Annotated in this window: 41 protein-coding genes and 2 pseudogenes; 14 read left to right on the top strand and 29 right to left on the bottom strand. The window is 58.0% G+C overall.

Annotated elements, in window-relative coordinates; translation table 11 throughout:
• Positions 1-519, top strand: a pseudogene (locus tag N434_RS24390) (IS3 family transposase); the annotation flags it as partial.
• Positions 520-664: 145 nt separating this feature from the next.
• Here N434_RS24390 and N434_RS24385 read toward each other — a convergent pair.
• Positions 665-2,311, bottom strand: coding sequence for a dihydroxyacetone kinase subunit DhaK (locus tag N434_RS24385; protein ID WP_110760655.1), 1,647 nt, complete (start codon positions 2,309-2,311; stop codon positions 665-667).
• A 654-nt stretch (positions 2,312-2,965) separates the two neighbouring features.
• Between N434_RS24385 and N434_RS24380 the strand changes: the two genes are divergently transcribed.
• The 4 genes from N434_RS24380 (at position 2,966) to N434_RS24365 (ending at position 7,586) form a co-directional block, all read left to right on the top strand.
• Positions 2,966-3,976 carry a DUF7256 domain-containing protein gene (locus N434_RS24380; protein ID WP_110760653.1) on the top strand — a complete coding sequence of 337 codons (1,011 nt, stop codon included), beginning with the start codon at positions 2,966-2,968 and terminating at the stop codon, positions 3,974-3,976.
• A gap of 356 nt (positions 3,977-4,332) precedes the next feature.
• On the top strand, positions 4,333-4,881 hold the full coding sequence (locus N434_RS24375) for a TRAP transporter small permease subunit (RefSeq protein ID WP_065116710.1): 549 nt from the start codon (positions 4,333-4,335) through the stop codon (positions 4,879-4,881).
• Positions 4,882-4,896: 15 nt separating this feature from the next.
• A complete protein-coding gene (locus tag N434_RS24370; protein WP_181424064.1) occupies positions 4,897-6,405 on the top strand; it encodes a TRAP transporter large permease subunit in 1,509 nt (502 codons plus the stop codon).
• A gap of 68 nt (positions 6,406-6,473) precedes the next feature.
• Positions 6,474-7,586: a TRAP transporter substrate-binding protein gene (locus N434_RS24365; RefSeq protein ID WP_065116675.1), complete on the top strand. Its 1,113-nt coding sequence runs from the start codon at positions 6,474-6,476 to the stop codon at positions 7,584-7,586.
• A gap of 64 nt (positions 7,587-7,650) precedes the next feature.
• Here the strand turns inward: N434_RS24365 and mctR are convergent, their stop codons facing one another.
• The 3 genes from mctR to N434_RS25880 form a co-directional block, all read right to left on the bottom strand.
• Positions 7,651-8,283: a two-component system response regulator MctR gene (gene mctR, locus N434_RS24360; RefSeq protein WP_065116676.1), complete on the bottom strand. Its 633-nt coding sequence runs from the start codon at positions 8,281-8,283 to the stop codon at positions 7,651-7,653.
• Positions 8,280-9,677: a two-component system sensor histidine kinase MctS gene (gene mctS / locus N434_RS24355; RefSeq protein WP_065116677.1), complete on the bottom strand. Its 1,398-nt coding sequence runs from the start codon at positions 9,675-9,677 to the stop codon at positions 8,280-8,282. Before mctS ends, mctR begins: the two co-directional genes overlap by 4 nt.
• A 336-nt stretch (positions 9,678-10,013) precedes the next feature.
• Positions 10,014-10,340 carry a hypothetical protein gene (locus N434_RS25880; RefSeq protein ID WP_181424065.1) on the bottom strand — a complete coding sequence of 109 codons (327 nt, stop codon included), beginning with the start codon at positions 10,338-10,340 and terminating at the stop codon, positions 10,014-10,016.
• Between N434_RS25880 and N434_RS24345 the strand changes: the two genes are divergently transcribed.
• Positions 10,250-10,636, top strand: a complete 387-nt coding sequence (locus N434_RS24345) for a GFA family protein (protein WP_077768067.1) — start codon at positions 10,250-10,252, stop codon at positions 10,634-10,636. The genes N434_RS25880 and N434_RS24345 overlap by 91 nt on opposite strands.
• 97 nt (positions 10,637-10,733) lie before the next feature.
• On the opposite strand, the gene N434_RS24340 is transcribed toward N434_RS24345, so the two are convergent.
• The 4 genes from N434_RS24340 to N434_RS24325 form a co-directional block, all read right to left on the bottom strand.
• Positions 10,734-11,153, bottom strand: a complete 420-nt coding sequence (locus N434_RS24340) for a type II toxin-antitoxin system VapC family toxin (protein WP_110760651.1) — start codon at positions 11,151-11,153, stop codon at positions 10,734-10,736.
• Entirely contained in the window at positions 11,150-11,404 is a 255-nt protein-coding gene (locus N434_RS24335; protein WP_110760650.1) for a FitA-like ribbon-helix-helix domain-containing protein, read from the bottom strand. Before N434_RS24335 ends, N434_RS24340 begins: the two co-directional genes overlap by 4 nt.
• 350 nt (positions 11,405-11,754) lie before the next feature.
• Positions 11,755-12,405 (bottom strand): Vgb family protein, encoded by a 651-nt coding sequence (locus N434_RS24330; RefSeq protein ID WP_110760649.1) that lies wholly within the window; start codon positions 12,403-12,405, stop codon positions 11,755-11,757.
• A gap of 9 nt (positions 12,406-12,414) precedes the next feature.
• Positions 12,415-13,635 carry a winged helix-turn-helix domain-containing protein gene (locus N434_RS24325; protein ID WP_110760648.1) on the bottom strand — a complete coding sequence of 407 codons (1,221 nt, stop codon included), beginning with the start codon at positions 13,633-13,635 and terminating at the stop codon, positions 12,415-12,417.
• Between the two features lie 115 nt (positions 13,636-13,750).
• On the opposite strand from N434_RS24325, the gene N434_RS24320 reads away from it, so the two are divergent.
• The 3 genes from N434_RS24320 to N434_RS24310 are packed head-to-tail and all read left to right on the top strand — an operon-like array spanning position 13,751 to position 14,988.
• On the top strand, positions 13,751-14,029 hold the full coding sequence (locus tag N434_RS24320; RefSeq protein ID WP_236771847.1) for a hypothetical protein: 279 nt from the start codon (positions 13,751-13,753) through the stop codon (positions 14,027-14,029).
• A gap of 2 nt (positions 14,030-14,031) precedes the next feature.
• Positions 14,032-14,724 carry a DUF899 domain-containing protein gene (locus N434_RS24315; RefSeq protein WP_110760647.1) on the top strand — a complete coding sequence of 231 codons (693 nt, stop codon included), beginning with the start codon at positions 14,032-14,034 and terminating at the stop codon, positions 14,722-14,724.
• 54 nt (positions 14,725-14,778) lie between these two features.
• Positions 14,779-14,988, top strand: a complete 210-nt coding sequence (locus N434_RS24310; protein WP_110760646.1) for an MFS transporter — start codon at positions 14,779-14,781, stop codon at positions 14,986-14,988.
• A gap of 458 nt (positions 14,989-15,446) precedes the next feature.
• Here the strand turns inward: N434_RS24310 and N434_RS24300 are convergent, their stop codons facing one another.
• From N434_RS24300 to N434_RS24270, 7 genes are all read right to left on the bottom strand, one after another.
• A complete protein-coding gene (locus tag N434_RS24300; RefSeq protein ID WP_065116685.1) occupies positions 15,447-16,364 on the bottom strand; it encodes a nucleoside hydrolase in 918 nt (305 codons plus the stop codon).
• 8 nt (positions 16,365-16,372) lie between these two features.
• Positions 16,373-17,431 (bottom strand): ABC transporter ATP-binding protein, encoded by a 1,059-nt coding sequence (locus tag N434_RS24295; RefSeq protein WP_286172394.1) that lies wholly within the window; start codon positions 17,429-17,431, stop codon positions 16,373-16,375.
• Positions 17,432-17,480: 49 nt separating this feature from the next.
• Entirely contained in the window at positions 17,481-19,214 is a 1,734-nt protein-coding gene (locus tag N434_RS24290; RefSeq protein WP_110760643.1) for an ABC transporter permease subunit, read from the bottom strand.
• 120 nt (positions 19,215-19,334) lie between these two features.
• A complete protein-coding gene (locus N434_RS24285) occupies positions 19,335-20,405 on the bottom strand; it encodes an ABC transporter substrate-binding protein (protein WP_065116687.1) in 1,071 nt (356 codons plus the stop codon).
• Between the two features lie 63 nt (positions 20,406-20,468).
• Positions 20,469-21,674, bottom strand: a complete 1,206-nt coding sequence (gene argE / locus N434_RS24280) for an acetylornithine deacetylase (protein ID WP_110760642.1) — start codon at positions 21,672-21,674, stop codon at positions 20,469-20,471.
• Complete coding sequence (locus N434_RS24275; RefSeq protein WP_110760641.1) at positions 21,671-24,013, bottom strand: glycoside hydrolase family 3 C-terminal domain-containing protein; 2,343 nt, start codon at positions 24,011-24,013, stop codon at positions 21,671-21,673. Before N434_RS24275 ends, argE begins: the two co-directional genes overlap by 4 nt.
• 121 nt (positions 24,014-24,134) lie before the next feature.
• Positions 24,135-25,088, bottom strand: a complete 954-nt coding sequence (locus N434_RS24270) for a LysR family transcriptional regulator (RefSeq protein WP_110760640.1) — start codon at positions 25,086-25,088, stop codon at positions 24,135-24,137.
• A 283-nt stretch (positions 25,089-25,371) separates the two neighbouring features.
• Here N434_RS24270 and N434_RS24265 point away from each other — a divergent pair, with 283 nt between their 5' ends.
• The 3 genes from N434_RS24265 to N434_RS24255 all read left to right on the top strand — a co-directional run bounded on the left by N434_RS24265 (position 25,372) and on the right by N434_RS24255 (position 27,840).
• Positions 25,372-26,622 carry a flavin-containing monooxygenase gene (locus tag N434_RS24265; protein WP_065116691.1) on the top strand — a complete coding sequence of 417 codons (1,251 nt, stop codon included), beginning with the start codon at positions 25,372-25,374 and terminating at the stop codon, positions 26,620-26,622.
• Between the two features lie 57 nt (positions 26,623-26,679).
• Positions 26,680-27,093 (top strand): RidA family protein, encoded by a 414-nt coding sequence (locus tag N434_RS24260; RefSeq protein ID WP_065116692.1) that lies wholly within the window; start codon positions 26,680-26,682, stop codon positions 27,091-27,093.
• Between the two features lie 69 nt (positions 27,094-27,162).
• Positions 27,163-27,840: a DUF1028 domain-containing protein gene (locus N434_RS24255; protein WP_065116712.1), complete on the top strand. Its 678-nt coding sequence runs from the start codon at positions 27,163-27,165 to the stop codon at positions 27,838-27,840.
• 245 nt (positions 27,841-28,085) lie between these two features.
• On the opposite strand, the gene N434_RS24250 is transcribed toward N434_RS24255, so the two are convergent.
• Complete coding sequence (locus N434_RS24250) at positions 28,086-28,499, bottom strand: winged helix-turn-helix transcriptional regulator (protein WP_110760639.1); 414 nt, start codon at positions 28,497-28,499, stop codon at positions 28,086-28,088.
• Positions 28,500-28,588: 89 nt separating this feature from the next.
• Here N434_RS24250 and N434_RS24245 point away from each other — a divergent pair, with 89 nt between their 5' ends.
• On the top strand, positions 28,589-29,476 hold the full coding sequence (locus tag N434_RS24245; protein ID WP_110760638.1) for an NmrA/HSCARG family protein: 888 nt from the start codon (positions 28,589-28,591) through the stop codon (positions 29,474-29,476).
• Between the two features lie 331 nt (positions 29,477-29,807).
• Here N434_RS24245 and N434_RS24240 read toward each other — a convergent pair whose 3' ends face one another.
• The 11 genes from N434_RS24240 to N434_RS24190 form a co-directional block, all read right to left on the bottom strand.
• Positions 29,808-31,757, bottom strand: a complete 1,950-nt coding sequence (locus N434_RS24240) for a MacB family efflux pump subunit (protein WP_110760637.1) — start codon at positions 31,755-31,757, stop codon at positions 29,808-29,810.
• An 8-nt stretch (positions 31,758-31,765) separates the two neighbouring features.
• Positions 31,766-32,959: an efflux RND transporter periplasmic adaptor subunit gene (locus N434_RS24235; protein WP_110760636.1), complete on the bottom strand. Its 1,194-nt coding sequence runs from the start codon at positions 32,957-32,959 to the stop codon at positions 31,766-31,768.
• A 247-nt stretch (positions 32,960-33,206) separates the two neighbouring features.
• Entirely contained in the window at positions 33,207-34,556 is a 1,350-nt protein-coding gene (locus tag N434_RS24230; protein ID WP_110760635.1) for a sensor histidine kinase, read from the bottom strand.
• 1 nt (position 34,557) lies between these two features.
• Entirely contained in the window at positions 34,558-35,232 is a 675-nt protein-coding gene (locus tag N434_RS24225) for a response regulator transcription factor (RefSeq protein ID WP_110760634.1), read from the bottom strand.
• Positions 35,233-35,430: 198 nt separating this feature from the next.
• Positions 35,431-35,715 carry a YMGG-like glycine zipper-containing protein gene (locus tag N434_RS24220; protein WP_110760633.1) on the bottom strand — a complete coding sequence of 95 codons (285 nt, stop codon included), beginning with the start codon at positions 35,713-35,715 and terminating at the stop codon, positions 35,431-35,433.
• A gap of 249 nt (positions 35,716-35,964) precedes the next feature.
• Positions 35,965-37,014 carry an ABC transporter ATP-binding protein gene (locus tag N434_RS24215; protein WP_065116698.1) on the bottom strand — a complete coding sequence of 350 codons (1,050 nt, stop codon included), beginning with the start codon at positions 37,012-37,014 and terminating at the stop codon, positions 35,965-35,967.
• Positions 37,015-37,047: 33 nt separating this feature from the next.
• Positions 37,048-38,244 carry an ADP-ribosylglycohydrolase family protein gene (locus N434_RS24210; RefSeq protein ID WP_110760632.1) on the bottom strand — a complete coding sequence of 399 codons (1,197 nt, stop codon included), beginning with the start codon at positions 38,242-38,244 and terminating at the stop codon, positions 37,048-37,050.
• The gene (locus N434_RS24205) at positions 38,241-39,662 is read right to left on the bottom strand and encodes an extracellular solute-binding protein (RefSeq protein WP_110760631.1); all 1,422 of its coding nucleotides are present in this window, start codon (positions 39,660-39,662) and stop codon (positions 38,241-38,243) included. Before N434_RS24205 ends, N434_RS24210 begins: the two co-directional genes overlap by 4 nt.
• Before the next feature lie 31 nt (positions 39,663-39,693).
• On the bottom strand, positions 39,694-40,596 hold the full coding sequence (locus N434_RS24200; protein ID WP_065116701.1) for a carbohydrate ABC transporter permease: 903 nt from the start codon (positions 40,594-40,596) through the stop codon (positions 39,694-39,696).
• On the bottom strand, positions 40,596-41,543 hold the full coding sequence (locus N434_RS24195) for an ABC transporter permease (RefSeq protein WP_110760630.1): 948 nt from the start codon (positions 41,541-41,543) through the stop codon (positions 40,596-40,598). The genes N434_RS24200 and N434_RS24195 overlap by 1 nt, the downstream gene beginning before the upstream one ends.
• 15 nt (positions 41,544-41,558) lie before the next feature.
• A complete protein-coding gene (locus N434_RS24190; RefSeq protein WP_110760629.1) occupies positions 41,559-42,602 on the bottom strand; it encodes a LacI family DNA-binding transcriptional regulator in 1,044 nt (347 codons plus the stop codon).
• Positions 42,603-42,734: 132 nt separating this feature from the next.
• Here N434_RS24190 and N434_RS24185 point away from each other — a divergent pair, with 132 nt between their 5' ends.
• On the top strand, positions 42,735-43,637 hold the full coding sequence (locus tag N434_RS24185; protein ID WP_110760654.1) for a ribokinase: 903 nt from the start codon (positions 42,735-42,737) through the stop codon (positions 43,635-43,637).
• 212 nt (positions 43,638-43,849) lie between these two features.
• Here N434_RS24185 and N434_RS24180 read toward each other — a convergent pair whose 3' ends face one another.
• Entirely contained in the window at positions 43,850-44,380 is a 531-nt protein-coding gene (locus N434_RS24180; RefSeq protein ID WP_146227711.1) for a hypothetical protein, read from the bottom strand.
• 141 nt (positions 44,381-44,521) lie between these two features.
• Positions 44,522-44,764: pseudogene (locus tag N434_RS24175) on the bottom strand (contractile injection system protein, VgrG/Pvc8 family); the annotation flags it as partial.

Here is a 44,764-nt window from a genome sequence, read left to right as displayed (position 1 = left end):
GCGGCTCAAGACACGACTTGGGTGACGGATATCACCTACATCCGAACCTGCGAAGGTTTCGCTTATCTGGCCCACGCGACAAATGCTTCGCATTTGCGCTGATGTCATTGACCTCTATTCGCATCGCGTGATCGGTTGGGCAATGCAGAGCCGCCAAACCACCGACGTCGTGTTGCAGGCTCTGCTCATGGCGGTGTGGCGGCGCAAGCCGAAGAACAAGGGCTGATCCACTCGGATCAGGGTTCGCAGTTCACCAGCATGGGCTGGGCCTCGTTCCTCAAGCACCACAATCTGGTTCACTCGATGAGCCGACGCGGCAACTGCCATGACAACGCAGTGGCCGAGAGCTTCTTCAACGTTCTGAAGCAAGAGCGGATACGCCGCAGGGTTTACCGTTCACGCGATGAAGCTCGCCAGGACGTGTTCGATTACATCGAGATGTTCTACAACCCGAAACGCAAACACGTCAGAAACGGAATGCTGTCTCCGGTCGAGTTCGAGAAGCAGCAGAAAATTTAACCCGAGGGCTGTCTACCAAACTCGGGGCTATTCAGAGAGAGCATCCATGAAGGAAGCTCTCAGTGGCAATCAACACCCCAGCAAGCCGTGGAAAGTGCGCGAAATGGACGCCGGGTGATATCTTGGCCGTGACTGGGAGGGCAGATCACCCACGCTCCGGGGTTGATCGTTCCATCAAACGCTCAAACAGCCGCGCTGCAGCTTCCGCTCCGGGGTCGACATTTCCGAGCAGATCCCCTTCCGCGAGGTAGGATGATCGTCCCGCCGTAGCGTAGCTCATCTCTCTGGTCGAGTCCGCTCCCTTTCGCGCCGCCTTTGCGGCGTCTTCGAGATTTCCACCTGCCACAAAGATGTCCAGCGCAGGCGAAAGGGCATCGATCATGGTGCGATCACCCTTCTGTGCCCCTCCGAAACGCTGCATTTCAAGCAAGCCGTCCCGTAGCGCCCGCACTGGACCGTGTCCATCGGACGAACTTTTCGACGCCGCACTCAGAAGGATGGCCAAGAGTATGCCACTGGAACCGCCCATCGTTCTTGAAAGGATCTGGCTGATGGCCGCCAGCAACGCGGCCACGTCGCCGAATGGAAGACCGTCGAAACGGCCAAGCACCCCACGCGCCGCAGTTGCAAAGGTCGAACCCGTATCGCCGTCACCGACCTTTGCATCGAGAGCGTTCAGATAATCTTCGTTCTCGATGAAAACCGCACAAGCCTGCCTCACCAAAGCCTCTGCGGCGGGATTTGACGAGTGCGTCCAGTTCGCCGCTGGAAGCTTGGGCATTGGTGTCAACACGGGGCTTCCGGCCCGAGACGGAGCGGGCCAAGCACCCTCGCACGGGGCAAGAAGCGCGGGTAGAACCTGATCGTCCAATGGCAGGAGGGAGAGGGAAAAGCCCTTCATGTCGAGCGCGGTCATCAGTGGGGCCGGACCGACCACATAATCGATTTTTTGGAACAGAGGTGTTTTCGTGAGCGCATCCATCACGATGGACATTTCAAGCGGTGTGGCTCCGCCAAGATTGTTCACAAGCAAAGCGTGCCGGGCGGAGCTTGTCGATAACTTATTACTTAACTGTACAGCCGCTGTATCAACCAACGCCTCCACTGAAGCAAATTTCAATCGCTGGACACCAGGCTCACCGTGAATACCAAGACCCAGTTCCGCCTCATCTGCGGCAAGGCGCTGTTCTTTTCCCCGGCCAGGAACAGAGCAAGTCTCAATTGCCATGCCGATAGTCATGATGGAGGCCGCCACGTCCCCCGCCACGCTTGCAACGGTCGTTAATGTCTCACCTTGACTCGCCAGATATCCGGCAATCTTGTGCACGAACAGGGTTCCGGCCACACCGCGAGGCTGTTTTGTTGCTGACGTTGCAACATCGTCGCCCACGACCACAACCTCTACTTTATAGCCGAGTGCTCTTGCCTGAGTGGCGGCAAGTCCGAAGTTAAGGCGATCCCCGGTGTAATTCTTGACGATCAACAGGCAACCCGAGGGACCAGTCGTTGCAATGATTGCGGAGAGCACGGCGTCCACGCTTGGGGAAGCAAAAATATCCCCACACACAGCCGCAGTGAGCATGCCCTCGCCGACAAATCCGGCATGTGCCGGCTCGTGCCCAGAACCGCCACCCGAGATTACGGAGACCTTCGATCCGTCCCAGCCAGCACGAAGCAGTACCTTGATTTCCGGATAGCCGTCGAGACGGGTAAGCCTGCCATGGGACGATGCAAGGATACCCGAAATGGCCTGTTGGACAATCCGATCCCTATCTCCGATGAAATGTTTCAATTGCTCATCCTCCATTGCACGGCAGCCACTCCCATGCCCACACCGCATGCTGCGCTTCCCCGCCCTCCCGTTCCAATAGCTTTTGAAGTGAGGGAGCCACCAAACACACTCTTATGTGGAATTCATTACGCTTTTCCAACAGGCAGTAAAAGAACCGTATCTGCCCGACATCCCTTGACGCAGACGCCCGCACTATACGCCGCATCCACGCCGAACAGCTCGACTTTTGCCTGTACTTGCCCAAAGCATCGTCCCGAATGTGTCGAACCACGGGTCACATCGGCGAACGACAATGCCACGGAGATCGAGATTGTGGTCAGGACGCTCAGGAATGCGTTTCAGACATTGCAGAAGCGATAAGCTCCCCTGCCCTTCCTCGACCACCATAACAATTTTGCGTAGCAGTGGAATGGCGAACGTGGCGAACCGGCCGTTTTAGAGATGAACAGCCAAGGCGCGACTTTTCGCTGAACCTTTTTTAGGCAGATTAAGGACCGGTCCATGATTGCAGTTTCGATGTCCTGTCTCATATAAAGTTCTTCAGCTCCAAGTGGCGAAAGCCTGCGTTGATGTGAGGAATAGCTTATGCGTAAGCGAGAGTTCTTGGTGGGAGTGGCTTCGCTGGCGATATCTCCAGGGATGGGAGGAAAATGCATGGCAGCATCAAGTCAACCGGTTGATGCTGCGGCTCTGGCAGCCTTACGGCCAGGAATGCCGGTCGCAGCAGTCGAGAAAGCCATGGGATCGAGTTGGCGTGCTCCCGCCCCACATAAAGGTGGTGTGATCGATATTTTGCAAAACACCTATGGTGTCGTTGTTCGAATTGACCGTAACGGGCTTGTCGGACGTATCGACTTCAACTCCCGCTTCAAGCACACCATCGCCGGCGTTCCGATGGAGATGGAGCTCGCCGATCTCCGCAATAGCTTGCCCGATATGCAGATTGGCGAGGAAAGCAAGCTTCAAAGGAACACCCGCTTCGGCACGATGCGCTTGGCAGAGGGTATGTTGACCGCCCGCATCAGCTATGACTCGGTTTCCGAGATCATCATCTCGAATCCCGATGCCGAATATGCTGAGCCAACGGCGCCGCCTTATCCCGCTGCAAGCGGTGCTCCCGGCGCACCATTCTCAGACCCGAACCTGAAGCTGGCTGTCATGTCGGCGCTTTTACGGTTCAAGATGCTTGATCTCGGTACTCCCGAACAACTTGCCACCCACGTTCTGGGGCGACCCGTTGATCTGGAACAGGACGGCTATGATTTGATCCCGCAAGCACTGGATTATCTGGTCCGCTACCCACTGACTGATGGGCAACTTGCAGCCGTTGACTGGGTTCAGTTCGATGGCGGCGAGGAAATCTATCCATATGCGTGGTACTTCTGGAGTGGCGAAGAAGGCGTTTTCGACATCCGCGATACATCGGATATTCATCTGTGCGTCAATCTTAGAGGCATTTCGGTGATTTCGATGATTGATCGTTTCGATCTTCGTACGCTGGTGCCGCTGCCAAAGCTTGAGTGGGTGAGCATCAACGTTCCCTCGGAAAACCTCAGTGCATTGCTGGATATGCCATCACTCAAGAAAGCGGGCCGCTTTAAAGCGAGCCACGCGACGAGTGAGATTCTCGATAAGCTGGAAGAACGGGGCGTGAAGGTGAACTGACGGCAGGGTGAACTGTCAAATCTCTTTCCATGACCATGCCGGAATCAAAAGGAAGCTCGCTCCGACACCGAGGGTCGATCTGAATCCTTCAAACCGGACCAGTTGACCAGGAGTATCCCGCTTGCCCTCCGGGTTGATGTCCAGCGCGACGAAGTATGAGGTGCCAAACACGCTCTTTCATTTCATTGTCCTTTGCCGTCCAACTGAAGTTGCCCCTTACATACCCAGTTCTCGGTACGTCTGAAGAAATTCGCCGGCAGCGGCCCTTGAGCGTGAAGCCGCCATTGATATCGTGCCCGCACTATAGCGGCAGCACGCGTATTGAGGAGTACGTGGCCGCTTCCGGGGAGGATATCATGAAATTTTTATTGGCCGTTTCGCGCGCCATTGATGCTGCCAATTCAGCCATTGGCAAAGGTATTTCCTGGCTGCTTCTCGCGGCCATTTTTATCAGCGCCATCAATGCCGCCATGCGCAAGGCGTTTTCGATGAGCTCCAACGCCTGGCTCGAATCGCAGTGGTATTTGTTTTCCGCCGTGTTTCTGATCGCCGCCGCCTACACGCTTCTTAACAACGAGCACGTGAAGGTCGATCTGGTCTACGGAAATCTTCCGCGCAAAGGGCAGCTCTGGGTCGACATTCTCGGGACCATCTTCTTTCTCATGCCCTTCTGCCTCATCACGGTCTATCTCTCCTGGCCGGTGTTTCTGCAGAAACTTGCTTCCGGTGAGGTTTCAAACAACACGGGCGGCCTCATTCAATGGCCCGTCTGGGCGCTGATACCGATTGGCTTCAGCCTTCTCGCCATTCAGGGTGTTTCGGAACTCATCAAACGTATCGCGATCCTGCGCGGCGATATCCCCGATCCGGTTGCAGCGGCCGATGCCGCAGCGGCACTGCTCTGATCGAAGGAAAAAACAATAATGGCATTCATTGCGGAAAATCTCGCACCCATCATGTTTGCGGCGCTCATCATCGTGCTGCTGCTCGGTTATCCCGTGGCCTTCGCCCTGGCCTTTGTCGGCTTTTTCTTCGGCTTTATCGGAATAGAACTCGGACTGCTGCCAGCCACGCTGTTCCAGGCCATTCCCGATCGCATATTCGGCCAGATGTCGAACGAAACGCTGCTGGCGATACCGTTCTTCACCTTCATGGGGCTCATTCTTGAAAAGAGCGGCATGGCGGAGGATTTGCTGGACACGATCGGCCAGCTGTTTGGACCGGTCCGCGGCGGCATTGCGTTTGCCGTCATCTTCGTCGGAGCAATTCTGGCTGCCACCACCGGCGTCGTCGCCGCCTCAGTTATCTCGATGGGCCTCATCTCGCTTCCCATCATGTTGCGCTATGGTTATGACCGCAAGGTCGCCGCCGGCACGATCGCGGCTTCCGGCACGCTGGCGCAGATCATCCCGCCCAGCCTGGTGTTGATCGTGCTGGCCGACCAGCTCGGCCGTTCGGTGGGCGACATGTATAAGGGCGCGCTCGTTCCGGGTCTCATGCTCGTGGCAGCCTATGCGCTTTATATCATCGTGACCTCGATCATCAGCCCCACGAAAGTCCCGGCCCTGCCGCTGGAGGCGCGGACCCTGCGCGGCACCAAACTGCTGCTCAAGGTCATCACCTCGCTGGTGCCGCCGCTCGTCTTGATATTCCTCGTGCTCGGCACGATCTTCCTCGGGATCGCCACCCCCACGGAAGGCGGAGCCATGGGTGCTGTCGGCGCGCTCGCCCTTGCGCTCGCCAACCGCAAGCTCAATTTCGGCCTGATCCAGCAGTCGCTCCACGCCACGGCAAAGCTGTCGTCCTTCGTGCTGCTCATCCTGCTCGGCGCGCGCGTCTTTTCCCTGACCTTCTATGGCGTGAACGGCCACGTCTGGGTCGAGCATCTGATGACGTCGATCCCGGGCGGCGAGATCGGCTTCCTGATCGTCGCCAACCTGCTGGTCTTTTTCCTGGCCTTCTTCCTCGATTATTTCGAGCTGGCCTTCATCATCATCCCGCTGCTGGCGCCGGTCGCCGATGCGCTTGGCATCGACCTGATCTGGTTTGGCGTGATGCTGGCGGTCAACATGCAGACGTCGTTCATGCACCCGCCCTTCGGTTTTTCGCTGTTCTTCCTGCGGTCCGTCGCACCAACGCGGGCCTATAAGGACCGGATCACGGGACAGACCATCCAGCCGGTCACCTCGTCCCAGATCTACCTGGGCGCCATTCCCTATCTGTTCATCCAGCTGACCATGGTCGTCATCATCATCGCCTTCCCCGGCATCGTGATGCACTACAAGTCAGGCGCCAAGGTGGCGGATCCTTCGTCCGTCCATATCAACGTTCCCATGCCGAGTGCGGGAACGGACGCCGATCCCTTCGCCAATCCTTTCTCGGCACCCGGCAACAGCGCACCGAGCTTCGGAAAGCCGGCCACCCCCTGACACTCGGCCGGGCGCAAAAGCGCCCGCCGCAACAAAAATCGCTGACGTTCAATAGGAGGAGGTAATCTATGAAGGTCAATCCAGGTCGCAGACAACTCTTGTCAGGCGGCGTACTTGCAGGAGCGGCAGCAGCCGCTTCGACGCTTGCAACACCGGCCATAGCCCAGTCATCGCCGAGCGTTCGCTGGCGTTTGACGTCGGGTTTCCCCAACAATCTGGACACGATCTATGGCGGCGCCGTCGTCATGGCCAACGCTCTGAGAGCCATTACAGGCGGCAAGTTCGATATCCAGGTTTTTCAGGCCGGCGAGATCGTTCCCGGCGCCCAGGCGATCGACGCCGTAAAAGCCAATACCGTCGAGATTTCCCATACCTGCGGTTACTATTTCACCGGGAAAGATCCGACATTCGCCATCGGCTCGACCATCCCCTTCGGTCTGAACGCCCGCCAGCAGAACGCATGGCTCTACCATGGCGGCGGCAACGAGGCTTATAACGAATTCCTTTCCGACTACGGCGTCATCGGCATTCCCGGTGGAGCGACGGGCGCCCAGATGGGCGGCTGGTATCGCAAGGAAATCAAGAGCGTCGAGGATATCAAGGGCCTGAAGATGCGTATTGCCGGCGTCGCCGGACAGGTGCTCGCCAGGCTTGGCGCGGTGCCGCAGCAGCTTCCCGGCGGTGACATTTATCCGGCGCTGGAACGTGGTACCATTGACGCTGCAGAGTGGGTCGGTCCCTATGATGACGAAAAGCTCGGCTTCTACCAGATCGCGCCATACTACTATTATCCCGCGTTCTGGGAGGGTGGGCTGACGATCCACTTCTTCGTCAACAAGGACCAATATGCGGCATTGCCTGATGAATACAAGGCAGCGCTCGACACCGCCTGCAAGGCCGCCAACATCAACATGCAGGCGCTTTACGACGTCAAGAACAAGGATGCGATCCGCTCGCTGGTTTCCAAGGGCACACAGCTTCGCCCGCTGCCCCGCGATGTGCTCGACGCCGCCTACAAGGCAACCTTCGAGCTTTATGACGAGTACACGCAAAAGCATCCCGCATGGGCCAAAATCTATCCGGGCTGGAAGAAATTCCGCGACGAGAGCTATGAATGGTTCCGCGTCGCCGAATATACCTATGACAGCTATGGCTATGCGATGCAGACCGCAGGCAAGTAAGCCGATATGACTTATATCGAGGCCCCGGATGGCAATACATTCGCGGGGCCTCGCTCTCTTGCCGCTACTCCTTGATAAGCCCGTTGTCTATCGCATAGCGAATGAGACCAGCCGTCGTGGCAATATCCAGTTTCCGCTTGATATTCTTGCGATGCGTTTCCATCGTACGCTCGGCGATGTCGAGCGCCAGTGCTGCGTCACGATTGCTTTTTCCCCGAGCGATCAGCAGCAAAACGTCCTGTTCACGTGTCGTCAGCGCCTTCAGCCTGCCGGACGAGCCTTCCATCAGCACATCTCGAACGCCGGAGGAAAAATAAGTGCCACCGGCTGCGACGGCGTCGATTGCGGCCACTATTTCTTCAGTCGCGACGTCTTTCAGAATATAGCCGGCAGCACCATACATGACCGACATCGAGATATATTCGCGACTGTCATGCATCGACAGCATCAACACCCGGGTGGGGAGCCGCTTTTCCTTAAACAGCTCCAAGGCATCGATGCCGTTGATCTGGGGCATGTTGATGTCCATCAGCACCACATGGGGTCGTGTGGCGACGGCGGCGTCGATACCGGCCATGGCGGACACAGCAGTCCCAACGACAGCGATATGATCGTAAGTCTCAAGCACGGCCTTCAATCCGTCCAGAACCAGAGGATGGTTGTCTATCAGCAGCACACGGATCGGATGAACGGTCACTCGGCGGCCTCCTGTAACCGGCTATCGCGATCCTTCATGGCGGTAATGGGCAGCACCGCCCGCAGGACAGTTCCCCTGGCGGAGCTTTCGACATCCAGCCGGCCTCCGAAATGCGTCATGCGTTCCTGCATGTTTCTCAAGCCAAGCCCCTTGTTGGCCGGCTTGCCATTCTCCGTTCGCGCAACCGGAAAACCACGGCCATTGTCACTGACATCCATCAGTATCCGCTCATCACGACTGGAGAATCTGATAGCAACCCGGGTCGCACCGGCGTGACGCTCGATATTGGTCAAGGCCTCCTGTGCGACGCGGTAAAGGGCAACACGCGCCTCCGGAACAAGTATATTCTTGAAACCCACGGATTCAAGCGTCGCCGCGATCCCCGTGCGCTCTGAAAAACTTGAAATCAGGGATTCAAGAGCTGCAGTCAGTCCTAAATCATCGAGGACACGGGGGCGCAGATCGTGGGAAATACGACGTACCTCCTTGATCGCCTCATTTAATGCGACGGCGCCCTTGCCGATGGCCTCGGCGGCCCCGACATTCTCCGGCGCCACCTTGCGCCGCGCGAGATCAATCGCAAAGCGCACCCCGACGAGATTTTGAGAAATGCCGTCATGCAATTCTCTGGCAATGCGCAGGCGCTCCTCTTCCTGGGTATCGATAACCCTCTGCATCAGTTCCTTGAGCCGTCCGTCTGCCAGCCTCTGCTGACGCAGATTGAGCAGCATGCAGGTGGCGAACACCAGCAACACGGCAGGAACCGCAAACAGTGCAACAATCAGGAAATTCCATGTAATGGAACGGCGCATTTCCTCCTTCGCCGCCGCTGTCGCGGCAAAAACATCATCCAGATAAACCCCTGTACCGATCATCCAGCGCCATTTGTTGAGGCCAGCTGCAAAAGAAAGCTTATCAGCCATCTTCCCGGTCGAGGGCTTCTCCCACTTATACTGGACGAGACCTCCTCCTCCTTTCGCCTTGACTATCAGGTCATAGATGACGCGGTTACCGTCGGGATCGTAAAGATCCAGCCAATTATTCCCTGGACGAAAGCTTTGTCGCGGATGAACCACGTTCATGCCGTCATAGTCATAGACAAAGAAATAGCCGTCCGTGCCATAATCGAGGTCAGTCAGAATGCGCTTGACCTCCTCCTTCGCAGCCTCGTCATCAGGTCCCGCCCTGTCATAGACCGAACGGATCGCCGAAAGGGCCAAATTGGTGAGGTTGAGGAGTTCAGCTTCCTTTGCGGCAAGCATGTTGCGTTCGAAGGCGTCGATGCTCGTGCGCGCCAGCGTCATTGACTGCGAGGTGATGAGTGCAGTGATGACGATAATGGCAAGAACAAGGGGCCCTATGGCCAATGCAAGAATCTGGTTCCTGAGTCTCATGCGGCCCCTCCGACACATTCGCTCTCACTTACCGTCAGCTAACAATACTTCATACGGCAAGTCGAGCGTGTCGGAACACGATCCTAAGGCGAGATGAAAGGGGGGGCGGGGAAATCTATGCCGCGAGGAACGGTATGACGCCCTCTGAATAGTGTCACGGCACTTAACCCGCCTCTTAAGCTCAACCGCGCTGAGATAGAACAATTCTCTCCCGCCGGGGTAGTTGACCGAAAGGCTCCCACCCTCGTCCGTGCCACGCACCCTGTGTGGTCGCTTATATGGTATCGCCGTATCGCGCCCGCGGTGGGCGGCTCGCTCCAGCGATAAAGCCGGTAACTACACTGGCAACGGAGGGGTATAGGATATCACGAGGATGATCATGATCGGTACGACCTTGCGAATGTCGATAGCGAAGTGGCTACCCCAGGATTCCATGGAATAAGCAATGGCTGAAATCATCAGTGAAGTTCCATATTGATCCCAAATGTCAAATTGATCAAAGCTTGCCGCTCCGATATCGTCGTCGTCATCGCGCATATTCAGAATCGAAAAATTTGGAAATTGGGAGCAACATTGTGCGCCTGGCCCATTGCTCATGTCATCAGCTAACAGTGGTAACAAACGGCGAACCCCATAAGATATCCGTTTGTCACTGTCGCGCATGCCAACATCGTACCGGTTCAGCATTCGGTGTCGCAGTGTTTTATGCTGCCGATCAAATCAAAGCGTCGGGGAAGCACCAAACCTATATACGACCCGGCGATAGCGGGAAGAGCCTAGAGTTCCGTTTTTGCCCCGCTTGTGGATCAACTGTCTACTGGATACCGGAATTTCGGCCTAACCTCGTCGCCATCGCCTTGGGCTGTTTTGAAGACCCAGATGCTATGGAACCAACTCAGAGCGTGTATGAAGCGACCCGCCATACATGGGTTTCTCTATCTTTTCGAGATTCTGGATAGAGATGAAGGCCGAATGCTTCAGCACAGGCTTTCAGGAGGTTACATACAATTGCAGCTGAAGGGATCCGAACTCACGACACCTATATGCACACCATCGTTATCTGAACCAGGGATTGATCACCTCCAGCCCTGCAGCCTCGAAAGGACTAATGTCGCGCGTTGCGACCACTAGGGCGTTTGCTGCCGCCGTGGCCGCAATGTAACCATCAGCCGTGCCAATCGCTTTCCCAGATACTCGAGCGCGTGCCATCAGTTCGGAATAAAACCGAGAAGCAGCCAGATCGAAGGAAAGGATGCGCTCGGAAAAGTGGAGCGGCACTTCGCCTTCAAGGCGGCCGCGGAGGATAGTTTGCCGTTTCCCTGAAGGCATAGCAGCAATCCCGAAACGAAGTTCAGTAATCGTTATTGTCGAGAGGAAAAGCGTTTCTATAGCTTGGGCGTCCAACCAGGCGATTACCGCCTCATCAGGAACCGGTTTCCAAGGTTCGGATATAACGTTGGTGCCCAGCAAGATCATTTGAAGGTCATCGGTTCAGCAGGTGTCTTGTCGCGACTTTTCTGCAGGGCATCAACGTCGCTGTCGGAAAGCTCGGCGGCGCGATCAATGGCCATCAGCAAGGAGCCAAGCTTGACACGTTCAGGAGGACGAACAGCCACTTCAATAATGTCACGGATATCAGCCTCGGTGCTCCGCCCATGATGAGTCGCTAGTACCCGCAGAGCACGATGTGTTTCATCAGAAAGGTTTCGAATAGTGACTGCTGGCATTGATATCACCTCTACAGAAATGATGGCTTTGATATCAAACTATGCAGAATGACGATCATTGCCATGACCGCTTCTGGCGCTGAGCATTCTTACGGCTCCCGACGGGATGTCAGCTATTCAATGCACTGCCGCCACCCGAAACCTGCCATTTGATCGGCACCACGAAACGGCAGAGCCGCGACGGGTGCGGACTGTCGGCGACCCGGAAGGCAGTACATGTAATTGCCCTGAGCCGGCAGCCTCGTTCGGGCTGACGCTGCAAAGCGACAACCACTTTCACGCAGGCCGACGGTTACCGCCGAGACGGCCATCGAATAAAGATCGCACAAATCGGCGAATTGCTTCTTGTTTCACATTGAGGTTTCAGATCGCTTTGGTCTGCGTATTGCGCGAACTTTGGGGCTATCGCCAGCCCCGCAGAAAAACCGGCCGCGTCCGTCGGACTCAAGCCCCGAAACTGCCATTTCCGCCGGCATATCCAACCGCTCCAGCACTTCACCGGTCGAAGGATCGATGCGGCGGACATCGCTTTGGTCGTTCTCCCACGTACCGTGCCAGAGCTCGCCGTCGACCCACGTGACCCCAGTAACGAAGCGATCGGTTTCGATCGTGCGTAGCACCTTCCCCGTCTCAGGATCGATTTGATGGATTTTGCGGCCGTAATGTTGCCCAACCCAGAGCGAACCTTCAGCCCAGGCAAGGCCGGAATCGCCTCCATTGCCCGGGGCGGGAATCGTGGCGAGCACCTCGCCGGTCTTTGGATCGACCTTCCGAATCACCGCTTCTGCAATCTGGAACAGGTACTCGCCGTCGAATGCCGTGCCGGCATCGGCGGCAATATTGAGCGAGGTCAGCACGTCCCCACTCTCCGGATCAAACGCGTCCAGTTTTGCGCCTGTCGCCATCCAGACACGGCGGCCGTCAAAGCTGACCCCATGGACGTGATCCACTCCGGGAAAAGGGCCATATTCACGGATAATTTCGGCGGCTGTGTGTTTCATGCCCTCATCCTAGCCTAAAACGCCAACGGCTGGGAGTAACAAGCTTGTCGGGAAACCCGGAACGCTCGTCGCAATCCAGCGACGGGCGCGTCCGTGACCGAACCATTCCACCTTGTCATTTTTCGCAAGAGTATCGAGCGCCCGCTGCACCGTGCGCGGGCTGACGTCGAGCGCAAGCGCAAGCGCGGAGCTGGACCAGGCTTCGCCATCGGCGAGAAGCGCCAGCACGTCGCCATGCGCGTCTTCGACCGGGGGCACAAGCACCCCGACCGCGCCGGCGCCATGTGGCTCCAATACGAACCCCTGCTCGGTGGCACGTATCTCCGCCAAGGGCCTGATTGCCTCGCGCAGACGCCCGATCTCAACCCGCAGCCGAGCGCGATGCGATTCATCTGCTTCCCGTGCACGAAAGGCGCGGACGAGAAGCTCCTTTCGCGTGACATCTTCCGGCCAGGCCTCACCGAGCACGCGCATGAGCGCGAACAGGACCGGACGACTGGCGAGAAAGACCATGGTTTTATTGACTCGCACGACGTTCCGGCACAGATCGATGATGAGCGCCCCCGATGCAATGAGCGCCTCGACCTCCTCGAGCCGAAGAAGCCGTTGTCCATTGCGCACGACCAGCCGCACGGCAGGCACTTCGAAGGCCCGCACGGCTCTATCGACCTCGGCTTTCAATGCAGCATTGCCGACGGCGGCTGCGGCGATTTCTGCGCGATCGAGCGCATCATGAGCCGGCTTCGCGCGTATGCGGCGCATCGCGATGCCCGCGACCACCAACTCGTAGCCTACCCGCGATGTCATCGGCAACGCACCAGCATCGAAGCCGTCCAGAACCCGCTCCGCCTCGTCGAGACGGCCGATCAACAGCAAGCGCCTTGCTTCGAGATAGCCGGCATGCGCGGCGTTCGCGAAGTCTCCCGATGCCTCCAGCGTGGACCGGGCGGCGGCGAGCCCCTCCATGGGACGGCCAAGGTCGCGCAGGACCAACGCGATCTCTGCCTCCGCGACGTTGCATCGCGCACGGGCCATAGGCTCCCGGTTGCCGAAAGCGCGCGCCGCGCTTCCCAGCAGTTCCTTCGCGCGCGCAAGATCGCCGAGTTGCGACATGGCAATGCCGCGCAGGGCGAGTGCAGGAGCATCGTCACGTAAGGCGATGCGCTTGAGCGCTGCAAGCGGATCACCCGCCGCAAGTGCCCGCGCCGCGAAGGTCATCAGAGAGTCCATTCAAATCCCGTCACACTTGTTACTCACATTCTCCCGCCGTTCGGACATAGATTTTTGTCAGGTTAAGCGTCGCGGGACGGAATGTCGAACCTCAAAAGGGAACCCAGAAATGACAATGTCCAAACCGACAAGAAAACGCTCTTCGGACACCCTGCGATCAAGCGATGTGATAGGCTGGCTCGTTCTTGCAGCTTCGCCAACCTTCGCGTCGATGGCCTGGATTTCGGCGAACGACATGCAGGCGAGCATCTGCGCATCCCCACCCGAAATGCTGCCCATCAGCGGCATGGCCTTCATGTACCTGTTGATGAGCCTCTTTCACCTGTCGCCCTGGCTGAAGCTCGCTTCCGCTTACTGGCGGCAATATCCATCCCCTAAAACCCGAGGAGACTGACAATGAACCACAAAATCGTTTCAGCCAAAGACTGGCTCACCGCCCGGCGGGATTTTCTGAAAGCGGAGAAAGAGCTTAGTCGACACAGGGACGAGATCGCCCAAAAGCGGCTGGCGCTGCCATGGGTACGGATCGAGAAGGAATATGTGTTCGATACGCTAGATGGTCCACGAACGCTTGCCGATCTTTTCGATGGCCGATCGCAGCTTCTGGTGCAGCATTTCATGTTCGCGCCGGGATGGAAGGAGGGTTGCCCGAGCTGTTCTTTCATGGCCGATCATACCGATGGCATGAACAATCATCTTTCGCATCACGACGTTACCATGATCGCCATATCGCGCGCACCGCTCGCCGACCTCGAGCGTTATCGTAAGCGGATGGGCTGGCAGTTCAAATGGGTGTCGTCCTTCGGAAATGACTTCAATCACGATTTCCGTGTCAGCTTCACACCTGGCGAAGTCGCGTCCGGCAAGATCGACTACAATTTCGGAGAGTGGCCGGAGCTCGGCGAGGAATGGCCGGGCATCAGCGCCTTCTACAAGGACGACACCGGCCAGGTCTTCCGCACCTACTCCACCTATGGGCGCGGCGTCGAGGCGATGATGGGTACCTATCAGCTGCTCGATCTCGCTCCGAAGGGGCGCAATGAAGCTGAAGGAATGGACTGGGTGCGCCGACACGATCGGTACGAATAGCAGTCCCTACGTTTACCTATGCAATTGCCGCGAGCGGTCATTGGCGAGGATATAATGTCCGAAACAGGTTCAAGGAAAAGCCCTTGGTCGATATCGACATGGCTGTCGGTCGTCTCGCTGATCTTCGGCAGCTTTGCCCTGATCAGCAGCGAATTGCTGCCCATGGCAATGCTCACGCCAATGACCGCCTATCTCGGCGTCTCGGAAGGCGCGGTCGGTCAGGCGGTGCCCCTTACAGCTCTACTTCCCTATATCCAGCGCTGACAATAGCACTCGTCATCCCCCGCCTAGATCGCAAGTTGATCCATCTGGCCCTCTGCGTTCCGGTTGTCGATAGCGGCTAGGCACAGTCAAGTTCCGGCGGGGGCGGCTTAGGCCGCTCTCCAACTGCTACGTTCCTCGAAGCGGAACAAGTCCTGCTCTTGAAAGGCTTCAAACCATCGGCCCGTGAATTCCGCCAGATGAAGCGCCGAGGATTTGGACAAAATATCCGTCTCTAAAGAGAGTCCTGAAAGGAATGACTGTGATCCCTTCACATCGAGGACTCTCTGCCGTTTGTCGCACAAGTCTCTCGCCGGGACGGAAATCCGTACGGACTCGATCGGCAGTCTCGGCAGCTTGATGTCCCAAGACCCGTAGACGACTGCCGACCGGTCAATATCTTGTGAGCTTTGCCAGAGCTGATGTCGAGCACGGCACACGTAGCTTCCAACGCTCTCCATCTAACCTTCTTGAACAGCATCGACGAATAGTTTTCTAAACTCTTCCGCATCGACACCAGTAACCAATGTGCAATTGGGTAGGCGGCCCGCAAGATGTCGCTCACTTACGGCGGCGATCACCTGGCCCGCAGCAGGCCCGCTATCGGTATAAATGGAGATGTGCGACTGCACGGTATCGAACATGTCCGGCTTCAGCAGCCAGGCGATTGCGGCTGGATCATGCAGGCACGGATCCTTCGAACCGTAATTGATCAGTAGATGCGCCGCTTCGTTGGCAACGGGCGTATCGATGGCCTTCACCTGCTCAATCATGTCGGTGGTAACGGTTGCCTGACGCGTGACATCCAGACCAAGCATGGTAATCGGGATCCCGCTGTCGAAGACGATCGCGGCCGCATGGGGATCGACCGTAAAATTGAACTCGGCCAGCGGCGTGGTGTTGCCGGGACAAAATGCGGCACCACCCATGATGGTGATGGCACTGACAAAATCGGGAAGTTCCGGGTCGAGAAGAAGCGCAAGCGCCAGATTGGTCAGCGGCCCGGTAGCACAGATGTGCAGCTTGCCCTCAGCCCTGGCGATCCGCGATATCTCATTGGCGGCATGGCCCGTAGCAACAGGTGTCACCGGCGCCGGTAGTGTGCTGCCGGCGAGCCCGTCGGAGCCGTGCATGATCGAGACACGACCACGCGATGCCATGATGGGACGAGCCGCGCCCGAATAAACCGGGATATCCTGCCGGCCACAAAGCTCAAGAATACGCCGTGCGTTTGAGACAACCGGCTCAAGCCCAACATTGCCCGCAACACATGTCACGGCAACCATCTCCAGTGCATCAGGTCGCCCGAGTGCCAGAAGCATGGCCAGTGCGTCATCTGCACCCGGATCGCAATCGTAGAGGAAACGCAAAGCTGTCATGATGAGAATTAGTCCCTGTCAACGAGAAGCCGGGCGGATTGCGGTGCCCACCCGAAACGGACGGTCGAACCAACTGCGACGTCTCCGGCCTGAGCCGGGGCGCGAGCGATGATTTCCTGCTTTCCGGCATCGATAATGACGCGCAACTCCGACCCGCCATAAACAGTTTCGCGCACACGGCCTTCACAGAAACCTTCGCCAAGCGTAATGGCCTCTGGCCGGACAACCAAGGCAGCCTTTGTTCCATCCGCAGGTGCCTCACCCGCAATTGGTAAAGTCCCGATCGCGGTTTCAAGGGCGCCTGCCTTCACCGTACCGCGAATGATCGACGAAACGCCGATAAAGTCTGCAACAAACAGGTTTTCGGGCTCATCATACATTTGCCGCGGCGTACCGAGCTGGGCGATCTTGCCGTTATTCATCAGGCAGATGCGATCGGAAAGCGCCAGAGCTTCCTGCTGGTCGTGAGTGACGAAAATGATTGTCGCGCCCGTTTCACGGTGAATACGCTTGATTTCGATCTGCATCACTTCGCGGAGTTTCGCATCAAGGGCGCCAAGCGGTTCATCCATGAGAATGATCGCGGGATCGTAGACGAGGCAGCGGGCAAGTGCGACACGTTGCTGCTGACCGCCGGAAAGCTGCGAGGGGGAGCGATCGGCCGCGTGGGCAAGCCCCACGGTTTCCAGTGCCCTGCCAACCTTTGCATCGATTTCGGCCTTTGGAAGGCTTCGCATCTTCAGCGCAAAGCCAACATTTTCAGCGACCGCCATATGCGGAAACAGGGCGTAGTTCTGGAAAACGACTCCAATGTCGCGTTTGTTGACCGGTGCATGGGTCTGATCCTTGCCGTCAATGATGACGTTGCCGTAGGTCGGGTCCTGCAGGCCGCAGATGAGCTGCAGCAGCGTGGTCTTGCCGGATCCCGAAGGCCCCAGCAGTGTGAGGAGCTCACCCTTGCGCACCTCGAGATCGACGTGATCGAGTGCGATGGTCCGGCCGTAAAGTTTTGCAAGGCCCTGGACCTGAAGCTTGATTTCGGGCGTGTTGGCAGAGGCGGCTGACATGTCGAATGTGTTTCCTATGGTCATGATGGGAGAGGCAGCGTCGCGCATGTCAGCGCGGCCTTGCCTTTTCGGCGATGACGAAAAGTACGGTCACCACCGCCACGATGAAGACCGAGGCTGCTGCCAGGGTCGGGGAAATGCTGAGAATGATATCGTCCCACATCTGTTTGGGCAGCGTCTGCTTGACGCCCGCGCCAACGAACAGGGCGATGGTGAGTTCCTCGAAGGAATGCAGAAGGCCGAAAAGGAAAGCGGCAACTGCACCACCTTTGACGATAGGAAGAAGCACCAGACGGATCTGCTGAAACCGACTGGCTCCAAGCGTTGCTGCGGCCTGCAAAAGACGCCAGTCAACACTGCGAAAAGTCGTCAGCAAGATGACGAACACCACCGGCATCGCCGAAAGCGTATGGCCAAGGATGATCCCCGTGTCTGTCGCAATAAGCCCGACCTTGGCCAGAACGTAGAACAGCGAAACGCCAATGACGATATTTGGAACGACCATCGGCAACATGAATGAGAGGAAAATCAAGCCGCCAGCCTTGCGCTGCGTGCGGGCAAGACCGTAAGCCGCCATACCCGATATGATCGTTGCAAGAATACCGGTAACGATCGCAATAACCGCCGAGCGCGTGGTAGCCCCCATCCACTGATCGGAACTCATATAGGCCTGGAACCAACGAAGGGAGAAGCTTTTTGGTGGGAACTCCAGGAAAGTCGAACCGGAAAATGCCATCGGTGGAAATGCAAGCACGGGCACAATCATCACTGCAATGACCAACCAGACAAAGATCGTAAATGCGCCGCGACCAAGACGGGTAGGCAGAAGGCGTGCAACGAAATCGCTGACGTTAGCCCCGACCTCGATGATCGCACCGCCGATTGTTCCGATCACACCGCCACGCCTGTCTGCGGCACCGTTACCCGATACGGCAGACATCCCGAAAAAGCGATCATAAACGGCAATCGTGATGAGGGTAACCGCGAGAAGCAGTGCCGCCAGTGCGCCGGCGAGCCGCATGTTGAAAAGCTTCTGGACCTGAGTGATCATCATCTGGCCGATCACCGTTTCATTCGGTGAGCCGAGCAGAGCTGGCGTAATGAAGAAACCCAGACCCATGACGAAGATCAACAAGCCCGCGGCCGCAACACCCGGCATGGAGAGAGGCAGGAAAATGCGCCAGAACGACTGGCTCCGGCTTGCGCCCATCGTCATCGCCGCCGGCATAAGCCGCCCGTCTATCGACAGCATCGTCGGCAACATGGTGAGAATGGCAATTGGCAACATCGCATGCGCCATGCCGAAAACAACAGCGCCACGACCGTAAAGCAGGTTGAGTTCGGTATCAAAACCCATGCCGGTCAACATCTGTGCGACGATACCCTTTCGGGCAAGAAGCACGATCCAGGCGAAGTTTTTGAGAAGCGGGCTTACCCAGAACGGCAAAAGAACGAGCCACATGGCCATGCGCCGCCGATATTCCGGCATATCTGCAAGCCACACGGCAATCGGGTAGCCAACCAGAAGGCAGACAATGGTCACCTGCGCAGAAATTGCAAATGTGTTGGCGAGAACTTTTACGTAAACGCCCGCCGAAAACATCTGTTCGTAGACCGTCAGATCGAAGGCACCTGTCTTCGGATTGACGAAAGATTGCCAGATGAGCGCGCCGGCAGGCAGGATCAGCAACAGCGCCATGTAAGCAAGCCCCGGCGTGGAAAGCCAGAGGCTGTCGAGCCTGAGGCGCTGCCGAGAAAATGTGTTGGCGGAAAGGTCAGCCATGGTGGTCCCGTTCGTTGAAATGGCCCGTTCCGCATATCACAGAACCGGGCCACTCATAGTCAGATTGGGGTCTCGCCAAAAGGCGAAACCCGAGGCTCGGATGGTCTTGTCCGCGAAAAATTAACCCAGGATCCACTGCTCGAAGCGCTGGGTCAACTCGTCCTGGTTCTCGGCCCAATAGGCAGCGTTGAGGACTGTCAGCCCCTTGATGTTTTCCGGCGCTGTCGGCAGGAGCGCAGACTTTTCCGCACTCAGATGCTCATAAGCCTTCATGTTGGTCGGGCCGCAAGCCAGAATGTCCGTGTAGGCGGCCTGACGCTTGGCATCAAGGCACCATTCGATGAACTTGCGGGAGAGGTCAGCCTTCTCGGTATTACCGGCAATCGTCCAGCCGTCGATGTTGAACAGACCGCCGTTCCAGACGATACCCGCCGGGGCGCCTGCGTTGATCGCAGCCTGGGCGCGGGTCGACCAGGTGGACATGAGATCAAGCTCGCCGTCCTTCAGGAGCTGGGTCGCGTGCGCCCCCGACGTCCACCAGATGTTGATGTGCGACTTGATCTTGTCGAGGCTCTTGAAAGCGCGGTCGACGTCGAGCGGGTAAAGCTTGTCGAGCGGTACTCCGTCCGCAAGCAGCGCCATTTCAAGCGTCGTGACCGGGCTGCGCCACAAACCACGGCGACCCTGGAAGGCTTCTGTGTTCCAGAAATCGGCCCAGCTGGTCGGAACGGTTTTTACCGTATCCTTGCGATAGCCCATGGCCAGTGCAAAAATGGCGACGCCAACGAAATCCGTCTCGAATGTATGCGGCGTAAAATCGTCCTTGTTCGCAACCTCAATGTTGAGCGGCAGCATATAATTATCGCCGAGCTGGCGGATACGCAGCACGTGTTCCGGTGTCATCAGGGCAACATCGAACAGCTTCGTATCCGTATCGATTGCCATCTTGTACTGCGGGATAGGATCGGGCTCGTTGGTGTTGGTCTGGATGGTAACACCGGTTTCCGCGGCAAAGGTATCATAGAAAGCAACCTTGAAACCTTCATAGAAGGCACCGCCCATGTCGCGCACGACAAGTGTTTCGCCGGCAAACACGCGGTTACCCTTGAGAAGGACAGGAGCGGCCAGCGCCATGGCTGCAAGCCCCGTCGTCGTCTTCATGAAGCCGCGACGTGATACGTTATTGTTCATTTTACCCTCTGAGTTTGTTTGACCTTCATCAACTACTTTTCCCGTCCGCATGGTTTCGGTAAATTACATTTTTCCGTGCATCTGCTTTGGGACATACGAAGCAAGCGGGCGCCGGCTTGCACAAAACCGAATAACGGCATCCGCCAGCACAGCGTCACAGATATCGAGTTGCGTCTGCTTGATGAATTCATCGGGACGATGCCCCTGATCCATGCTTCCCGGCCCGCAGATCACGACAGGAACATCCAGTGCCTGCGCGAACAATCCGGCTTCGGTTCCGAAACTCACCCGGCAATCCCGGCTTCCTTTCGGCAAGCACGACGCGAAGGCCTGCACAATCGGATGATTTCCATCAATCGAGTGACCCGGATAGTTTCCGGTAATCTCGATATCGATCGCGGCTTCCCTGAAACGCTCCTTGTAGGGTGCAATCGCAGCGGCGGCGACTTTGCGTATCTGCTCAGCCAAAGCGAGAGGATCGTCCGCAGCCATCATCCTGCACTCCATCAGAAGCTCGGCATGATCCGGTACGAGATTGACCGCAGTGCCACCGGACAATTTCCCAACGTGAACCGTGGCGTATGGCACCGAATAACCCTGCTCACGCGGGCCGCGAGCCGCGATGTCGTCCTGCAATCGGCGCAGGCCAACGATGAAATCAGCCGCGATGTGTAATGCATTCAGTGCCAGCGGCGCCTCGGCCGAATGGCGGGGAACCCCGGTAACCTCGACCTGGAAAGCCATCTTGCCCTTGTGACCAAGGCCTAGCTGCATCGATGTCGGCTCCCCGACCACGATCAGATCGGGCAGGATATCCCGTGCGGCGATCTCCTCGAGCATCGGCCTTACGCCGACACAGCCAATCTCTTCGTCGTAGGAAATAGCCAGCCAAAGAGGGGCCGCAAGGCTCTTCGCGTCAATCGTTTCCACAAGCGCCAGCGTCGACGCGACGAAGCCCTTCATGTCCGTTGTGCCGCGTCCGTAGAGCTTGCCGTCTTTTTGAGTGACGGCGAAGGGCGGAACGGTCCAGTCCTGCCCAACCACCGGAACCACGTCGACATGGCCGGATAACATCAGACCACCCGGCACATCCGGCCCCAGCCGGGCCAGAAGCGCTGCCTTCAACCCGGTGTCATCATAAAATCGGTCACACACAGCACCGGCATTCGACAGCGCTGTCTCAATCTCGTCGATCAGCGGAAGATTGGTGTCCGAACTGACCGTCGGATGAGCGACCAGCCTTGCCAGCCAATCCAGCGTCGATGTCACAGTTTCGCCTCCGCAGCATCCATCGCCGCGTTGATCTCAGCAATCAGACCAGCAACCTCGGCCTCAGGAATGGAAAGGCGAAGACGCCGTTCAAGCGACGTGAAGATACCAAAAAACGAGTTCGAGCAATGGTTGAGCATGCGCATTGCGTCCTCCGCAGAGATATTGCAACGGCTCGTCAGATAGGCGCAGATATGTTCGCAAGCGATTGCGTTCGGAAGCACATAGGCAGGCTGGGTGTCGTAGGCAATCCGGCGGAACGGCAGGACCGAGGGCTTGATCGTCAGACCGGCAGAAAGCTTCGGATCGCGCGAGGATGCGCCAACGATGATCCGTGCTTCAACTCCTTCAAGCACCCAACGCCCGAGCGCCGGGTCCCAGACGGCCAGGTCCGAACCCTTGATGTTGATTTCAACACGCTCGCTCGCGCCTGGCGCCAGCACCGGCTTGGCGAAACCCTTGAGTTCCTGCAACGAACGCTTCAATCGCTTTCCCGGAGCCTGCAGATAAAGCTGCGCGACTTCTCCACCGGCGCGGTCGCCGGTATTGGTAACGGTGAAAGCAACGGTAATCTCATCCTTGAGACCGATGCTGGAAGCGGAGACGGTCAGATCGGAATAGGCAAACGTCGTGTAGCTCAGGCCGTGACCGAACGGGAAAAGCGGCTCCACCTCACGCAGGTCGTAGGCACGATAACCGACATGAATGCCTTCACCATAAACATGACGACCGTTTTCACCCGGATAATGCAGGAAGCCTGGAACGTCCGAGAGACGCTTGGGAAAAGTAACCGACAGCTTGCCGGACGGATTGACCTTGCCGCTCAGAATATCTGCAACCGCACCACCCATCGCCTGGCCGGAATAAAAAGTGACGAGCACGGCATTCACCTGGTCGATCCACGGCATTTCAACCGCATCCGGGCACGCAATCACCACAGCCACGTTCTTTGAAACCGCTGCAAGAGCAGCAATCATTTCGTCCTGGCCTGGACCGAGAGCAAGTGTCGTTCTGTCAGAGCCTTCTCCGTCATAAGCTCCTTCCGTCGAGGTATAGACGAGAACCAGATCCGCCTTGCCTGCCATTGCGAGGGTATCCGCGTCAGCTTCTTCACGGAATGTCAGTGTGTGCGATACACCAAGGGCCTTCTGCAATTCGTCCAATGGCTGATCGACCATCGTCGGGATGGTGGTTGCACAACCAGAGCCCTGGATGACAGGTGTCCCGGCATCGCGGCCAACAACAAGGATGGTTTTCATGTCGGGGTTGACCGGCAGGGCACCGTTGTTGCGCACAAGCACCATCGAGGCAGCAGCCATTGCACGGGCTTCGGCATGATGCTCCTCAGCCGTATAGACAGGTACGGGAGCCTTTGCTCCCTCGTTGCAAAGCTCGATCAGCTCGAGCATGCGCCGGCAAGAAAGGTCGGCAACATCAGCCGAAACAGCTCCACTATCGAGTGCGGCGAGAAGGTCGGCCTTGCGGCGCGGGCTTTCCGGCATGTCGAGATCACCGCCAGCGACCAGCGATACTGCGCGATCCTTGATGCCATGCCAGTCGGAAACCACGACACCTTCAAAACCCCATTCCTTGCGAAGAACCTGATCGAGAAGCCAGGGGTCCTGGGATGCCTGGACACCATTCAGACGGTTATAGGAGGACATGATTGTCCAGGGCTTCGATTGCTTGATCGCGATCTCGAAACCCTTGAGATAAATTTCCCGAAGAGCCCGTTCCTCGACGACACTGTCCATCGTTGTGCGTTCGACTTCGGAATTGTTGCAGGCAAAGTGCTTGAGCGATGTGCCGACACCTTGCGACTGGATTCCTTCGATGACGGCTGCCGAAAGCTTGCCTGTAACCAGCGGGTCTTCCGAATAATACTCATAGGACCGGCCAGCAAGGGGCGTGCGGCGCAGGTTGATGCCGGGCCCAAGCAGCAGATGCACGCCCATTGCACGGCATTCCTTGCCAAGGAGCTCTCCCAACCGTTGCATCAGGACTTCATCCCAGCTGTTGCCCATGGCAGAGCCGTTAGGAAAACAGGTTGCGGGCTTCATCTCGCCCCACGCAATAGCAACATCGCTGGCGCGCTGGTTCACGACCGAAAGAAAAGCATCGAGATCCATTCCACCACGCTCGTCACTATCGATCTGCGGAATCGAGTAGCGTACGCCGTAGGTGCCATCCGTCATCACGATCGGCTTGATCCCGTAAGCCGGGACAGCCGCAGTCTTCCACATACCGAAACCGGAGAGGAGATCGACCTTTTCTTGATTGGTCATCGCCTCGACCACTGATGGGATTGTCTGGTGTGCGGACTGGCTTTTGTCTAGCATGCTGGGCTCCGTAATGCGGCAATCACCGAACTGACAGTGCGGTGTTTGGCGCGCACACTGTCAGCCAGCGACAAAAAAACAAAATAAGATATTCGGAACTGGTGCTTTGAAAAAAACGAGCCTAGCTCTGGTCCGTGCGGCGGAGGTTGAGGATCGGCGCCTCCATACCCGGCACATAATTGTCGGAAATCAGATTGCGGCAATGGTCCTCAAAGGTACGGACAAGGCGGGTAGATACCTGCTGGCCTATGCGTATCAGACCAATGCGCATGGGTTTATGTTCCCCCGACAGACGAAGGCCGACAAGTCGCTTTCCATCCAATGCAGCCTTGTTCTTCGGACGGACATTGGCAAGGGTGTAGCCATAACGATTGCCCACCATCGTGCGGATGACCTCCTGATGCTGGATCTGCGCGACGATGTTGGGCGTGGCACCGGCAGCGGCAAACAAACCCAGGAAATAGTCCCGCGAAAGCGGCAGATCGAGCAGGATGAACTCGTGTTCCTCAAGCTCGGAAAGCGAAATTGCCGAGCGCTGTGCCAGTGGATCCGTTTCCGCGACCTGCACATAAGGGGGCAATTCCGCAAGCGGTGTAAACTCGAAACCTTCCGGAACGAGAAGGTCATAGGAGAGCGCGATATCGAGCTCGGCACGCTCAAGCCGCGTCAGCAAGGTTCGGTGATCTGCAACCGTCGGCCTGACAGTGACGCTTGGATAGGCCGTCTTGAAGCTCTGGCTCACCTCCGGCAGCAACATCGGCGCGAAGGTCAAGAGGCATCCAAGCGACAGTGTCCCGCGGATCTGTTCGGTCGCCTCGGAGGCAGCGGTATAGAGGTTCTGAACCTGTTCTATCACGGCTTTTGCCTGCAGTAAAAGCTTTTGCCCAGCCGGTGTCAACGACAACCCCTGGGCATGACGGCGCAGGAAAAGCTGGGTGTTGAGCTCGATTTCCAACTGGGAGATAGCTGTCGAAATGGATGGCTGCGACACGTGGATGCGGTCCGACGCCAGAGTTATCGAACCGGCCTCGGCCGTTGCAATAAAGTATTCGAGCTGACGCAAGGTGAAACGCATTTGAGGCCCTGATGCCAAGTGGCGCACCGAGAGCGCGACCATATGCCCGCTCCCAGACGGCGGACTATCGAGGTGAATTTATTATGTGCCGTTTGCCAAAATGTAAATGTTCTGCTGGCCCTGCAACCGTTCATCACATGAACGGCGGAGCAAGACGCTGCTTTCGCCAATCCTAACCAGTGCTGCAGCAAATCGTAATTTTCCGAATGCAAACCGTTCGCTAGAGCGGAACGATAGCTGACGCCAAGCGGTGGGTTGCGGCAAAACAGAAAAGGGCGAATGCATGTCAGTCGAGAAGATCCATACACTGGTTGTCGGAGCCGGCCAGGCCGGTGTGGCCATGAGCGAACATCTAAGCCGCAACGGTGTCGACTATCTCGTGCTGGAGCGCGGTCGCATCGCGGAACGCTGGCGCTCGATGCGCTGGGATTCACTGGTCGCCAATGGCCCCGCATGGCATGACCGTTTTCCAGGCATGGATTTTCCAGGTCACCCGGATACATTCGTTCCCAAGGACGGTGTGGCAGACTATTTTGAAGCCTATGCAGGCCTGCACAAGGCACCGATCCGGTGTGGTGTCGACGTCGTCAATGTGGAACGTCTGGAAGACCGTCCAGGCTTCCGCGTCGAAACCTCTGATGGCGTGATCGAAGCCCTTAACGTCGTCGCCGCCACCGGTCCGTTTCAAAAACCCTCCATTCCCCCGATCGTCCCCGACGATGCTGGCGTAACGCAGATGCATTCGAGCGACTATCGCAATCCGGCCCAACTCGCCGAAGGCGCGGTTCTGGTGGTCGGCGCAGGGTCATCCGGCGTCCAGATCGCCGAGGAACTGATGCTCGCAGGACGCAAGGTCTATCTTTCGGTCGGCCCGCATGACCGCCCTCCCCGCTCCTATCGTGGCCGCGACTTCGTCTGGTGGCTTGGTGTCCTCGGGAAATGGGACGCGCAGGCTCAGACCCCGGGCTCGGAGCACGTCACCATCGCCGTCAGCGGTGCTCGCGGTGGAAACACCATTGATTTCCGGCGACTGGCCGGGCAGGGCATGATGCTTGCCGGCATGACGGGAGCTTATCGTGACGGATCGCTGTCATTTGCAGACGACCTTGGCCGCAATCTTGATCGCGGCGACCAGAATTATCTGTCACTGCTCGATGAGGCGGATGCCTTTGTTGCCCGCAACGGCCTCGACCTGCCTCGGGAGCCCGACGCACGTATCCTCGGACCGCAGGTTGACTGTGTGACCAACCCGCTGCGCGAGCTTGATCTGCGCGCAGCAAACGTGACGACGATAATCTGGGCAACGGGCTTCACATCGGACTACAGCTGGCTTCGGGTCAATGCGTTCGACGACGTTGGCCGCCCGAAACACCAGCGTGGGGTCAGCCCCGAAAAGGGCATCTATTTTCTCGGTCTTCCCTGGCTGTCCGGCCGCGGCTCCAGTTTCATCTGGGGTGTATGGCACGATGCCAAGTATGTGGCCGACCACATAGCCATTCAGGACAATTATCTGGCGTACAAGCCGCAGGATTGAATCCCAAGGCGCAGCAGACAACCAGCCCATTGCACGAACAATCCCATGGAGACGAGAATGGCACATACGCGCATTCGCAAGTTCAACACCAAAGAAACCTATCCGGAGCAGAACCTCGACAACGATCTCTGCCAGGCCGTCGTCGCCCGCGGCACGACGATTTTCCTGCGCGGCCAATGCCCGCAGGATCTCGATACCGCCAAGAACATCGATAGCCATGATCCGGTCGAGCAGACGCACAAGGTCATGCAGAACATTCGCCAACTCGTTCAGGAAAGCGGTGGCCAGATGGAGCATGTCACCAAACTTGTCGTCTATCTCACCGACGTCCGCCACCGAGAGGCCGTCTACCGGACCATGGGCGAGTACATCAAGGGCGTTTACCCCGTCTGCACGGGGCTTGTCGTGGTGGCACTCGCGAGGCCCGAATGGCTTGTCGAGATCGACGCCACGGCCGTCATCCCTGACTGATACCAGATACGCTTCGGCAGATGCCGGCCGGCAGAAGCGTGGCCGGCCGTCCCAAGGATGGAGTTTCCCATGACCTTCTCAATCGTCGCGCGCTGCGAAACGACAGGCCAGTTCGGCGTCGCAATTTCATCTTCATCCCCTGCTGTTGCAGCCCGATGCGCCTGGGCCGAGGCCGGCATAGGAGCAGTCGCGACTCAGAATGTCACCAATCCGGCTCTTGGACCACGAATGCTTGCTGCGCTGAAAGACGGCGCCAGTGCTGCGGATGCGGTTGTAACAGCCCGGCAGAGTGATGGTTTTCCCGGCTACCGCCAGTTGCTGGCAGTGGATGCATCGGGCGCTACCGCCATTCATTCCGGCGAAAATGCGCTTGGAATATGGACCTCTGTAACCGGCAATCAGTGTGTGGCGGCGGGAAACCTGCTGGCAAACGATGGTGTACCGAAAGCAATGATCGAAACGTTCGAGACAACGTCGGGCACCTTGGGAGACCGGCTGGTTGCAGCGCTCAAGGCAGCCGTTGATGCGGGGGGCGAAGCCGGTCCCGTGCGTTCAGCCGGCTTACTCATCGTTGACAAACAGCCTTGGCCGTATGCCGAATTGCGGATCGACTGGCTGGACGAAGGTTGCCCGATTGCAGCGGTGGCCCGGGCATGGAATGTCTACCAGTCGCAGGCGCAGGACTATGTAACACGTGCTCTGGATCCACGAGCGGCCCCCTCCTATGGAGTCCCGGGTGATGAGTAGTTACTAGTCTTCCGCTTTGAAGGGGATTCGAACCAATGACATTGTCATCACAAAACTCCAGCAGCGGAAGTTTCGTAGACGAGCCAATAACTTGGCCACGTTCGAATAGCTGATTTAGGCCCGCGAGCAGATTGTGCAATCCTGGAAGCCGGGGATGAAATATCTGCTGAGGAAAGCGAGCGTAGCCGGGCGCTGCTAACCTGAACCGACATCTGACCTTGTCAGCCAATTTCGGTCACTTGGATTTACAACTCTCCCTGGTCGTAGGCGCGCCGGCGCTCTCTGATGGTGTCCAGATTGTCATGGACCCAGAAGTTGAATCCCTCAAGGGCGTGTAAGGCTCCGTGACCTATATCCGTCAGCTCATACTCAACACGTGGTGGCACTTCGGGGAAATAGTGGCGTATAACGAATCCCTCGCGTTCGAGATTACGCAGCGTGAGCGTCAGCATGCGCTGAGTGATTTCACGGACCTCTTTTCTCAATGCAGAAAAGCGGAGCCGATAATCCTTAGCGAGAGAAAGGCGCCAAAGAACCGGCACAGTCCATTTGTCACTTAGCAGGCTGCAAACCCCGTTTGACGGTATGGGTCTGAATTGCCTGTCGTTCTCTGATCTGCGCGGTGTGTTGGCATCGATCTGTTTATCCAAGGGTATCATCCTTGTGCCTGATGCTGAAAAATGTGCCGTCTTCCGGCAGAATTACATTCATATATATAGACAGCCCTTGTTTAACGCGAGGGTTTCAAGTGACCAATGGCAAGCACCCCATTCTGGTTTTCGGCGCTACCGGAAGACAGGGAGGATCTGTCGCCAGAGCCTTGTTGAAGGCGGGATGGCCTGTACGCGCACTCGTTCTGGATTCCAGCAAAGCTGCATCTCTGCAATTGCGCAATGCAGGCATCGAGCTTGTGCAGGGTTCATTTGAAGAGACCAATGTAATCCGCACGGCGATGAAAGACGCTTACGGTGTCTTTAGCGTACTGCCAGCCAGCTTGGCTGCCGAAGACGAAGTCCGTCATGGTATATCGATTGCGGATATCGCTGCCGAAACAGGCATCAACCATTTTGTTTATTCGTCAGGCGCCAGCGTGGGGAATGAACTGACAGGCGTTCCGCGTTTCGACGCCAAGCCTCGTATCGAAGTGCATATTCGACAGCTCGACATGACTACGACCATCATCCGGCCGATGATTTTCATGGAAATGCTGGTGCGACCTGGCTTCGGTCTGGATGAGGGCCGGCTGGTGTCCCTGATCCGACCCGACCATTCCATTCAGCTTACCGCCGTGGAAGACATCGGCAGGTTTGTCGCTGCCGTGTTTGCCAACAAGCCCCGCTTTGGCGGCACAAGACTTAAGGTCGCGAGCGACCGCTTGACCGGACATGAACTTGAGGTCGCCTTCAGCGAAGTGGCCGGCCGGCCGATAACTTACGAACGGTTTCCAGACGCCGTTCTCGCTGCAAACGCTGATCTCGCGCATATGGCAAAGAGTCTGATAGACGGGCCGCTCGCCGAGCAGGTCGATCTGAAACTCATGCGCGAAATCAACCCCGACCTGCTGACTTTCAGATCCTGGCTTGCGGGCGATGGGCGCAGGTTGTTAGATGCAGCCATGTCAGCATCAGTCTCGTGACATTACGCGAGATTCAATAATAACAACCGGAAGTAACGGGGACAGGATTGCAAGGCCGCTTTCGACCTCATTGCCATCGTTACCTGCCCATAGCCGGGTGCCCTAAAGCCAACATGGCAAACATTGTTGCGCCAATTGAGTCTCAGCCTGTCTGAATATACGGCGGCTCCATAAAAACCGTTAATGCACCGCCCTTGAGATTGCATTTAAACGCGCTCAACATCGGATTGCCTTGTTTGAGCTGCTCCGCCCTCGAGTTTGCCCTTTGCGATCATATCTACGTTGGACACGAATATCGTTGCATCGCAACCAAGCAGGCGTTTGCGGTTCATCAGTCACGCGCCAGGGCTTCGATCGGGTCCAGCTTTGCCGCATTGCGGGCGGGAAGGAAGCCGAAGACGATTCCGATCAGGGTTGAACAGGCGAAGGCCACCATGATGGAGCCCGAAGAGAAGATCATTTTGAAATCGGGGCTCAAAAAATTGAAAAGAGCGCTGATCCCGAGGGCGAGCATCACTCCCATGAAGCCGCCGACAAGACAGACCATGACGGCCTCGATCAGGAACTGGGAAAGGATGTCGCTGCGGCGCGCGCCGACAGCCACACGAACGCCGATCTCCTTGGTGCGTTCGGTCACGGAGACCAGCATGATATTCATCACACCGATGCCGCCGACAATCAGCGAGATCACGGCGACTGACGAAATCAGCAACGTCAGGGTTTGCGTGGTGGTCTCGATAGTCTCGCGAATGGTCGCCGAGTTGGTGAGGAAGAAGTCTTTCGCGCCATGCCGACGCTCGATAAGACGCGAAACTGCGGCCTCGACATTGCCCGGGTCGACATCGTCTCTGATACGGACCGTTATACCGTCGACGTTCGGACGACCCAGCATGCGGCCCATGACGGTTGTGTAGGGCGCATAAACGGTCAACGTATCAACCGCCGGACCGAAGGAGTTTTCCCGTTTCGTCACACCTACGACCCTCGCCGGCATTGTGCCCAGAAGGATGACCTGCCCCACCGGGTTAACCCGGTCTGGAAACAGGTCTCGCGCGGCATTTGCATCAATCACCACGTTCTGGCTGTAGGCGATAACATCCTGGGCGTCGAACAATTGTCCATGCGCCAGCTCAAGACCCCGTACACGAAAGAAGTCGGCGCCAACTCCGGTGACTGACGCATTGACGGCCACGGCGGCGCGCTTGACAGTTACGCTTGTCGTGACGGCTGGTGTCACGCTGTCGACATAGGGCTGGTTCACCAGCGCTTCTGCATCGGCGGGAACCAGCGTCCGTATCTTGCCCGCTTCCAGATCGCCGAAGCCTTTACCGGCCCGCACCTCGATCGTGTTGGTGCCGAGCGAACTGATACTGCTCAGGATTTGTTGCTGCGAACCGGCTCCCAGTGCCGAGATAGCCGCCACCGAGGCGATACCGATGATGATGCCGAGCATGGTCAGAAGCGAGCGCATCTTGTGCGCCCATATTGCCGCGCCCGCCATGCGAAAGGCCTCAGTCATCCGGTCAATTGCACCCCGCCAGCCAGCGCCCGGCGCGTGCTCGCGGATGGGACGGGCCGTCGCGGCGGATTTGGATATATTGCGCTCGTCGGAAATGATAACGCCGTCGCTGATCTCGACAACCCGATCCGCGTGTTCGGCGATCTTCTTGTCGTGAGTGACGAGGATGATGGTATGCCCTTCGGCATGAAGCTCGCGCAGGATCTTCATGACTTCGGCGCCACTGTGCGTATCCAGCGCTCCGGTTGGTTCGTCGGCCAGAATTATCTCGCCGCCATTCATCAGGGCGCGGGCGATCGACACCCGCTGCTGCTGGCCGCCCGAGAGCTTGCCCGGGATATTGCCCGTCCGCTCGGCGAGGCCCAGCCGGGTCAACAAGGAGATCGCTCGCTTGTGCCGGTCGGATCGGCTGCGCCCGGCATAGATGGCCGGCACCTCGACGTTACTGGCCGCGCTGAGATCGCCAAGCAGATGATAGCGCTGGAAGATGAAACCAAAACGCTCACGGCGTAGTGCCGCCAGTTCGTCCACGGACATCTTCGAGGTCTCGCGCCCTTCGATCCAGTAGCTGCCGTCCGTCGGACGATCGAGGCAGCCAAGAATGTTCATCAGCGTCGACTTGCCGGAGCCAGAAGCACCGATGATGGCCATCATCTCGCCGGCCTCGATGTCGAGGTCGATGTCTTTCAGCACCCGCACCATCTCGTCGCCTGCGGGGAAAGCGCGGGATACCCCACGTACGCGGATCAGTGATTCCGTCATAACGCGCCCTATCGCTTCGCCGCGGCCAGTTGAGCCTGGCCATCCGTGCGTTCGTCCGTGGATGCTCCCAGGACGATGGTCTCGCCGGCCTGAAGACCGCTAAGGATCTGGATGTCCGCGCCGTTATCGACACCGACCTGGACCTGCCGGATCTGGACCTCGCCCACCGCGTCCAGTATGCGCACACGCGCCGTATCGCCGGCCCGGGGCGCCCCTTCCACTGCACTGAGCGGAACCAGCACGGCGCCGCTGACGCGGCTCAAGACGATGGACACCTGCGCCGTCATGGAGGGCCGCAGGACCCCGTCCGCATTCGCCACGTCGATCAGCCCGGTGTAATAGACCGCGCCGTTGGTTGAGCCAATCCGGCTCGCGGCGGCGTTGCTCTCGTTGGCGATGGAGGCTGGGGCCGGTTCCACCTGTCGCAACTCCCCATCGAAACGGCGCTTCGGATCGCCAAGAATGCTGAACCAGACCGGAAGGCCCCGCCGCACACGCACGACGTCAGCCTCGGAGATATCCGCGCGCACCGTCATTGTGTCCAACCGTGCGATCATGACGATGGTCGGCGCGGTCTGCAGGGCATTCACGGTTTGACCCTCGTCAGTGACGATCGCAACCACTGTGCCGGCGATTGGGGCAGTGATGCGGGTATAGTCCAGTTCTATACCCGCAGACTCCAGCGCGACCTGCGCTTGGGCGACCTGAGCGTCCAGCGACTGAACCTCAGCCCGCGCGGTGTCTCGCATCGCAACCGCGGCGTCATACTGGGCGCGCGGCGTGGAACCACCTGCCAGCAGGTCACGCTCGCGCTCGAAATCCTTCTCGGCTTTCACCAGACCGGCGCTGCGCGCGGCGTGAACGGCGCGGATGTTGGCCAAAGCGGCCTCGCGGTCCCGCAAGGTGTTGCGCCGGGTCTGGGAATCGATCTCGGCCACCAATTGGCCAGCCTCGACGATGTCACCGATCTTGACAGCCAGGTGCTCAATGCGACCCGAGGCCTGGGCGCCGACGCGCACCAGCTCGAGCGGTTCGAGAACCCCGGTCGCCAGCACCACCTCTTCAATGTCACCCGTTCGCGCCTGCGCCGTCACCAGTTCAAGCTTTGCCGGCGGACGCAGAAACAGCAGCCAGACGCCCAGCAGACCGACAAGGGTTGCCGCCCCCAGGATCAAACGCTTGCGGGTAATGTGTCGTGTCATCTAGTCGTGGCCCATGCTATTGAAATTTGCGGGCTTTCTCTGTCACGAGAGTTACCTGAAAATTACGGGGAACCGTCGTCGCGCCTATCCGTTTGGCACGCGCTGTAAAATCAACCGATCGGCAAAGAGTGTTTGCAATGTGGATGGCGTGCCAGAGATTGCCCGCCAGACATCAAGCCATCACGGCTATGCTCAGCCAACACCGAAGGATGAAGATGCCTTGACCCGTTGGCGCAGACCGCGGGCCCTACCACTGCTGGAAAACGCGCTTCTCGCGCCAGCGTACGGCAAATGTGCTGCCCTTGCCTGGAGCGGACGAAAGCTCAACGTAGCCGCCGTGACGGGTGACGATCTCGTTGACCATGCTGAGCCCCAGGCCCGCACCTGAGCCGTGAGGGCTGACCCGGTAGAACGGTTCGAATATGCGCGACTGCTTGTCGCCGGCAATTCCGCAGCCCTGATCGGCGACAGTCACGCTGCCGTCAGCCTCAATACTGATCGATATCTGTCCTCGTCCGCCTCCATACTGGACTGCATTACGGACCAGATTGACGAATGCACGCTCCAGAGCTTCGGCATCGCCGGGAACGAACAGGTTTTCCGCATCGCTATCGAACGAAATCTCATAACCTTCGGCGATCGCGAGGGGAGCAAGGTCGGCGACCACCTTCGACACAACGCTGTTGAGATCGACAGGTGCATTCTGCTGGGGCTTCTGCCGGTACTTTTCGGTGTCGAGAAGCTGGTTTGCGATCGCTGTAAGTCGCTTGATGGCCGTCTGCAGGTGTGTCTTGTCCGCACCTGGTGAAAGCGTATCAATTCTCACCTGCAGGACAGCAATCGGCGTTCGAAGTTCATGAGCCGCGTTGACGAAGAAGCGCTCCGTCGCCTCGAAGCCGCTATCGAGACGACGCAGCGCCCTGTTGATGTCGCGCACCAGACGAAGCACCTCAGTGGGCAAGCCCCGCTCTTCCACCAGGGCGCCACGTGTGTCGAGATCGATCCTGTCGAGACGCCTGGTCAGGTCGCTGAAGGACCGCAAAGCCCAGCGTGTGACAAACGGGACGCCAATCAGGGAAATGGCGACGAGGATCAGCGCCGGTACGCCGATGGCAAGGTTCCCCAACAGCACGGTCACACCATATTGGGACATCGAAACACCGCCGGCAAAAATCGTTGCCTCACCGGCCTCTGTGTCGAAACGCTCCATGCGGGCGACACTCAGCGGATCGTTCAGGTCACCATGGAGTTCGACACTTCTGAACGCGCGCAGGAATGGCATGTTGTCGGCAATTTTCCCGGGAGGCGCGCCGTGTGCAAGGACGATATCTTTTCCAAGGTCTGCCACGAACCACAGGTCAGGCGCTTCCTCCATAATCTCTTTAAGCTCGGCCGTCGGAACCAGATGGGGTCGGCCATTCGGCTCGAGACGAACCGAGTCTGCGATTTCCTGAGACAGCCAGATGGACGTGATCGCCACATCGGGCTTGAGGCCAGAAAGGAGATAGAAAACCAGGCTGAGCGAGGCGATGACCGCGCAGAGCTGCAGGACAATAAAACCAAAAGTGAATCGCCAGCGAAGGGATGTACTGGTCATCCTATTTCTGCTCATGAAGGTAGTAGCCTATGCCACGAATGTTCTTGATAACAATGTCGGCCTCCGCTTCGACAAGCTTCCGGCGCAGGCGAGACATATTGGATTCCAGTGAGTTCGACTGGATTTCGTCGTCAAAGGAATAGACCTGCCCCTCAAGGGACGAGCGCAACACGGTACGACCACGGTTTCTCAAAAGAGTTTCGATGATGAGCAGTTCCCTGCGGGTGAGCGCAAGCCTGATGCCGTTGACATGCACATCGCATGAAACCCGATCATAGGTGACGTTTCCTGCCGACAGGACGAATGGGCCGGCTGTCGGCACCCGCCTCAGCACAGCGCTCATTCTGGCAATCAGCTCGGGAATTTCGAACGGCTTCGGCAAATAGTCATCGGCGCCGTCATTGAGGCCGGAAATTCGCTCGTCGGTCGACCTCAGAGCGGAGATGATGATCGATCGCGTATTTGAACCCGTGCGGTGCAAATCGGCGAGGAAGGTACTGCCATCGCCATCCGGCAGTTGCCGGTCGATAAGGACAATATCGTAATCCGCCATGGCGATTGCTTCCCGCGCCATCGCCAGATCTCCAACAGCGTCCAGCACGATGCCATGCTGCGAGAGGGCCGTCCTCAAGGCATCCGTCATTTCCGGATCGTCTTCGATAAGCAGAAGTTTCATAGTGGCCTGATCGTGCAAGTCCCGGACAGCTGTTCTCAAGAATTCTAACAGCAAATTTATATGTATGTTTCAGATAAACTCGACTGCCATGACCGACTGGCCGCCAAGTCAATCGGCGGTCCAGATGCCCGGCACCGGGGAACCGAAACCTGCTGAGTATCCAGCCGGCTTTTAGTCCCCGTCGCCAAGGTCAGCTCCTTATCGGCAGCGGCCGTAGTTATCGCGATATCTGCAACCGTAATCGCGCCGGTCCCGATTTTCCCAGTGATCGCGACGGTTCCTGTCGTTTCGTTCACTGATGTTCCCAATCACGGCCCCTCCAGCACCTCCCGCGGCGGCTCCCACTGCAGCACCTTGCCACGTGCCGCTTGCCAGCCCGCCGATGATTGCGCCACTGGCCGCACCAATACCGGCGCCCTTTTCCGTCTGGCTGCAAGCCGTCAGCGTCAAACAAACGAATATGCCTGAAATGATCTTTTTCATGTCTGTCCTTTCGATCCCTCGCCGCTACGGTCGCCCGTCGACCGTTGAGACGCACCAAGGTGCAGACGTATGGACACCGAAAATTACGTGGAAGTTACGCAGAACCGTCGGCATCGATCACCTCTGACAACGCGGGCCGAGTGACCGTCCATGCGGATCAGGCGCTTCGGTTCTGACGCCACACTCTTCCCTTTCGTCCGGTCCCCGTGGCTGATCGCCGCGCCACGGGACCCCCTTCTGCGAAAGAGCTTACCGCAGCCGCTCGCCCGTCGCCGCGTCGAACAACAGCACCTTTTCGGCATCCACTTCGAGTTTGACGGCCGCGCCTGCCTTCACCAGCGGACCGCCCTGCACGACGACGTTCAGGTCGTGGCCTCCGAGCCTCACGACCAGCTCCTGGTTTTCACCGGTGGGCTCCACCAGCGAAACGACGCCGTCCATGCCCGTATCCGACAGCCGGATATGCTGGGGACGGATGCCGTAAACGATCTTCGTTTTCTTCGCGAAAGATTTCGGCAGTGGAATGATATCCCCGCCTTCCGTCACGCCGTGATTGCCGGAGGCTTCAAGCTCCAGCAGATTGATTTCAGGCGATCCGATGAAGCCGGCGACGAAGACATTGGCGGGGTCGTTATAAAGGTCGAGCGGAGGCCCGGACTGCTCGATCCTGCCGCTGTTGAGAACCACGATCTTGTCCGCCATGGTCATGGCCTCCGTCTGGTCATGTGTGACGTAAACGGTGGTCTTGCCCAGGCGCTGATGAAGCTTTTTGATTTCACTGCGCATTTTCACACGCAGCTTGGCATCGAGGTTCGACAGCGGCTCGTCGAAAAGAAACGCCCGCGGCGCTCTCACAATCGCCCGCCCCATCGCCACGCGTTGCCGCTGGCCGCCGGAAAGTTCGCGTGGATACCGGTCCAGAAGCTTTTCAAGACCGAGAATCTGGGCCGCATTCTGGACACGGGTGCGGATTTCCTCTTTCGAAACACCGGCAAGCTTCAGCGAGAAGCTCATATTTTCCGCAACCTTCATGTGCGGATAAAGAGCGTAGCTCTGGAACACCATCGCTATGTCACGCTCTTTCGCGCGCATGTCGTTGACGATCTTTCCACCGATTTTGATCTCGCCGGAACTGATGTCTTCCAGACCGGCGATCATGCGGAGCAACGTGGATTTGCCACACCCGGAAGGCCCGACCAGAACCACGAATTCTCCATCTTCCATTTCAAGCGAAATGTTCGACAGCACCGGAACGCTTCCGTAGCTCTTTCCCACATTTCTCAATTCGATCTGCGACATTTCTGCCTCCCTAACAATGCCCTCGTGCGGGCATCAAGCAACTTTCCCGACTGAGAATATGCCCAGCCGCTCGCGCATATCGGCCTTGGCCTCATCGAGCTTGCGGTCCGCCCCCTGAATTTCGAGTACGGTTTCACAAAAGGCGTCGGCCTCGGCAAACAGGTCGAGCCTGTTGGTCACATCCAGAAGCGACGCATCGGCCTGATCGATGACGGTCGCGCCATGCATGGCGCCAAGGATTGCCCCTGCCATGACACCGATGGAATCCGTGTCGCGACCGGAATTGATGCCGTCATGGATCGCCTTGTAAAAATCACCGTCATTGACGATGGCGAAGCCGAGCGCGAGCGGCAGTTCCTCAATGGCGTTGATGCGGGAAGGACGGTAGGCCTCGCTTGGCACACCCGCCTTCTTGATGGAATGGACGACATCGTCTCCCATCGGCGAATATTGGGCGATGATCGCATGGAAGGTTTCGACCACTTTTGCATGTTCGGCGCCGCGCAGCCCATGCGCGGCGTCAACGACTTCGGCAATGGCTTTCTTCGTACCGTCCTTGGCAAGGGCGAGCGCCTCATCGACAACACCCTCAATGGTGATATTCGGGATGAAGGCCGCCGCAATGGCTGCCGCCAGCACGCCTGCCGCCTCAAGTCCGAAACTCTGCTGGTGGCCGGAGGCAAAAGCGATGGCTTCGTCATAGGCCGCTTTGGGATCGCAGGCATTCACCATGCCGACAGGCGCGATGTACATCGCCGCGCCGCAATTGACCATGTTGCCGATACCGCCTTCCCGCGGGTCGCAATTGCTCAGCTGATGGCGCTGGAAAATCCACTTCTCGGGGTAGAAGAGACGCTCGATCAACAGCGTCTCCCGCTGAAGCTCCGGCACCCACCGCGGTTTCCAGGCAATTTCGCGAACCATGCCCTCGGCCATGTCCCACGCATCGATGTGGCGCTTCACCTCGTTGTAGACCGACATCAGGCAAAGGGTCATCAAGGTATCGTCCGTGACGATGCCGTTGCCCCTCACTCGCCAGTTGCGCGCAATGCCGCTTTCAGACATCCGGTGCCACTCGGTGTTCATGGAGGTGACCCGGCCATAACGCTGGCGAATCTGCTCCACGGAGAGCTTTTCAACGGGAGCCCCGATGGCGTCGCCATAAGCAACGCCAAAGAGTGCCGCACGAATTCTCCCCTTCAGGGAAAGAGCTTCGATGGTGTTTTTCATTTCAATACGGTCCTCGCATATTCAGTCAATCGGTCACCGCCGGCGGCTTTCCATTCGGAGACGAACTGCTCCCACTGGTCGATTTTTGCCTGGCCGGAGATGAACTTGTATGCCCACGCCTTGTAGACGTTCTGGGCGGAATCGAGCTCGGCGGCGTATTCAGCCGGCCAGATGAACGCGTTGTTGGGTTTGTAGCCCTGAGAAACATTGGCCAGAAACTGGCTGGCAGCCTCGCTTCTCAGCCCTTCAGGCGCCTTCCAGTTCGATGCGGCAACAAAGCGAACGTACCAGGTGGCCATCCTGGCCGTTGGCTTCACGGTCGCGCCATCATTGGTATATTGCTCGCCCTCGAAACCCAGGCGTTCTATGGCCTGTCCTTCGGGACTGGCGACAAAATCCAGAAATTTGACCACCTCGTCCTTGTGCTCGGACATGGCGGAGATTGCAAAACCGCGAGGCTCCTTGGAAACATCGACGGCTGCGAGGCCCTGACCAGCCGGCCCTTCCGGCGGGGGCAGCAACACCAGCGAGGGGTTGTCGCCCGGGTTTGCCTGCCGCATCTTGCCGCCATACACATCAACATTTTCCGCCGATGACGAGAAAACGACGCCAACCCGGCCCGAATAGAATTTATCTTCCTTCGTGTCCCACTTGGTCGTGACATATTCGGGATCCAGCAGCCCCTGCTCGCGAAGGGAAGCGTAGAAAGCGATCTTCGCCTTTTGCTGGCTGGAAATCACGTAGGATATCCAGTTGCCGGCCTCGTCTTTCGTCCAGCTCGCGCTGACGCCGAACGCCTGGTTGAAAATGGAATCTGCCTCTTCCATGCTGCCCGGAACCGTCAGCCCGTAGGTGTGGTCGCTGCCCACGCCGCCGAAGTTGCCGTCCTTGATCGCCTTGAAGAGCTTCGTGTAATCCTCGATCGTCTGCGGCACCGGCAGACCGGTCTTGCTCAGCCAGTCCGCCCGCATGACGGGCTGCGAAACGCGCGGCGGAAACGCATAGAGAAGGTAGGGATAGTTCTGCAGCCGGGCGACATTGTGAGGATAAAGAGCATCCTTCAGATAGGTCGTCTTCGGCAGCCAATTGTTCCAGTCTTCGAGAATGCCCTGTTCGGACATCGTCGTATCCCCGCCCTGAAAATAGATGAGGTCAGGAATATCGCCGGACAGAAGCATGGCGCCGAGCTTGTCCGCATATCCGGATGCCGGCAGGTTGACGATCTCGATCTTGAGGTCGGTTCCCCTGGCTTTCAGCGCCTCTTCGTATTTCCGCATCAGCTTGACGTCATCGGGATTGGTGTTGAGCAAATCCTTGGCGACGATGCGGATGGTGACCGGCTCGGCCAGAGCCGGCAGCGCAACGCCGCTCAACAATGCCGCCACGCTGGCAGTCCAGATGAGATTTCGTTTCAGCATAGCTTTCTCCTCCTTGTATGCTTGACGGATTTCAGCCCTTCAGCGCACCGCTCATGGTGCCCTTGGTGAAAAATTTCAGGATCAGCGGATAGACGGCCAGAATCGGGACGATGGTCAGCAGGATCATTCCAGCACTCAGCGCCCGAATGTTGATCTGGCTTGCGCCGGTGTAGTTGACGGAGTTTTCCAGCCCGACCATGGCGATCTTGTCGCCCTCGACGACAAACTGGCGAAGTACGACCTGAAGCGGCCATTTCGATTGGTCGTTGAGATAGATCATCGGCCGGAAGAAGTCGTTCCAGTGAAACACGAAATAGAACAGCGCGATGGTGGCCAGAGCGGACTTCGAGACGGGCAGCGCGATGTGCCAGAACGTCTGGAACGCATTGGCACCGTCAAGTTCCGCTGCTTCCAGTATCTCGCTCGGAACCTCCTCGAAAAACCGGATCAGGATGATCAGGTACCAGGCGTTGACCACCTTGAAGAGGATGACGGACCAGTAGCTGTCGATGAGCCCGAGCCGCTTGTTGAGAAAGTAGTCCGGAATGATGCCCGGGTCGAAAACGATGGTGACGAGCACGAACACGAGGATCACCCGCCGCCCCGGCAACCCGGGACGCGACAGCGCCCAGGCCATCAGCGCGGTGAAACAGACCCCAAGCGCCGTGCTGGTGAGGGTGATGAAGATGGAATTCATCACCCCGCGCTGCACGGACGGATTGGTGATCAGAAGCTGCCAGACCTCAAGCGAAAAACCGTTCGGAACGATGGTGAGACCGCTCATCCCCGCCACTTTGGACGGATCGGAAAGCGACACGGCCAAAAGATTGAGCAATGGCTGAACCATCACGATAGCAAGCAGAAACAGGGTTGAAAGAATGATTGCATATTCGGCCCGCTCAAGCGGTGTCCTGCGAATCCTGTTGGCAGCCATCACCAGACTCCCTTGCCGGTCAGTTTTTTGGAAAGAAGATGCGCGCCCGTGATCAGCAACATCCCGAGAGCGGCCTTGAACAGGCCGGCGGCCGTGGCCAGGGAATATTGTCCCGTCTGCAGGCCGATCCGGTAGACATAGGTATCGAGGATATCGATATGGCTGCGGACGATGTCGTTGGTGAAGTTGATGACCTGGTTGAGATCGGCATTGAGGAACATGCCGGCATTCAGGATGAACAGTGTCGCGATGGTGGGAACAATACCCGGAATCGTCACATAGAGGATTTTCTGCCAGCGGTTGGCGCCATCGATCTCGGCGGCCTGATAAAGCTCCTGATCGATGGCCATGATGGCGGCAAGATAGAGAAGGCTGTCCCACCCGGCCGAACGCCAGATTTCCGAAAAGACCAGCACCCAGCGGATTGTCCCATTCTCCGTCATGAAGGAGACCGGCTGTATCCCGAAGAAGCCGGTCACTTCATTGACCGCGCCCGTGCTTGGAGAAAGAACCGCAATGAAAATGCCCGCGATGACCACCCAGGACAGGAAATGCGGCAGATAGATCGCCGACTGCAGGAACTTGCGCGTTCCCGTGCCCCGCACCTCGTTCAGCAGCAATGCGACGAGGATCGGCACCGGAAAGACGAACACGATCTTCATGGCCGAGATGATCAGCGTATTGGCAAGCACCTGCCAGAAGATCGGAGAGGAGAACAGCAGTTCAAAATGCTTCAACCCGACCCAGATATTCGGCGGAATGATGCGCAGCTGCTCGAAGGCGATCTTCGCTTCCCAGATCGGCATGTAATGGAAGATGAAGAAGAAGATCAGCGCCGGCGCCATCATGGCATAATAGGGCCACCATTCGCGGATCGATTTTCCTCTTTTTTTGGGAACGTTCCCAAATTTAACGCCAACGGATGGCGATACCACTCCCTGGTTCATTGCAGAATTACCTCCCTACGCCACCCGGCCGACTTTTGCAGCCGAAAGGTTGGCCACCGATCCCCGCTCCACGACGCGGCACGGCACATAAATACGATGATGATCCGAACGGCCAGCCATTTCCTCAAACAGGCTGATGACCGCGGTCGACCCGATCTGCCGTCCGTCCTTTTCAATCGTGGTCAAACCAGGCCAGGAAAAGGCACCGGACGGAATTCCGTCAAAGCCGAGAATGGAGACGTCATCCGGGCAGGAAAGGCCAGCTTCCCGAACCGCCAGAATTGCGCCTAAAGCCATGAGATCATTAGCGCAAAAGACAGAAAGCGGCTTGCCTTTATCGGCCGCGGCCAGAAGCTTGTGCATCGCCAGCCTGCCGCCATCGACGGTATAGTCGCTATCTTCCGTCCTCAATACCGATGGATCCATGTCCAGTTCGACACAATGATCATGAACCGCCCTCAGGAACCGGGCGCGCGCCAGGCGAGACTTGGGGCCGAGGATCAGGGCCGGGTTCCTGTGGCCATGGGCCAGCAATATATCCATGCCGAGGCGTACACCCTGGGCTATGTCGGAACCAACGCTTGACGTATCGGGGAAGCGCTCCGCGCTCGAACCGATCAGCACGAAGGGCATTCCAAAGCGATCAAGGTCGTCGAGATTGTCGGCCACAGGGTTGATGATCGCACCATCGACACGCGCCTGTCGCAGCGCCCGAAAATGCGAAGCTTCCTTTGCCGCGTCCCAGTCGGACGAGAACACCAGCAGCGACACACCCTCCTGAGCCGCACGATCCTGCGCGCCACGCGCGACTTCAGCCCAGAACGGGTTGGTAATATCGGGGATGACCAGCCCGAGCAGACCGCTCCGGCCGGAACGCATGCCCACGGCGAGATGATTGCGCTCGTAACCCGTGGCCAGAACCGCCGCGCGAACCCGCTCGGCCGCCTCGTCAGAAATGTTCGGTGAGCCGGCGAGAACGCGGGCGACCGTGCTTTTCGACACGCCCGCCTTTTTCGCGACATCAACGATGGTCGCTCTCCGGCCCGCTTCATTTCCCAATTTAAATCCTCCCACACGGCAAAGACGACACTTCACCGATTGACGTGGGAACGTTACCACGACAAAATGCGGGAGACAATAGCAATTTTGAAGTGGCTTGGCCGCATCCCCGAACAGGAGAGAATGACGTTCATGATTACGGTGCTGGGTTCAATCAATATCGACCTTGTGGCGCGGACGCAGCGCCTGCCCCGGCCGGGAGAAACCGTCGCCGGCGAAGCCTTTGCCGTCGAAGCGGGAGGGAAAGGCGCAAACCAGGCGCTGGCGGCGCGGCGTGCGGGTGTGGATGTCCGGCTTGTCGGGGCCGTCGGTCAGGATCCTTTCGCGGACATGGCGCTCGCATTGCTGGATGAAGCGGGGGTCGATCTCTGGAACGTAAGACGCCTGCAAACGCCAACCGGCACGGCGCTGATCAGCGTCACCGGCGATGGCGAAAACGCGATCATCGTGGTTCCCGGCGCCAATGGCGAACTTGCCGGCACCGATGTGGACACGGCAATCGCCGCGATGCAGGAGGGCGACGTATTGATGCTGCAGCTGGAAATACCGGTGCCGGTGGTGGAGCGCGCGCTTGTTCTGTCCCGTCAGAAGGGCGTGACCACCATTCTCAACCTGGCGCCCGCCTTGCCAGAAGCTTCAGCCCTTGCAGCGCTTGCCGACATCGTCATCGCAAATGAAACGGAGTTTCAGCTCCTCGTCGGCGGCGATCCACTGGCCCTGGAAGACCTTGATGCAAAGCTGAAAGATCTGCACGGAATATCCGGACAGAGCTTTATCGTGACGATGGGCGCAGAAGGCGTTACCGCCATTCATGAAGGGCAGATCCACCGGACCAAAGGGCTGACGATAACGCCGGTCGACACCGTCGGGGCGGGAGATACCTTCTGCGGTTATCTGGCCGCATCAATCGCCGCCCGCCTGCCCTTCCCCGACGCGCTCCACCGGGCGGCGGCTGCCGGATCGCTCGCCTGCACCCGGCCGGGCGCGCAGAAGGCGATCCCGACGGGTTTCGAAGTCCAGTCAGCCATTGGCTAGAGCATGCGGCAGGAAGGAAGGGCGGTACCCGTCCTCGTCTTGACGTAGCTCTTCGTGGCGCGGCCATCTGGTCGTGTCCGACCTTGCCGTTGACGATGGTCGGAGCGACGGCTGTCTCGTGCGAACGTTGAGTGAGTTTGCCGTCCTCGCTCGGGTGTGCACGGCGACTTACTTCGCTTTGAAAGCAATCGAACCACGGACCTGCTCTCGTATTAGGCCAGCAGGCCATCATTCGTTATTTCGATCAAGTTCTCTTTTTGGAAAGTCTCGTGACCCGGCTTGAACAGCACCAATTGGGGCCAAGTAAAGCCGGTACTCTTGCTCACGAAAATGGGTGGTTTTCCTTTTGGACTGTACTCGATCACGAAGCCCGCCAATTCCAGTCCAAGCGAGGGCATTATCACGCTATTGTGGTTCCAGAAAACTGACCCTGCCGCTCTTCCGAGTGCTGAATAGACGCGTTTCGGATCGTCCCGGAATATCGAGACGTCTTGGAACCGGACGTCAATTATGTCGGACTGCCCGATGGAGAGAAAGGTCAGAACTCCTTCTTGAAATGAGCAGAGTGGGGCGTCGCGATCACGAAATTCATTAATTGCCGAACCGCCGTTAGGTAATGTTTCCTCGGTCGTTTCATCGATAGGTCCCATCACATTCTCAAACTCGGCAACTTGGGCCTGTGTCATGCCGAATTCGAGCGGCCCCAGACCTTTATGAGGGTTGACGGTCCAAATTTCAGTCACAGTGTGTTTCCTTGTGTTCTTTACCTTCTGGGCGAAATTTCATCTCTGCATCTCCTGATGCGATGCGGCGTCGACACAGGCACGCCTAGCGCAGTACACCCGTTCCGCAGGTGACTTGCTGGAGCGGGCGAGCATATATTCGGCCTCTTCAATGCGCGAGGTGGACGAGGTGGACGAGCCGAACACACGGTCATGATCCGCCTCGATCGACTGGGTTCTGAGTTTCTGCGCCCGCTCGGCCTCTTCAACCGTGCTGATCCGGGCCGGATATTCATAAAGCTCGCGCTTCGTCGCATCCGGCATCTGCACCAGCGACGGCGTCATCGTGCCCGGCACCATGCCCGGCGTCTCGAAGTTCCAGTCCGCGCCCGCCCGCTGGCCCGA

This window comes from Rhizobium sp. UGM030330-04, assembly GCF_003208455.1.
GTDB lineage: Bacteria > Pseudomonadota > Alphaproteobacteria > Rhizobiales > Rhizobiaceae > Agrobacterium > Agrobacterium rhizogenes_A.
Note: the sequence above shows the minus strand (reverse complement) of the source record. Positions and strands in the feature narration are given on the sequence as shown.

Coding starts and splice junctions, on each gene's coding strand:
- N434_RS24380 (WP_110760653.1), top strand. CDS start 2,966: ATGGCAGCATCAAGTCAACCGGTTGATGCTGCGGCTCTGGCAGCCTTA.
- N434_RS24375 (WP_065116710.1), top strand. CDS start 4,333: ATGAAATTTTTATTGGCCGTTTCGCGCGCCATTGATGCTGCCAATTCA.
- N434_RS24365 (WP_065116675.1), top strand. CDS start 6,474: ATGAAGGTCAATCCAGGTCGCAGACAACTCTTGTCAGGCGGCGTACTT.
- mctS (WP_065116677.1), bottom strand. CDS start 9,677: ATGAGACTCAGGAACCAGATTCTTGCATTGGCCATAGGGCCCCTTGTT.
- N434_RS25880 (WP_181424065.1), bottom strand. CDS start 10,340: ATGCGCGACAGTGACAAACGGATATCTTATGGGGTTCGCCGTTTGTTA.
- N434_RS24340 (WP_110760651.1), bottom strand. CDS start 11,153: ATGATCTTGCTGGGCACCAACGTTATATCCGAACCTTGGAAACCGGTT.
- N434_RS24335 (WP_110760650.1), bottom strand. CDS start 11,404: ATGCCAGCAGTCACTATTCGAAACCTTTCTGATGAAACACATCGTGCT.
- N434_RS24330 (WP_110760649.1), bottom strand. CDS start 12,405: ATGAAACACACAGCCGCCGAAATTATCCGTGAATATGGCCCTTTTCCC.
- N434_RS24325 (WP_110760648.1), bottom strand. CDS start 13,635: ATGGACTCTCTGATGACCTTCGCGGCGCGGGCACTTGCGGCGGGTGAT.
- N434_RS24320 (WP_236771847.1), top strand. CDS start 13,751: ATGTCCAAACCGACAAGAAAACGCTCTTCGGACACCCTGCGATCAAGC.
- N434_RS24315 (WP_110760647.1), top strand. CDS start 14,032: ATGAACCACAAAATCGTTTCAGCCAAAGACTGGCTCACCGCCCGGCGG.
- N434_RS24310 (WP_110760646.1), top strand. CDS start 14,779: ATGTCCGAAACAGGTTCAAGGAAAAGCCCTTGGTCGATATCGACATGG.
- N434_RS24300 (WP_065116685.1), bottom strand. CDS start 16,364: ATGACAGCTTTGCGTTTCCTCTACGATTGCGATCCGGGTGCAGATGAC.
- N434_RS24295 (WP_286172394.1), bottom strand. CDS start 17,431: ATGTCAGCCGCCTCTGCCAACACGCCCGAAATCAAGCTTCAGGTCCAG.
- N434_RS24290 (WP_110760643.1), bottom strand. CDS start 19,214: ATGGCTGACCTTTCCGCCAACACATTTTCTCGGCAGCGCCTCAGGCTC.
- N434_RS24285 (WP_065116687.1), bottom strand. CDS start 20,405: ATGAACAATAACGTATCACGTCGCGGCTTCATGAAGACGACGACGGGG.
- N434_RS24275 (WP_110760641.1), bottom strand. CDS start 24,013: ATGCTAGACAAAAGCCAGTCCGCACACCAGACAATCCCATCAGTGGTC.
- N434_RS24270 (WP_110760640.1), bottom strand. CDS start 25,088: ATGCGTTTCACCTTGCGTCAGCTCGAATACTTTATTGCAACGGCCGAG.
- N434_RS24265 (WP_065116691.1), top strand. CDS start 25,372: ATGTCAGTCGAGAAGATCCATACACTGGTTGTCGGAGCCGGCCAGGCC.
- N434_RS24260 (WP_065116692.1), top strand. CDS start 26,680: ATGGCACATACGCGCATTCGCAAGTTCAACACCAAAGAAACCTATCCG.
- N434_RS24255 (WP_065116712.1), top strand. CDS start 27,163: ATGACCTTCTCAATCGTCGCGCGCTGCGAAACGACAGGCCAGTTCGGC.
- N434_RS24250 (WP_110760639.1), bottom strand. CDS start 28,499: ATGATACCCTTGGATAAACAGATCGATGCCAACACACCGCGCAGATCA.
- N434_RS24240 (WP_110760637.1), bottom strand. CDS start 31,757: ATGACGGAATCACTGATCCGCGTACGTGGGGTATCCCGCGCTTTCCCC.
- N434_RS24235 (WP_110760636.1), bottom strand. CDS start 32,959: ATGACACGACACATTACCCGCAAGCGTTTGATCCTGGGGGCGGCAACC.
- N434_RS24230 (WP_110760635.1), bottom strand. CDS start 34,556: ATGACCAGTACATCCCTTCGCTGGCGATTCACTTTTGGTTTTATTGTC.
- N434_RS24225 (WP_110760634.1), bottom strand. CDS start 35,232: ATGAAACTTCTGCTTATCGAAGACGATCCGGAAATGACGGATGCCTTG.
- N434_RS24220 (WP_110760633.1), bottom strand. CDS start 35,715: ATGAAAAAGATCATTTCAGGCATATTCGTTTGTTTGACGCTGACGGCT.
- N434_RS24215 (WP_065116698.1), bottom strand. CDS start 37,014: ATGTCGCAGATCGAATTGAGAAATGTGGGAAAGAGCTACGGAAGCGTT.
- N434_RS24210 (WP_110760632.1), bottom strand. CDS start 38,244: ATGAAAAACACCATCGAAGCTCTTTCCCTGAAGGGGAGAATTCGTGCG.
- N434_RS24205 (WP_110760631.1), bottom strand. CDS start 39,662: ATGCTGAAACGAAATCTCATCTGGACTGCCAGCGTGGCGGCATTGTTG.
- N434_RS24200 (WP_065116701.1), bottom strand. CDS start 40,596: ATGGCTGCCAACAGGATTCGCAGGACACCGCTTGAGCGGGCCGAATAT.
- N434_RS24195 (WP_110760630.1), bottom strand. CDS start 41,543: ATGAACCAGGGAGTGGTATCGCCATCCGTTGGCGTTAAATTTGGGAAC.
- N434_RS24185 (WP_110760654.1), top strand. CDS start 42,735: ATGATTACGGTGCTGGGTTCAATCAATATCGACCTTGTGGCGCGGACG.